Raw genomic sequence first — 57,671 nt, 5'->3', positions numbered from 1 at the left:
CGGATCCCACGGTGCCGGCGGTAGCGGAGCTGTTCGCGGTGGAGGCGGTCGGTGGCGTGGTGCTGGGCCTGCTGATCGGCGGCCTGTTCCACTACCTGATCTGCGCCACCAATGACCACAGCCTGGAGTTGTTGCTGACCCTGGTGATTCCCACTGCCGGCTTTGCCCTGGCCAATATCCTCGGCGTGTCCGGAGCCCTGGCCATGGTGGTCAGCGGTATCATCATCGGCAATTTTACCCGCGAGCAGGGCTTTTCCCGGGTCAGCCAGCACGAGCTGGACAACTTCTGGAGCATTACCGAGGACTTCCTCAACGGACTGCTGTTTATGTTGGTGGGGCTGTTCCTGATCACGATCGATTTCGGCTCCATCGATTACATCCTGATGGCGGCCGCCGTGGTCATCGTGCTGCTGGGCCGGGTCACCGCCGTCAGCGTACCGTTTCTCTTCCTGAAGAGGCGGCGCCGCTACCACCCCTACAGTGAGCGCATCCTGATCTGGGGCGGGCTGCGCGGCGGCCTGGCACTGGCGCTGGCGATGTCCATCCCCGCCGGGCATATTGCCATCGGCGACCAGGACTTGCGCCACTTGTGGGTGGTGATGACCTATGGCGTGGTAGTCTTCTCCATCGTCGTACAGGGCTCCACCATCGGGCCGCTGATCAGGCGCAGCCGCGCCGTGGCGGAGCCAGAAACGGCAGCAGCCGAACCGGCCCACTGAGCTCCACGCGAACACCGAAGCAAGTCCCGATACAAAAAAGATTCAAACAAAGACCTATGGAACACAGCAGCTTTCTATTTGAGGCGGTGATTTACCTCGCCGCCGCCGTCATCGCAGTGCCCCTGGCCACCCGCCTGGGATTGGGTTCCGTACTGGGCTACCTGATTGCCGGTGTCGCCATTGGCCCCCACGCCCTGGGCCTCGTCGGCGACGCAACGGAAGAGATGCACGTGGCGGAATTCGGTGTCGCGCTGATGCTGTTCCTGATCGGCTTGGAACTGCAGCCACGCAAGCTCTGGCGCATGCGCGGCGCCATCTTTGGCACCGGCAGTGCGCAGCTGTTGCTGACAGCGGCGGCGATCGCCGCGGTGGCACTGCTGATCTTCGAGCAGAGCTGGCGCCCGGCGGTGGCCATCGGCCTGATCCTGGCGCTCTCCTCGACCGCCATCGTCCTCCAGTCCCTGACCGAGAAGGGACTGCTGCGCACCGAGGGTGGACGCGGTGCTTTCTCGGTGCTGCTGTTTCAGGATATCGCCGTGATTCCCATTCTGGCGCTGCTGCCTCTGCTGGCCGGCAACCAGCCGGAGCTGCATGCCGGGGGACTCAGCGGCTGGCGCTACGCGCTGGCTGTGATCGGCACCATGGCGGCGTTCGTGCTGGCGGGGCGCTACCTGCTGGGGCCCCTGTTGCGGCTGGTGGCGGGCAGCCAGTTGCGCGAGATGTTTACGGTCACCTCCCTGTTGATTGTGGTGGGCGCGGCAGCGGTGATGATCTGGCTCGACCTGTCACCGGCCCTGGGTACCTTTATGGCCGGTGTGATCCTGGCGGAGAGCGAATTCCGCCACGAGCTGGAGGCGGATATCCAGCCGTTCAAAGGGTTGCTGCTGGGGCTCTTTTTCATCGCCGTGGGCGCCAGTGTCAATTTCAACCTGATCGCCCAGTACCCGATGCTGTTGCTGGCACTGGTAGTACTGCTGGTGATAGTTAAATTTGCCGTGCTGTTCACCCTGGCGCGGGTTACCCGCATGTCCAGGGGAGAGGACTGGCTGTTTGCGCTGTCACTGGCGCAGGCGGGTGAATTTGGTTTCGTGCTGGTGTCCTTCGCCAGCCAGCGGCAGGTGCTGGAAGCGACCACCGCCAACCTGCTGGTGGTGGTGATTGCCCTGTCCATGGCGCTGACACCGATCCTGCTACTCGTTTACGAACAGTTCGTGCAACCCCGTTACCTGCGCGGTGGCAGCACCGAGCGGGAGAAAGAGGAGGCGCACCCGCAGGACCACGGCTCGCCCGTGATCATCATCGGTTACGGCCGCTTCGGCCAGATTGCCGGGCGCCTGCTGAACGCCTGCGGCTTTGAGACGACGCTGCTGGAGCGCAATGCGGAACAGCTGGATCTGGTGCGCCGCTATGGCATCAAGGCCTATTACGGCGATGCCTCACGGGAGGAGTTGCTGGAGGCAGCCGGAGCCAAAAACGCCAAGCTGGTGATTCTGACCCTGAGCGATCAGGCGGCATCCCTGGAGATCGTCGCCCAGCTCCGCAAGCACTTCCCGCACATAACCATCCTCGCCCGTGCCCGCAACCGCATGCACCAGTACGCGTTGATGGAGGCAGGGGTGAAGTACATTTTCCGCGAGACGGTGGATTCGGCCATCTCTATCGGTGAGACGGCGCTGCAATTACTGGGTCTATCGCCCCTGCAGGCCCGCCGCGCCGCGCGCAAGTTCAAGCAGCACGATCAGCGCATGCTGGAATCCCTGTTCCCGTATTGGCGCGACGAGTCCCAGCACATCGCGAAGACCAAGATCTATCGCGAACAGCTGCTGCAGGCGTTGAAGGAAGATCGCCGCGACCGCGACCTGCATCTGGATCACCACTGGGACCAGGACGACGCGAACAGCAAGCCGGGTTTGTGAGACCAGTCAGCTCAGTCGAACATATCCGGCTGCTCGGCGCAGATGGTGTCAAATAGCGGCTGGAAGCTGAACATCCCCGCCAGTTCAGTACCCACTACGGCGCGGGTGCGGATCGCCGCCTCCGGTTCAATCAACCGGGGGGTGCCGGCCGCCTCCGCCAGTAATTGCGCCTGGCAGCTGCGCTCCATGGTGATATACCACCAGGCGGCCTCATCCACACTCTTGCCCACCGTCAGCAAGCCATGGTTCTGCAGGATCAGCGCCTTTTTCTGGCCCAACGCCTGCACCAGCGCTTCTCCCTCGCCCATTTCCAGCACCACGCCAGAGAAAGTCTCCAGGAGTGCATGATCGTCGTAGAAAGCACAGGCATCCTGGGTGATCGGATCCAGCAGGCGTCCCAGCGATGACCACGCCTTGCCATACAGGGAATGGGCATGGGCGGCGGCCACCACGTCCGGGCGCATTCTGTGAATATGGGAGTGAATAGTGAAAGCAGCGCCATTGAGGAAGCCATCTCCTTCCACCACCTCGCCGGCGTGATTGACCAGCAGCAGTTGGGATTGGCGAATGCGCTTAAAGGAGACACCCATGGGATTTACCCAGAAATGATCCTCGAGCAGCGGATCGCGCACGGTAATATGTCCGGCCACCCCCTCGTCAAAACCGAACTTGCCGAACAGGCGAAAGGCCGCTGTGAGCTTGCGTTTGCGCTCCAGGCGGATCTCCTCCGGCGGCTGGGAAGGCTCCCCCAGCAAAACACTGACATCGCCATTCATCACCGCCGCGTTGGTATCCGACGGTCCGGATGGCTTTTTATCGGTTTTCGCTTCTGCAGTGCTCATACCCCGGCCCTCTTATGATGGTTTGCCGAGCGCTGGTTATAGCATGGCGGTTTTATGGGCGGCGACAGGGTGTAAGTAGATGGCGCAATAAAGCACTCTGGCACTTTTGTGCGGGCACTGATTTCTCACGAGAGGAAGTTTGGAGGACAGCCAGGAGGGAGATGGTCAGGCAGAAGTTGCCGGGCCCGATTCGCCGATGATCGACCGGGTCCGTCACCGCGCAACAACGGCTTGTTCTTTTGCGTGCTGGTCAAAGAATGCCAGCATGTCGTGTTCGACCGGCGCTGTATCTCTCAGAATCCAGCTCAGGGCGCCGATGATGTCGATATGATCGACGTCGTCATAGATCCGCGCCTCGACAATGCCGCCGGTGGATTCAATCTTGGCACGCAGGCGGTTGAGGTTGCGTTGGATCACCTGCTCGTCGTCGGCGCCGTGCAGTAACAACATTGGCGGCTGGCGGCCGTCGACAAAAGTCGGCACCTGCATATTGGGATAGTTGGCGGGCGGGCCGAAAATGTCTTTCAAGTCCTCCGCCTCGGGGATGAAATCATAGGGGCCGGCGAGTCCGGCAAAGGCGGTGATGATCGCGGTTGTCTTGCCCTCGGCCTGCAGGTAATCCGAATTGACGGCAATCAGCGCCCCCATATGTGCACCCGACGAGTGGCCCGATAGATAGAAACGGGACCTATCGCCGCCATATTTACGGATATGGTCATAAATCCATGCGACCGCTTTGGCTCCATCCTCGACAAAGGACGGAAACTTTACCTGCGGGTATTTGGCGTAATCCGGCAGAACCACCACATAGCCGGCATCGGAAAATGTTTTGGCGACAAACGCGTACTGCGCTTTGTTACCGAAGCTCCAGCGCCCACCATAGAAAAAAACCAGCACCGGTGCCGGCGTACTGGTCTTCTCGGGCAGATAGATATCCAGCTTTTGCCACGGCTGCGGGCCATAACTGATGTCCCGATGGATTTCCCGATCGCCGAAGGTCACCGGCAGGTTGGCCAGAAAAAAAGCACTGGATGAACATGCCGCCGTGAAAATCATTGCGAGCCCTGTCAGCAGGGCGAGGATGAGCCTCGGCATCAGTGCATGTTTTCCCTTTCAAGTTTGGACAAAGCATAGACGGGGCCAAAAGCCGCGGGCTCGGGGATGTCGCGCGCGACCATTGGCGCCCGGGCCACGGTGGCAAGGAGAGTCAACACCCTGGCGGCTGTTGGCAGCATCGGGCCTCTCCCTGTGAAGCAATATCGAGCACTGGGGCTGCGCCGTCGCTGCCCCATCCGGCACCTGTCGCGACGCTACTCCACGGTGACCGACTTGGCCAGATTGCGCGGCTGGTCCACGTCCGTACCCTTGAGCAGGGCCACGTGATAACTGAGCAACTGCAGGGGCACAGTGTAGAGAATCGGGTGCAGGCTCTCGGGGGCGTCGGGCACTTCCACCACGGTGATGCCCGGCTCGCTGGTAAAACCCGCCTGCGGGCTGGCAAACACAAACAGCTCGCCGCCGCGGGCGCGCACTTCCTGCAGGTTGGACTTCAGCTTTTCCAGCAGCTCGTCATTGGGGGCGACCACCACCACTGGCATGTCCGCATCCACCAGTGCCAGCGGGCCGTGCTTGAGCTCACCGGCCGGATAGGCCTCGGCGTGGATGTAGGAGATTTCCTTCAGCTTCAGCGCGCCTTCCAGTGCAATGGGGTATTCGACACCGCGTCCCAGGAACAGGGCGTGATGCTTCTCGGCAAAAGCCTCACTGGTGTCCTGCACTTTCCTGTCCAGGCCGGTAAAGGCCTCCATCAGGTCGGGTAATTGATGCAGGGCCTTGACCAGCTCCGCTTCCCGCTCCGTCGCCAGTCCATTGGCTTTGGCCAGGGCAATGCAGAACAGTTGCAGCGCCACCAGCTGGGTGGTGAAAGCCTTGGTGGAGGCGACGCCGATCTCCGGCCCCGCCTCGGTCATCAGGGACAGCTCCGACTCCCGTACCAGGGAGCTGTTGGGCACATTGCAGATGGTCATGGAAGCCAGGTAGCCCAGTTCCTTGGCCTGACGCAGGGCCGCCAGGGTGTCTGCGGTCTCCCCGGACTGGGAAATGGTGACGAACAAAGTGCCAGGACGCACCGCTGTCTTGCGGTAGCGAATCTCGCTGGCCACTTCCACGGAGCAGGGGATACCGGCCCAGTCCTCCAGCCAGTAGCGGGCTACCAGGCCGGCGTGGTAGCTGGTGCCACAGGCGACGATCTGCACCTGTTTCACCTCCGGCAGGATCTCGTTGGCGCGGGCGCCCAGGGCTTCCGGCAGCACCGTCTCCGCGCCGATGCGCCCGGCCATGGTCGCGGCTACCACTGCCGGCTGCTCGAAAATCTCCTTTTGCATATAGTGCCGGTAGCGGCCCTTGTCGGCAGCATCGTGGCCGCCATCCAGCTTGTTGACCGGGCGACTCACTTCCTGGCCGTTCTTGTCGCACACGGCGATACCGGCGAGAGTGACTTCGGCCACATCACCCTCTTCCAAGAAGATAAAGCGATCCGTCACCTGGCGCAGGGCCATGGGGTCGGAGGCGATGAAGTTCTCCTCAATACCCACACCGATGACCAGCGGGCTGCCGGAGCGGGCGCAGATCAACACATCGGGCTCCCGGGCGCTGATCACGCCCAGGGCATAGGCGCCGTCGAGGCGCTCCGTGGCCGCCGTCACTGCCGCCTGCAGGTCGCGGCCCTCGTCGGCCAGCGCATGGATCAGGTGCACCACCACTTCGGTGTCAGTCTCGGAAATGAACTGATAACCAAGCCCTTTCAGCTCCTCGCGCAGGGCCTGGTGGTTTTCGATGATGCCATTGTGGACCAGGGCGAAGTCGCCGGACACATGTGGATGGGAGTTTTTGTCCGACGGTGCACCGTGGGTGGCCCAGCGGGTGTGGGCAATACCCAGGCGACCCGCGGCTGGGCTTGCGGCGAGACGTGCCTCCAGGTCGGCGACCTTGCCCTCACTCTTGCGCAGCTGCAGCTGGCCATCGCTGTCGAGGAGGCAGACGCCGGCGGAGTCGTAACCGCGGTATTCCAGGCGGCGCAGGCCCTCCAGCAGGATTTCAGTGACATTGCGCTGGGCCAGCGCTCCGACGATTCCACACATAGTCAGAAACCTCTTCACATCCGGGCGGCTGATCTGTGGAGCCACCCGTTCAAAACATAATTAATCAGCGCAGGCCCTTTCGGCTCTGTGCTAGGTGTAAGCACTCACTTCGGCACAAATCAACTTCACGCCGAGGGACTCGATAGCGGCAGCCGTAGCGTCATCGAGGCCGGCGTCAGTCACCAGGGTAGAGACACTCTCCCAGGGCAGCTCCAGGTTGGGAATGCGCCGCCCCACTTTGCTGGACTCCGCCAGCACCACCACCTCGCGGGCCACGTCCGCCATCACCCGGGACAGGCCGATCTGCTCGTTGAAGGTGCAGGTGCCGCGGTCGAGATCAATGCCATCGGCGCCGATAAAGGCGCGGTCGAAGTCGTAACCGCGCAGCACCTGCTCCGCCACCCGGCCCTGGAAGGCCTCGAAATGCGGGTCCCAGGTACCGCCTGTCATCAGCAGGGTGGGTTCGTTTTCCAGCTCCCGCAGGGCGTTGGCCACGTGCAGGGAATTGGTCATCACCACCAGGCCGCGCTTGTGATTCAGCTCGGGGATCATTGCTGCGGTGGTACGGCCATAGTCGATCACGATGCGGTGGTGATCCGGGATCAACGCCGCGGCGGCGCGGCCGATGGCGCGTTTGACCTCTGACGGCGCCTCCTCGATCACCAGCTCCCGCGGTACCGGGATAGCCCCGCCGTGGCGGCGCAGCAGCAGACCGTGGTTCTCCATCGCCGTCAGATCCTTGCGAATCGTAACCTCGGAGGTTTCGAACCGGCGCGCCAGTTCCTCGACGCTCGCCTCGCCATTTTCCGTCACCACCGCCAGTATCTGGTGGCGGCGCTGCTGGGTATTGCGTTTCGACATGCCATCTTATCTTTCGAATCGAAACTTAAAGATAGCAAAATGAAACCGAATTGCCCACCGTGAGCCTGCCGTTTATTTCGACAATGCTGTCACCAGCGCGGCGAGAAAACGTGCCAGCTCGCCGCCGGTCACGGCGCGGTGATCAGCGCTGACGGACAGCGGCAACAGCGGTCGCACGGCGGGCTCCCCGTCGACCGGTACCACCGACTCGACCGTGCGGCCGGCGCCGACGATGGCCACGCTTGGCGGCATGACCACCGGTGTGGCAAAACGTCCGGCCAGAGCGCCGAAATTCGACAGCAATATGGTTGCCCCCTGCAGGTCCTCCCGGGCGATACCGCTATCGCTTGCCTGCTGCTTGAAGGCTGCAACCCTGTGCAGCAGTTCTTCGTCCGTGCACGCGCCAACGTCCCGCAGCACTGGCACAAATAGCCCCCTGGGCGAATCCACTGCCAGGCCGATGTTTACCGTTGGTGCGGGGATCAGGCGGTCATCCTCATACAGGGCATTGAGGTTGGGTTCCGCGGTGCAGGCAGCCTCCACTGCACGGATCAGGCGCAGGGTGGCCTGGGCGCGGCCCCACCAGCGGTGCACATCTACTTCGTCCAGCAGCGTCATGGGAGCAACCTGATCGCGGGCACGACTCATGGCCAGTGCCATCGCCCGGCGCGCCGGTGTCTGGACGTCTGCGGCCTGCTCCCGGCTCTTGCGGGAGGGTACGGCTGGCTGCGGAGCTGCTGTTGCTGCAGTTTGCGCCGCCGCCCTGACTTCATCGGCGGTAAACAGCTCCCCGGTCGGAGTCAGCTTTTCCAGATCGACACTGAGGAGCCGGGCCAGGGCCCGCACCGACGGGGTCGCACTGCGTGCGGTACTCGCCTCGGGGGCCAGTTCGGCGCCGATCAGGGTGCCCCCCGCCTGTATTCGCCCCACGACTGTGCCGGCATCGGCCGCCGCCTTCCCCTCAGCTTTTTCACTCTCCTCTTCTGGTGCAGACGGCTGGCGCACGGAATCATCGGCGAAACCAGCCAGCGGCTGACCCACTTCCAATGTCTCGTCCTCCGCTGCAAACAGCCTGGCAATGCGCCCGCCCCAGGGGGCCGGAACCTCAACCAGCGCCTTGGCGGTCTCCACGGTAACCAGTGGCTCATGGGCGGCGATAGTGTCTCCCTCCGCGACGTGCCACTCGCGGATCACCGCATCCGGCAGCCCCTCGCCGAGGTCGGGCAGTTTGAAAATCTTCACCGGGCACCTCCCGGCGGGTAGTCGAGGGTGTTTCGCACCGCCGCGGTGATGCGCTCGCAGTCGGGCAGGTAGCTGTCCTCAAGCCGATAGTAGGGCATCACCGTGTCGTAACCGGTCACCCGCTGCACCGGTGCCTTCAGGAGGTCGAAGGCATATTCATTGATCTGGGTGGCAATTTCCGCTCCCAGCCCGGCAAAGCGCGCCGCCTCATGGACCACCACACAGCGGCCGGTCTTCTCGAGGGAATCGATAATGGTATGAATATCGAGGGGTTTGAGTGTGGCCGGGTCGATCACCTCGGCCTCGATGCCGGATTCGGCGAGGATATCGGCAGCCTGCAGGGTCTCTTTTAGTGCCGCCCCCCAGGCGACCAGCGTGATATCGTCCCCCTCCCGCAAGCGGAAACAGCGATCCAGGGGCAGGGCTTCACCGCTGTCGGGGACCTCCTGGCGGACTGCGCGATAGATCCGCTTTGGTTCCAGGAACACCACCGGGTCCGGGTCCCGGATCGCCGCCAGCAGCAGGCCGTAAGCCCGGGCCGGCGATGACGGCACCACCACCCGCAGGCCGGGAATATGGGCGAAAATTGCCTCGGTACTTTCGGAGTGATGTTCCGGTGCGTGGATTCCGCCACCATAGGGCGCCCGGTAGACAATCGGGCAGGAGAGACGCCCGCGGGTTCGGTTGCGGTAGCGAGCTGCGTGGCTGAGGATATGGTCGAGCCCCGGGTAGATGAAGCCCATGAACTGAAATTCCGCCACCGGTCGCAAACCCTGCACCGCCATTCCCACAGCGATACCGGCGATCATGTTTTCCGCCAGTGGCGTATCCATGACCCGCTCGGTACCGAACCGCTGCTGCAGGCCATCGGTGGCGCGGAACACCCCGCCATTGGCCCCGATATCCTGGCCAAAGAGCACTACCCGGGCATCCGCTTCCAGCTCGTGAGCCAGTGCCTGGTTGACCGCCTCCAGCAGAGTGATTTCAGCCATCAGCCGCTCTCCCGCTCGACCCGGCGCCCGAGTTCCCGCACCTCCTGGTACTGCTCCCGCAGCGCCTCCGGCAAAGATGCGTAGAGGTGATCAAACATGGCAGTGACCGCTGCCGGCGGTCGCGACTCATAGGCGCGCAACGCGCCCTCCATGATTTCCGCCTGTTCCCGCTGCATATCGCTCTCGGCACCATCATCCCAGAGGCCCTGTTCACGCAGGTAGACCCCGAGCCGCAGCAACGGTTCCCGCGCCCACGCCTGCTCCAGCGCTTCCGGCGGGCAGTAGCGGCTGGCATCGTCCGCAGTGGTGTGATCGCACAGCCGGTAGGTCACTGCCTCGATCAGTGCCGGCCCCTCGCCACCGCGCGCCCGTTGGATAGCGTCCGAAACCGCGGTGCGCACAGCGATGATGTCATTGCCGTCCACCTGCAAGCCCTGGATGCCCGCAGCAATGGCTTTCTGGGCGATGGTGGCCGAGGCGGTCTGGGCGCTGCGGGCGACAGAGATCGCCCACTGATTGTTATTGATGATGAAAACCACCGGCAGCTTCCAGACACCGGCCAGGTTTAGCGCCTCGTAGAAATCCCCCTTGGAGGTGGCGCCGTCCCCGGCACAGGTGACTGCCACACGGGTGGGCTCATCCAGCTGGCGGTGCTTGTACTGCAAGGCAAATGCGACGCCGGCAGCGTGCAGTAGCTGGGTGGCGATGGGCACACAGAGGGGCAGGTCTTCGGCGGCATGCTGGTAATCCTGGCCGCGCTCGTCCCCGCCCCAGATGGCGAGGATTTCTTCAATTTCCACACCCCGCTCGAGCAGGGTGCCAGTCTCGCGATAGTAGGGGCAGTAGACATCGTCGGCTTGCATGGCAGAGCCCACACCAACGCCCACCGCCTCCTGGCCGAGGCTGGAAGGGTAGGTGCCCAGGCGACCGGTGCGCTGTAGCTGTACCGCGCGCTTGTCCACCAGGCGCGCCAGGTTCATCTGTCGGTAAAGGGCCTGCAGCAGATCAGGCGTGGCGGAATCCGGCAAAGCCTGGGTGGCCTGCCCCTGCTCGTCCAGGTACTGGAGAAAATGGATGTCGAATGAGGCAACCGGGTGCAGTCGCGGCTTGTGCATCGGGTTTTTCCTTATGATCCCGAAGCGCAAGTGTAGATCGGCGGGCCGGGGCGACCCGTCAGGCGGGGAGGGGATTCCCGCCGGAATTGCGATACTGCAGTGGAAGAGGACCAAAGTTGCAGAGCTCGGGTGCGGTCAGCTCGCCGGCAAATATTTAACGATCAGTTTTTTTGCTGGCGAGCTGACCGCACCCGAGCCTCACTGAAGCCGATCAAAACGAGGGGCCTTGGCTGAGATGAAGGAGCCCAGTGGTGGCCCAGGTCCAGGTAGAGACCCGGCAAAAAAACTGATCGTTAAATATTTGCCGGGTCTCTACCTGGACCTGGGCCGGCCTGACTTCAGTGCAGAACGCCTCTGGCCCTGCTACTTCTTTTTGGTCGGACGCTGCCAGCCAGTGATATTGCGCTGCTTGCCCCGCGCGACCGCCAGTTCGTCGCCGCCCACCTCGCGGGTGATGGTGGAGCCAGCACCGATGGTCGCTCCGGCCCCGACCGAAACCGGAGCCACCAGGGCGGTGTTGGAGCCGATAAAGGCGCCGTCGCCGATCTCTGTGGTGGACTTGTTCACACCGTCATAGTTACAGGTGATGGTGCCGGCACCGATATTCACACCTTCGCCAACGAGGGCATCGCCCACGTAGGAGAGGTGATTCACCTTGGAGCCGCGGCCGATCCTGGCCTTCTTGGTTTCGACAAAGTTGCCGATCTTGGCGCCGGCCGCCAGCTCGGTACCCGGGCGAAGACGCGCAAAGGGACCGATGGTGCAGGCCTCGCCCACCTCGGCCTCCTCGACGATTGAGTTGGCCTCAACCCGAGTACCGTCGGCCAGCCGACAGTTTTTCAGCAGGCAGTTGGGTCCGATCTGCACCCCTTTGCCAAGGGTGACCTCGCCTTCGAATACACAGTTGATATCGATGGAGACATCACTGTCGCATTGCAGGTTGCCGCGGATATCGATGCGTTGTGGATCCAACAGGGTGACACCTGCGTTCATCAGCGACAGAGCGCGGTTGTGCTGCAGCGCCCGCTCCATCTGCGCCTGCTGCACCCGGCTGTTCACCCCCGCCACTTCCAGCGCGTCACTGGCGCGCACGCCGGTGACCGGAATTTCCTCGCTCACAGAGCGGGCAATGACATCGGTGAGGTAGTACTCGCCCTGGGCATTCTCGTTGGACAGCTCCGGCAACCAGCGTGCCAGCAGGTCGGCGGGGGCGGCGAGGATACCGGTATTCACCTCGCGGATAGCGAGGGTGTCGGCATCCGCGTCCTTCTCCTCGACGATGGCCAGGACGCGGCCGGCGTCGTCGCGGACGATGCGGCCGTAACCGGCCGGGTTGGCCATTTCCACGGACAGCAGGGCCGGGCCCTTGTCGGAGGCACTGAGCAGGGACTGCAGGGTGCCGGTTTTCACCAGGGGCACATCACCGTACAGGACCAGCACAGTGGATCCGGCGCGGAAATTCGGGATCGCCTGGGCGACGGCATGACCGGTACCCAGCTGCTCGGTCTGCTCGACAAACTTGACCCCGCTGTCGGCGAAGCGCTCCCGCACCAGCTCGGCGCCATGGCCCACGACCACAGTAATCTCGACCTCTCCCAGCTGCTTGGCGGTATCGATGACGCGACCCAGCATGGGCACACCGCCGATAGGGTGGAGTACCTTGGGCAGGTCGGAGCGCATGCGGGTGCCTTTGCCGGCGGCGAGAATCACTACGTCGATGGTCATCGGGGGCCTTTCTGATCTAGGTGATGGGTGAAAAAGTGGGCCATTTTGGCGGCTGGGGAGCATAGGCTCAACCCCGCCCGCGGGTCATCGCAGCCTGCGGGGGTTCGACGAGATTCGTTTGCCGCCGCAGTCCGTTGCCGGTAGTTTACCCGGGTTGAGGCGACCCGCCTTGTTTCACTGATGACTATCAGCAGATCGCCGGCCCAAAAGGCGCGGCGGAAGGACTTATAAATGACAACGATCAAGCAGAGACCACTGCGCCAGCAGCTGCTCGGTTTCACCGCGGCAGCGCTGCTGCTGCCGCTGGGCGCCTGGGGGAATACCGGTGCCACCGAAGCGGTTAAAGAGAAAGAGAGCGCCGACCAGGCCGAGAGCTGGAACGTGAACCAGCCCCCATACGAATTCAAGCCAATTGCGCTGGATACCCGCGAGACCACCTGGAGCAACCTGGACGTCAGCCCGGACGGCAAGACGATCCTGTTCGACATGCTCGGTGACATCTACCAGGTCCCGGTTTCCGGCGGCAAGGCCACGCCCCTGACCAACGAGCTGGCCTGGAACATGCAGCCGCGCTTCAGCCCCGACGGCGCCAGTATCGTTTTTATCAGTGATCGCGATGGCGCCGACAATATCTGGGTCATGGATCGCAATGGCGAGAACCTGCGCCAGTTGACCACAGAGAAGGAAAACCTGGTCCATTCACCCAGCTGGAGCCCGGACGGCCAGCACCTGGTGGCGCGCAAGGGCTTTATGTCCGGGCGCAGTATCCCCGCTGGCGAGATCTGGATGTACCACTACGGTGGCGGCGAGGGACGCCAGCTGAAAGAGCGTCTCGGTGGCGAGATCGCCCAGAAGAATATTGCCGACCCGGTGTTCTCCCCGGATGGTCGCTATATCTACTTCTCCATCGATACCACGCCAGGCACGGTGTGGGAGTACAACAAGAATTCCACCCAGCAGATCTTTGCCATCAACCGCTACGATCTGCAGGACGGCAAGGAAGAAACCTTCGTCTCCGGCCCCGGCGGCGCCATCGCGCCAATGCCATCCCCGGACGGCACCCAGCTGGCCTTTATCCGTCGCCAGGACAACAAGACCTCCCTGTTCCTGAAAGACCTGGAGACCGGTCTGGAGACACCGGTTTACAGCGAGCTTGAGCGCGACCTGCAGGAAACGTTTGGCTCCCATGGCAACTACGTGCAGTACGACTGGATGCCCGACGGCGAATCACTGATCGTCTGGTCCAAGGGTAAATTTCAGCGGATCGCTGCCGATGGCAGCGATGTCGAGGAAATCGCTGCACATATCCAGGTGGAGAAGCAGGTGGCAGACGCCGTGCGCTTCCCCGTGGATGTGGCCCCGGATGAGTTCCAGGTGAAGATGATCCGCTGGGCACAGAAGTCCCCCGACGGTCGCCAGATCGCCTTCCAGGCCCTGGGCAAGATCTACATCCAGGATGTCGCCAGCGGCGAGCGCCGTCGCCTGACCCGCCAGGATGAGCACTTCGAGTTCTATCCCAGCTGGTCCCGGGATGGCAAACAGATCACTTACGTGACCTGGCACGATGAAGCACTGGGCCATGTGCGTGTGGTCTCCGCGCGCAGCGGTCGCGGTGAGAATATCACCAGCCAGCCCGGCCTGTACGTCGAGCCGAGCTTTTCCCCCAGTGGCGATACCGTGGCCTTCCGCCGCTTTACCGGCGGCTACCTGTTGAGCCCCGAGTATTCCCTGGAACCCGGTATCTACCTGGCCGATGCCGATGGCGACTGGCAGCGCCGTCTGGTGAAGTCCGGCTACGAGCCGCACTTCGGCGCCGACGATGACCGGATCTACTTCTCCGAATTCCTCTACGAGGGTGGCGGCAAGCGGGTCCTGAAGAGTGTCGATGCCAACGGCAAGGACGAGCGCGAGCACCTGCACGGTGCCGAGATCACCTCCTTCCGCCTGTCGCCGAACGGCCGCTGGGTTGCCTTCACCCAGGACTTCAAAGCCTATGTGGCGCCGTTCATGCACACTGGCAAGTCCGAGTCCATCGGTCCCAATGCCAAGGCGGTCGCGGTGAAGCAGGTTTCCGCCCGTGCCGGCGAGCACCTGCACTGGTCCGCCGACAGCCAGACCCTTGGCTGGGCGCACGGCCCCAAACTCTATGAGCAGCAACTGAAGAATGCCTTCGACTTTATTGCCGGCGCCCCGGAGGAACTGCCGGAGCCGGTGGCCGAGGGCATCGACCTGAGCTTCAGCCAGAACCACCACAATCACGACCAGCTGATCGCCCTCACCGGTGGCAAGGTAGTCACCATGCGTGATGCCGAGCAGACCCGGGAAGTGATCGACAACGGCGTGGTCCTTTTCCGCGGCAACCGTATCGTTGCCGTCGGTCCGGCCAGCGAGGTGGAAATCCCGTCCGGCGCCGAGCGCATCGACGTCACCGGCAAGACCGTGTTGCCGGGCCTGATCGACGCCCACGCCCATGGCGCCCAGGGCCGCGAGGAAATCATTCCGCAGCAGAACTGGAACCTGTTCTCCAGCCTGGCGTTCGGTGTCACCACCATTCACGACCCGTCCAACGACAGCAGTGAGATCTTCTCCGCCGCGGAAATGCAGAAAGCCGGCATCATCACCGGCCCGCGTATCTTCTCCACCGGCACCATCCTCTATGGCGCCAAGGGCCCCGGCTACAAGGCCAAGATCAACTCCCTGGAAGATGCCCGGTTCCATGTAGGCCGCCTGAAAGAAATGGGCGCGATTTCCGTGAAGAGCTACAACCAGCCCCGTCGGGACCAGCGCCAACAGGTACTCCAGGCTGCTCGCGAGCAGGGAATTATGGTGGTGCCTGAGGGCGGCGGTAAGTACCAGCACAACATGAACATGATCGTGGATGGCCACACCGGTGTTGAGCACTCACTGCCCATCGCCAACGTCTATACCGATGTGGAACAGCTCTGGGGCCAGACGAGCGTGGGCTACACGCCGACTTTCGTCGTCGCCTACGGCGGTCTCTCCGGTGAGTACTACTGGTACGACCGCACTGAGGTGTGGAAAAACGAGCGCCTGACCCGCTTTACCCCGGACTTTATCGTGAATCCGCGCAGCATCCGCCGGCCGACTGCACCGGACGCCCATTACAACCACTTCAATGTCGCGCGCCATGCCAAACAGCTGCGCGAGAAAGGTGTCACAGTGCATATCGGTGCCCACGGTCAGCGCGAGGGACTGGGTGCCCATTGGGAGCTGTGGATGATGGGGCAGGGTGGCTTTACCCCCTGGGAAGCCTTCCGCGCCGGCACCATCGACGGCGCCCGCTACCTGGGGATGGATGGCGACCTGGGCAGTATCGAAGCGGGCAAACTGGCGGACCTGATCGTGGTCGACGGCGACCCGCTGCAGGACCTGCGCCAGTCCGAAAACATCACCTACACGGTGATCAACGGTCGTGTGTTCGATGCCGCCACCATGAATGAGCGCGGCGACGAGCAGCGACTGTCCTTCTTCCACGAGCGCCTGCCCATCAGTGCCATGCCGGCACCGACCGCGGAGGCCGTACAGGAAAAGATGGAGCGCCATCACTGGGTGCACTGATCCCATAAGATCGACTACCCATCTAAAACCCGCGGCTCCGGCCGCGGGTTTTTTTTCTGCTCACAACGCATGACCAGCGATGCTGTTGGTTTCTACTGCTATAACAAAACTGGCCAATTCTAAAATTGATTTAAGAGCAGCGGGGACACTATGGGCAATAACAGCAAACTGACTCTGGCTGCAACCGCGTTGGGCTCCGCCATCTCTCTTGCAGCCGTTCCCGCTGTTGCCGATGACTGGGACGGGGCCTTAGCCAATATGGCTTCGACGGCGACCTGCAGGGGCCGGTGCTGGGCATAAACTTCTACTTATAATCCCTAAAGCTAGCTAGTTTTACTGATAATAAAAATTCGGATACCGGGGCCACCTTGTGCGAAGAAGAGCTCAAACCAACAGGAGCGTTTCATGTCCACTCGACAACCCGCAGTACTATCCCGGCAAGTAGCGAGGAGCCTCGGCCTACTAGGTGCGATACTGTTCAGTTCCATGGCGCTCGCGGGCAAACCCATCGTCCATGACGCCGAGTTCTATGTTTTGCAGCAACAGAACGGGGAACGCTGGGCGGAGGAAGACAAGGCGCTGGACCAACGGCTGACCGAGTTCAAGCGCAGCAATGGTGGCAAGCCACCGAATATTATCTACATCCTGATCGACGATATTGGATTCGGCGATCTGGGTAGCCGTACCCTGAACATGATCCGTGGCTACGAGACACCCTCGATCAACAAAGTGGCCCGTGAGGGTATGCGCATGGCGCGCATGTATACGGAGCCCTCATGCACCCCAACCCGGGTGGCGATGATGACTGGACGCCAGCCTCATCGTAATGGAATGGGAAACACCGCAGTGGACATCTCTGGCTTTGGTCTCGCGGACAAAGAAGTCACGCTGGCAGAGATTCTCTCTGCGAATGGTTACAACACTACCCACATCGGTAAATGGCACATGGGAGACATCAAGGAGGCCTGGCCCAATTATCAGGGCTTTGATTATGCGGCCTTCCCAATTCACCAACAGGGTCAGCTTACGATCTATCACGACGATGCGGCTAACGAGGGGGTGTCTGTCGGTATCGGCGACAACAATTACGACGACCGCTACACAATGGACCGCTGGCTACGCACGGACGCCTCGGCGATGGCGCTGGGCGTCGAGGGAACCCGCAACCGACCGGTAAAAGAAGTCGGCATTAAACCCGGCGAGCGCTGGACCGAGAAAAAATACGAGGAGATGAATTACCGCTACCAGGCTCAGGCTATGGAGCAGCTGCGCAAGCTGGCGAAGGAGGGCAAGCCTTTCTTCCTTAACTACTGGCCACTATACCCGCTCACGGGTCCACGCACTTCCTACGATGAATACACCACCCCGAACGGCGGCAACTACGTGGAGAAAATGAAACTGGTGGACCAGTGGATCGGCGACATGATGACAGAGGTGGAAGCGCTCGGCATTGTCGACAACACCATTGTCATCATCATGGGGGACAACGGTCACTTCACAAAATATTCGCCGCAGTCAGGCTACTCGCCGATGATTTTCCGCGGGGGCAAGGGATCCACCACCGAGGGCGGTGTGCGGGTAGATGCGTTTGTCCGCTGGCCCGGCATGATCGAGGCGGATTCGGTTACTGGCGATATCGTGCATGTGACAGACCTGTTCACCACCCTCGCTCGTATCGGTGGCGCCCATGACGACATACCACGCGATCGTATTATCGATGGTCTCGACCAGACTGCACTCTGGCTAAACGGTGACACCTATGGGCGCCGCGATTACGTCTTCCTTTACAACATTAACGCACTAGAGGCGGTGATCAAGGAACAGTACAAGCTGGCTATACCCGGCGGAAAAATTGAGAATGCGATTCTCGCGGATTTCTATGACCTGTTCCGCGACACCCGCGAAGAGAAGCCAGTTTCAACGGAGATCGGAGCATGGGGCGGCGCCAAGTTTGTGCGTATGGTGCAGCGACACATGGCGCGCAAGCAAAAATACCCCAGCGAGGGACCCGCCACCGGTATGCCGTATGAAGGCATCACCAACCTGCGGCCGGAGACAAAGGCCGCCGTTCAGGAATTCCTATTTATGATGAAAACGCCCACCATGTAATAGCTAGCAACATGGGAAGGTACTTGGGCCCGAGGACCGACTGGAAGACAACGTAAGCGCGCTGATTTATTCAAGCTCCACTTTCTGGTGTAAATAGTGCCATGCCGGCACCGACCGCGGAGGCCGTACAGGAAAGGATGGAGCGCCATCACTGGGTGCACTGATCCCATAAGATCGACTATCCACCTGAAACCCGCGGGTCCGGCCGCGGGTTTTTCTTTTCTGCTGGCCATTTTATTAATCCGCCCGACCTGGCGGGACCATACCCATCTTCCTCGATGGTGGGTTTGCACGGCCGCAAAAACCAGCTGTTGAGTCACCTTCCTTTCACCGGGGCCATGCGAAATATCACCGTCGAAGACTGGTCTCTCAGTTCCAACAAGGCGGAGCAGTCGATTTACCTGCATGCCCGCATTCTGTTGAAACAAGGGCAGGGCCAGAGCCCGCTTGCCCCGGCGGATCAATGGCGCGAGACCCTGACAGCACCCATGCAGACTACGTCGAGAAAAGAAATTTCGAGGTGGCGTTCACGACAGATGCTGACTCCCGCTGAACGGCAGCGCCCCCAGGCTAATCGTTGGAGATATAGCCGTACTTGAGCATCCCCACAAAGACTGCCCCGCCGATGGTGTTACCCACAGTGGCAATACCGAGAAAGCGCAATACCTCGCCACCCGTCAGGCCGTTGTCCCCACCGAACCAGGCGCAGAAGGCCGCAACGGCGCCCGCGATACAGTGCGCGAGACCGCCGATTCCGATGACGAAGGTAATCAGGCTGATCACCATGATGCGACCGATGGTGTCTGTTGATGAGGCCACCACCCAGCCCAGCAGCCCCATGAGCCAGCCGGCAAAGATCGCCCCCAGGAACAGTCCACTGCCACCATCCACCATCATTTTTGCGCTGTAATACCCGAATGCAGCGCTGTCCACGTTTTCACTCAGCGCAGCAAAACGGACAAATATCAGGCTGAATAACATCGCGCCAATCATATTGCCGCCGTAAATCAGCCCCCAGACCCGCATCAGGTCCAGGATGCTGTGTTTGCGATCCAGCACCGGCAGGATCGCGAGGGTGGTATGTTCAGTGAATAAATCGCTGCGGCCGATCACCACGAGAATAAAGCCCACCGGATAGCTCATCGCCAGGATCAGGTGCAGCAGGGAGGTGGATACCAGCTCGTGGAACTGGGTGAAGAGCACCGCTATCAGGAAGAAACTGAAGCCTATCTCCAGTCCGGCAGCGGTTGACGACAGCGCAAGTGAGAGGTTGTTACGCTGGTACTCGTGCTGACTCGCCTCCATCTGCTCCTGCAGTATCTGGCGATCGCTTTTTGGTTTGGTGTTGTCCGGTGCGGTCTCTGGCATTTGACGCTCGCTGTGCCTGCCAGCCACCTCCCGAAGGGGGAAAGGCGGCTCTGCAAAAAGCTTAGAGCAAACACAGAAGCACCGCGCTGCGCTGCCTCCGCGGTCCGACCCTTGTACACCCCGGCCACGGGCTCACAGACGCGGCACTATGTCCTCGAGCCAGGTGCGTGTGCGCTCCACCTCAGCCCGGCCTGCATCGACCGCCTCCGCAGCGCGGGAGAATTCCAAACCGGCAATACCACCTACCTTTGGCATGATCATGACATCCGGCGGAGACCCCATCAGCCTGGATCGCTTGTGCCGCCGTTCCAGTATTTCCATGGCCGTAGTCATGGTATCCAGCACTCCGGGGGCATAGGGCCCGGATTTTCGCAATCTCTGGCCAATCTGTGACAATTGCTCGCGACCCTGCATGAACAGGTTGTTCAGGGGCGCCTCATCCTCACTGTCTGTATCGGTCACAACCTGCTCGGTATCGCCCGGTTCCTCTTCAGAGAGGCCTGGTTCACTGGCGAGGTTCTTTACTTCACCGCCGCGGCGTTCACGGTTGGAAGCTCCGTCCTCGGTCACATCTACCGCTATGACGCATGTGGCGCCCATCGCCCGGCACACATCCACCGGCACCGGATTTACCACCGCACCGTCAACCAACCAGCGCCCCGCAACCAGCTTTGGTGATAGCAAACCGGGAATTGAGCAGGAGGCACTCACTGCATCACTCAGATTTCCCTGCTGCAGCCAGACCTCCTGATCACTGTACAGGTCAGTTGCCACTGCCGTGAAAGGTAGAGGAAGATCTTCAATATTTTCGTAGGCGAAGTTCTCAAAGAAAGCCTGGAAGGGTTTCTTTCCCCCGAGCACTCCTCCGCTGAGCGTCCAGTTGATATCCAACAGGGAGAAGACCCGCCAGTTATCGAGCAGCTTCACCCAGTCCTCCAGTTTGTCCAGACATCCAGCCGCATAGGCAGAACCGACAAATGCTCCCATTGAAGAACCGGCAACCACCTGCGGACGGATGCCGATTTCTTCCAGCGCATTTAGCACGCCGATATGGGCAAAACCCTTCGACGCGCCACTACCGAGTGCAATTCCAATGCAGGGTTTTGAACTAGCCGTCACAGAAAACTCCGATGCTGGTCTCAATAAAATGGGAACCGGACCGAGAGCCTGACTCTCTTCATTCCGGTCCCGAACGGAGTCTATCAGGCAAACGGCTAAATGCTGGTGGACCGCCTCTGACACGCACAAAAAAAGCCCGCCAGTTGGCGGGCTTTTTCGTCAGTAGAGACGGGGATCAGTCGTTCAGGTGCGCACAGCGACCGAACTCTGCACCGCCCTGGACTTCCGCAATCAGCTGTTTCGGGAAGCTGACTTCGCGGTCCTGCCCGTCCTTACAGACGAAGGCAGTGTCCATGTCGATATCGAAAGTGATGGTGGCCCCTGCCAGGTTACCCATCATTTCTGAGCCGTCGCCACTCAGGGCCAGCGGGTTATCCACCGGGAACTGTGAGGCCTCGACCACACCCTGCTTGTTGAAGAAGTCGCGGGTGTTGATCCAGCCGATACCTTCCAGATACACCGCGCCGACAAAGCCGGTGAAGAAGGAGCCGGCACGACCGACGATCACGCTACCATCTTCATTCATGTCCGTGGGCATCACACGAATCGGACCAAAGTAGTTCTGCACAAACTCGGCGCCGTAGCGAGGGTTGGTACACAGGTTACCCAGGAAGAAGTGGTTGTAGTCCAGATCTTCACACCACTTCAGGCCGCCGATGTCGCGCAGCTCTTCAGTTTCCGTGTTCCAGAGCGTGACACCGGAAGGGGTGTCCAGGGCGACAGTCTCGCCATCTCTGGTCATTGCTGTACCGTTTCTAGCACCGAATTCGCTGTAGAGATCGCGGAATTCTCCATCGACCCAGGCCACCTGCTTGTAGGTGCTGGAGCCTGTGATGACTTCACCGTTGCCGGAAACACGGTCCGCACGAACCCACTGCACATAACCGGGCAGGTCGTAGGGCAGCTCCTCGATATTGCCATGCTTATCCCACTTCACCGGCACCATCTCGCCGGCACCACTCCTTTGGCAGTAGCCATCACCGTCGACATCTTTATAGCCAAGGCCGACTATGACTTCACCGGTGTCGTCCATGTCCCAGACAGCTGCGGCCTGTGTGCCCAGGGTACCGCTACCGCCACAGCTGTTACCGTTCAAATCTTGCATCGGTTCCAGCTTGTTGCTGACCAGGTCCCACTTCGCCGGTTCACGTATTCCGTTGCCATCCAGATCTGCAGTAATCACAGCCTTGGTAGCATTCTTGTTCATCTGCCCCGCGTTAGTGCGTACATCGACATCGGGGTGGAGTGAATAAGACTTCTGCACAGCGTCATAAACGAACGGGATACCACTACCGACGATACCCATGGCCTTTTTGCCATTTTTCGCCAGGTCAGTAACGAAGGCCTGCACCAGCGGCGTGTACTGGATACCGTCTTCGTAGCCATTGAAATACATATCCGTACGCTTGGTTTCGCCCGCCTGAACGGTAATCGGCGTGAAGCTACAGGCAGGGTCCTCAGCAGGATTTGTACTCTCGCCGTCGTTCCAGTATTCAGACTGGGAGACAATGGAGGTAGGTGCGGTCGGGTAGCCTCCAGCCTTGATAGTATCGGTGTAGAGGACGTAGCGGGCACCAGGCTGCAGGCCATTAATGGTGAATGTGCCGTCCGGACCTACCAGGCCCTGAGTCTGGTTACCAGACTGCTGGGTGATCACATCGTACATCGGGTTATCGATGTTACGGGCCACCATGTTGATACCGGAGTACTCGCTGACACCATCTTTCAGGTACAGCTTGCCGGTAATGGAGCCGTACTGGGACTTGTAGGCCTCAGTCGGATACAGGTCAGAGATGTTCACGATGTCATCGCGCACGCTGATGGTGGCCTGCTGACGGCCCGCCTCGCCACGCACATTGATGAACGGGAACATGGTTTCGATAGTGTCTTCCGCCGGCTTGGGGAACCCCTTGTAAACGTTGGTGATGTCGCATCCCGGCACACCGTCATGATAGGGACGATAGCTTGCAGCCATGTAACTGAAGTGACCATTAGCCTGGGAGTGGGACATATTCAACGCGTGGCCGAACTCGTGGGTGAATACACCGGCAACCATCTCGCCTTCAGTATCCTTGATGTCAACGAACCAGCCATTCATCAGGGCGGTGGCTTCGGTGATTTCCCCCGTTTCCTCATCTGCCCACTCCGGGAAGGCGATGCCGAGCACCTGGTTTTTCGGCACACCGAAATACTGCTCGAGAATCTGTCCATCAGTATCGTAATTTACCCAGAACCCGTAACCGTTTTCTTTCGCGTAAATTTCCCCAACGTTGGTTTCGTTGACGTCGGCGATGCCAGTCTGCTCTTCGATGGTGCCCTGAATGGACATACGCAGTGTGGAGGTTTCGACGTTGGACCACTCAGCGACCGCTTTTGCAGTCACCGCGTTGGCCTGGTCGATACTCAGGAATACGGTGCCATCGTAATTGACGGTAAACGCCTGTGCCTCACCGCCATCGGCAGTGGGTGTCATGGGACCACCATCGGTGTAAACGGGGATATCACCTTTGGAAGTATCCCACTTGTAGGGCTGCATGGTCGGTTCATGGATGTACAGGGGGCCACCCGCCTGTGCGCCTGCAGAAGCCAGGGCAAGACCCACCGCGATGCTGAGCTTATTCATTTTCATTTTTTGCTCTCCTCTACCAGCTTGCCGACGTAACCCATGAAAGTCGCAGAGCTTACTGCGCCCGGGCTGGTAATCATGTTTTGTTCCTCGGCGGACATGTTGGAAGTGTCCATGCGCTCGAAGAGACCCGCGTTGTTAAATGCGTTCTTCACCTGATCGTTGCTTACAACGAACTTACCCTGAGCCATACCTGCAGTGGTCTGGAAGCCGGTCATGCTGGCTTTCTTGTACATGAAGGCAACGACCTGTTCACCCTCGTGCCACTTGGCGAAGCCCTCCGGCGTTACGCCCAGGTAAACCTTACCGTTGCCCATGGAGCGCGGCTTCAGCAGCCCGAACTGGCGGAAGGTATATTCAGTGTCTTCTTTGACCTTGCCCTTGGCATCGCTGCCGACGCGAATGGTAACTTCGGTGTAGGGAGCATTATTCTGGAAGCCGTCGGTAACGCTAACCACGTGACCCAACAGTATGCTTTCAGATGCAGTCACCAGCTCTGCAAGATTCTGGCTTTTGAGTTTCATGGCGTTCGCAGAGACGGATAGCAGGGCTGCCACCGTCAGCGTCGCCAGTAGGGAAATGCGCGAGAAAAGTTTCCCGGTTGGCATGGAGACCTCCTGACAGGATTTATTGTTATGGGATATCACAAACTCATTCGATCTTTGCGACCCTTGACCCAACTCACTAGATCACAAATTCTCTGGTATAGAAGTAACAATCTGTAACAGAGCGAAATAAAAGGAATTGTCTTTTGGTGTCAACGACTAATGCGTAGATCTTGCGGTGATCATGGTTTGAATTGCAGGGAAAAACACGTAAAAGCTGGCTCTTTTAAGCTGACACCATGTGTCTTAACCTCCGGATAGATTAAAGGTTTCCATCCGCAAGCAGCGCTAAGAACGGTAATTGAGAATCAGGGGGGAATTGGTCTTCGATGAGGAGATGAGATGCCCTGCTGGATCACAGCACGAGTGTTAACCAACGCACAATTTCAACATCTATTGAGAGCAATGTTCACCTGTGATGGACACCGCGCTGTTCAGATATTGAATTACGGCAGAGTAAGCCACACTCTCGCTCCGATGCATGTCTGCTCATGGCCCTAACGAGACCATGAGCAGAATCAGGGGCAAAGCCTGGCTCAATGTGAGCGTAAAGTGCGTTAGGGCCACTTCGCTGACAAGCGAGTTGCGGATCCGGCTTTATAGCCCATCGGGTCCGCAATCCTCCGCGAGATAGCCAATCATTGATTCGTATAACGTTTTCTGGTGATGGTAGAACAGCGTATTGCTGAAATGATCAGCGCCATCTAACTCCACATATTCAAACGGCTTATTCAGCTCCATTAGGGCTTTGCGATATTTTTCAGCATGCTCCGGAGGTACCCGCTGGTCCACATCGCCGTGAACGAGCAGGATGGGAATATTCACGTCTTCCACTGCCTCGATCGGGGACAAGCTGTCATCCCACATGCTCAGCTGCTCTATCTTGCTCGCACCACGCAGCCGCGTACGGTAGTAGTTAACCTGCATCTGGTTATCGGATACCGCCGCACCCGCGATAGCACATTGGTAAATCTGCTCGTCACGACTCGCCGCAACCAACGCGGCATAGCCTCCATAAGACCAGCCGAAGATAGCAAGGCGATCAGGATCAGCCCAACCCTGCTCCACCAGATAGAGCATGCCGTCGTCCTTATCGTCTTGCATCTTCTTTCCGCCCTGACCACCATCTATGAATGCAGACTGATAGTGATCCAAACCCAAGCCACGTGACCCACGGTACTGTGGCTGCAGTACCAGATAGCCATTGTTTGCTAGCATTTGCGCCCATTCATCGTACAACGCCAACTCGGAGACAAACGGCCCACCATGTGGCATAACGATCGCAGGGAAGGGCGGTTTGCCCTTGGGCACGGTCAAATAGGCCGGGATGGTACGTCCATCGCGCGCTTTATATTTTATGTAACGTACATCAGCGAGTTTTTCGGCCTCGAGCAATGGTTGACGGCTACCCAGCTTTGTAAGCCGCCCGCCGTGCAGCAAATAGTAGGTGCCAGGATCGCGCGGCCCAACGTTGTAGATTGTCATGCTACTACCATCACGAGAGCGGCTATTTATCCGGACATAGTGAGCATTCGGTACTACCTGCTCAAGCTGTCGCTGGGTCGCCATTTCAACTTCGTCAAAATATTCAACCTTCACGTTGTCCGCTGCATAGACAACTCCTGTTACGCGATCAGCCTGCTCCCAGGAATTCGTATGGTAACGAGTACCGGAAACGTCCACGTCCTCTCGCCGGTAGATTAGCTCTCCATACGCACCGACCTTCAGGTCGTACTCCCACAGACCGGCCTTGTCATGTCCGTTATGTGCGTTCACAAACAATAGATGAGGCTTATCTACATCGAAACCCTCCACCCTGAAAGTCTCGAAGGAGTCTTCATCCTGCCGGTAAAACTCTGTCCATTTGCTTTGATTGGTCAGGCGCTCGTACCAGATCAGCTCGCCTTTGCCGATATCAAACCCACGTGCCAGCCAGGGTTTGCCATTAGCATCAAACTCTACCTGACCCATATCGAGCTTACCGCGCATCAAGAGCTTCTTTGCGCCCGTCTTTAGATTGAGCTCGTAATACGTCCGTGGTCTGAATGCCCTGTTCAAGCGACTATCACCACCACCAGGAAGGTAAGAAAAAATGATTCGGTTTTTCTTTCCCGGCAATACATTTTCCATCTCCGCACCGAGCTGGTCGTATTTCTGCATCTTGTTCCGACGGATATCCACTGATGCAAGGAGATATTCATAAACCCCCTGGTTAAAACCCTCGATGCGGTCACGGACTTTCTGTCTCAGGCGCATTCCTATCACGTCATTACTTACCCAAAAAAACTGCGTGATTTCCATTGGGTCCGAATTAACACGATAGGGCTCCTCATTGAGGTTTGATGTCGGATACACCTCAATTATTGGATCACCATCCTTGGTGGGTATCTTCATTAACGCGACATGCTTCCCGTCCGGGGAAATTTCGACATTACTGATGACATTCCGAAGCGCCCAATATTCCAGCGGATAGGGTTCCGCCGTCTTACCGATAACCTGAACACTGACAAGCATTATCAGTGAAATAAATAGCTTCTTCATTGTAATAATCCTGCGCGTATAGTCCTTGTTACAGGCTTAGCCAATTATCTCTGAAAAAAAAGCCCGCATTGAAGCGGGCTTTTTCCATGCCAGTCTAAACTTAGAAAGTTTTCTGAACATTCAGGAACATCTGTCGTCCCTGGATATCGTAGCCATAGCCTATTGGCGTATTGTTAATGGACAATATTTCATTGCCATCAACCGCCGGGGGCTCTTCATCAAAGACGTTTCGGATACCCAGACCGGCAGTCCAAGTGTCCGCATAGTAGTACAACGATGCTGCATGAACGACATAGTCATCAGCAAAACCTACATCACGACAGTCGACACCACCATTAGCTGCGCCAATACAGGAGTCGGATGTAAAGCCTGTCCCGTTGGTATCGAAAATATCACTGTACGCATCTACGTACTCTTCGTCTTGTTCGACTTTACTCATGTAGCGAGTGGTCCAGGTGAAACGATAATTATCGTATTCCACACGGAATTCACCCCGCCCCTGCCATTTCGGATAACCGAACGTACCTGTATAAACTTCGATGTCCGGGGTGCCATCATCAGCCAAGTACGTAAGCGTACGCTCCAAGACACGGTTGAATGTCAGGTTTGCAGAGAGCTCCAGTGGTGCACCAAATAACGTTACCGGCTGCTGATAGCGCAGGTTGTAATCGATACCTCTGGCAACCTCATTATCCCGGTTGACGAAGGCTGCATCGATAATATCGAGGAATCCATCATCATCACGGCTCAACAGGGAGCAGAAAGCACTGCTGCCATTTGGGTTGTTGTAGCAGTCATTAACCAGGAACTGGGCACTCGGCTCGATAATCGAGTTTTCAATTTCGATATCGAAATAGGTCATGCCCAGGGTCAGGCCAAAGTCATCGAAGAAGGGCTGTTCATAGGAAAAACCAACAGTGAAAGATTCAGACGTTTCCTCTTCCAGGTCTGTGGTACCGCCGCGAGCCACTTCAACACTGTATGTGTTGAAACCATTGTTACTGAAGGTGGTCGGATCGACACCATTTGCGAGACAGTTGGCCAGGACTTCAGGAGAGCGACCATCCAGAGCGGCATTATAGCCACCGCTGATTGGATCCAGTGCTGAATCTGGAATCGCACATGGATCGAATACGCTGTTGAATCCGGTCTGGTTCTGAAGGAAGTTCTCACGCAGGTTGGGAGCGCGGTAAGAGGTACCGTAGGTCGAACGCAGTAACAGAGACTGAACGGGGCGATACGCGATCTTGGCGGCATTCGTCCAGGCACCACCATAAAACTCATCTTTCGTATATCGAGCGGACAGGTTGGTTGTCAGCTCTTCAACCATGAACATGTTGGCCAGAATCGGCAGTTCGATTTCAGCGAACGCTTCATGAGTATCCTTGCTACCGGTCGCACCACCGTCAGAAAAGTACCCGAAGAAGAGGCCATCGCGAGCAATATCATCCGGTAGGGATTTGATCCTGTCATTGCGGGTCTCGGCGCCCACACCCACGATAACGTCACCAGCAGGCAAAGACGCTACATTACCGGAAGCATATGCACTGAAGATGGTCTGATAGTAAGCGGTGTCGAAATCGCGACTATCGAACAGGTAATCCCGCTCGGCTTGAGTCGCGAAATCGCCCACTACGCCCTGATACAGCGAGTCAGCATACATATCGATGGGCACACAGGTCGACTCCCCTGGAAGCGGGGTACAGGTAAAGGTGCCGGGATTATTGGGGTCCTCTACTGTGGTAGCCAATGACTGTGCCAGGCGATCACCGCGAATACCGTAACGGCTGGACTTACCATCCGACTTTGTCAGGGAGCCTGACAGTTCGAAGCTCCAATCAGACAGGGTACCGACATTCAACATCGGCAGGTCACCGCGAACACCGGTGACCATGCGCAACTGCGAAACTTCGACATCAGCTTGTGTGCGGTCTCCCCGAACGGAAACGATCGGTAGAGAGCTTTGCGGACCAAGGGGCCCGCTGAACAGGTCAACGATTCCGAAGTCTGCAAACTGCTGGGGGGTCAAACCAAATTCTGCAGCAACCTGCGCGGCGAAATTAGGATTACGTAGCAGCTCGTCATAGGCCAGGCCACAATCAACGCCGCGCACCCCATCGGGATTACAGATGTTGAACGGGTTATTAGCCGGCACATTAGGGAACAGCTGGAATGCACCACTATCAATGAAGTTTTCACGCTGGGCGTAGCTGGTCTCGAAGAATGGCGTCAGGTTCATATCACCTTCAAAGGTATACTCACCATAAGCCATAAAGCTCATCCGCTCCTGTTCCGGCAGCAGGTGGGCAAACAAGTCGCGGCCGTTGATATCATAATCGCGGAAGTTGACGTCAGTCACACCATCGCCATTACCGTCAACGCCAATACTGCCGAACAAGCTGGATTCAGAGAATCCGTTCCAGCCACCGTTGCTGGTGCCAGGAGTGTAATAAATGCTACCGGCGAGAGGCACTGAAACACGCCCGGCGAGCGAACCTACAGCGCAGCCATCTGACATGTCCATGCCATAGATTTCACTATAGAAAAGATCCTGGGTGTAGATTTTGCCGTCAGTGCCTATTTCGTAATTTGTGGCACAGCCATCGGTCCATTCGCGGTCGGCGAGAGTTACGGCATTTTGCTGGAAGTACTCCACACCCATACCGATAAAGCCGCGGTCGAAGTTCTCGCCCCAGCTGAAACTCATGGTGTTGGCCTCACCATTGGCCTGCTCTGGATTGGAGCTAAACACCTCGAAGTCGACACCTTCAAAATCCTTCTTGAGGATCACGTTTGTCACACCTGCGACGGCGTCAGAACCGTAGATGGACGAAGCACCATCGAGAAGCAGGTCATATTGCTGGACCAGGGATGCCGGAATCAGGTTGAGGTCTGGGGCTACAGGAGCACCTTCCACACCAGCAGGGGCCAGACGCCGGCCGTTCAGGAGCACCAGAGTTCGACCAGCACCCAGGCCACGCAGGTCCACGGTGGAGGCACCGGGACCATTGTCAAGAACATAGCCGGAGAAGGTCAGGTCAATCTGCTGACCTGTAGCGGCGCCACTGCTTTGCAGGATCGATGAAGTATCGATTGCACCCGCCTCGCGTGCGCCTTCTGTATCAATAATCTGCAGCGGAGCAATACTTGAGAAGGTATCTCGTTTCAGACGGGAGCCGGTTACCACGACCTGCTCCATATCACCGTCTTGTTGTTCGCCGGCAACCGCTTCTGCCGCCGGGGTTTCAACGGCGACTTTTTCTTCGGAAAGGGTTGTAGCTTCGCTCTCTTCCTGGGCCAGTGCCCAGGGACTCAATACCGCCGCCAGTACGGCTGTGGAAACACTTGCAGCCAGTGGCGACATGGCTCCCTTATATAGTTGTTCTTTTTTCATCCTTAATTCACCCTTCGGTTAAATAATGTACAACCAGAAGCGCTAAAACCAGCCGCATAATTACAAAACGTTACAGTCAGGAATTACCCGAATCTTTTTTTCACGAACGGACTGGATCACCATATTTTTGTGATCGACTTCGCAAATCTGAAAAAAGAAAGCAGGAGTTCTAGTCAAATAAATTCGACCAGAAAGGGGCTATGGGGCGAGCGGACACAAAAAAAGCAGCCGAGGCTGCTTTTTCTGATTGCTTCGAAAGAAGCGTTTATTTGCCGGCTGCCTTGCGGATGGCCTGCAGGGTACGCAGACGGGCTTCGGCTTCGGCCAGCTGTGCGGATACACGCGCATAGTCCACCTCGGAAGGGGCTTTATGCAGTGCGTGAGTCGCCTCTTCGCGGGCCTTCTGGGCAGACTCTTCGTCAATTTCACGCTCGGCGATGTCTGCCAGAATCGTGACGATATTGGGCTGCACCTCGGCGTAACCGCCGCTGACGAACAACACTTCCTCTTCACCACCAGGCTTGATGATGCGCACCGGTCCGGGCTTGAGGGCGGTGAGCAGCTGGGCGTGACCGTAGGAAATTCCCAGTTCACCCTCGACACCGCTCACGATCACCATCTCCACCAGGCCGGAGAAGAGGGATTGCTCAGCGCTTACAATGTCGCAATGTACAGTCATAGCCATAAGGCTACCTCATTCTCTGGTAATTGCCTGAGGAAATCCGGGCCCAGCCGCCAGGCAGGGCCGCGAATCTCTGCGCTTACTTGGCCTTGTTGGCTTTCTCGACGGCTTCGTCGATGGTGCCGACCATGTAGAACGCCTGCTCCGGCAGGTGGTCGTAGTCGCCGTTCAGGATGCCCTGGAAGCCACGGATGGTTTCCTTCAGGGAAACGTATTTGCCCGGTGCACCGGTAAATACTTCTGCAACGTGGAACGGCTGGGACAGGAAGCGCTCGATCTTACGGGCACGGGCCACGATCTGCTTATCTTCCTCGGACAGCTCGTCCATACCCAGGATGGCGATGATGTCCTTCAGCTCCTTGTAACGCTGCAGTACAGACTGCACGCCACGGGCTACTTCATAGTGCTCCTGGCCGATAACCAGCGGGTCCAGCTGACGAGAGGTGGAGTCCAGCGGATCAACAGCCGGGTAGATACCCTTGGCGGCGATGTCACGGCTCAGTACGACAGTGGAGTCCAGGTGCGCGAAGGTGGTAGCCGGGGACGGGTCGGTAAGGTCGTCCGCCGGTACGTATACGGCCTGGATAGAGGTAATGGAGCCAGTCTTGGTGGAGGTAATACGCTCCTGCAGAACGCCCATCTCTTCCGCCAGTGTCGGCTGGTAACCTACCGCAGACGGCATACGGCCGAGCAGTGCGGATACTTCGGTACCGGCCAGGGTGTAACGGTAGATGTTGTCGACGAACAGCAGTACGTCACGACCTTCGTCACGGAATTTCTCCGCCATGGTCAGGCCGGTCAGGGCAACACGCAGGCGGTTACCGGGCGGCTCGTTCATCTGGCCGTAAACCATCGCTACCTTGGACTCGGAGAAGTTCTCAACGTTTACAACGCCGGCTTCCTGCATCTCAAAGTAGAAGTCGTTACCTTCACGAGTACGCTCACCAACACCCGCGAACACGGACAGACCGCTGTGCTCGGTGGCGATGTTGTTGATGAGCTCCATCATGTTTACGGTCTTGCCCACGCCGGCGCCGCCGAACAGGCCAACCTTACCACCCTTGGCGAACGGGCAAACCAGGTCGATTACCTTGATGCCGGTTTCCAGCAGCTCGGTAGAACTGGACTGCTCTTCATAGGTGGGTGCAGCGCGGTGGATAGAGGCGCGCTCTTTCTCACCAATCGGGCCACACTCATCGATCGGGTTACCCAGAACGTCCATGATGCGACCCAGGGTCTCAGTACCTACCGGCACGGAAACCGGCGCACCGGTGTTCTTTACTGGCAGACCGCGGGAAATACCCTCGGATGAACCCATGGCGATGGCACGTACGATACCGTCGCCCAGCTGCTGCTGCACTTCCATGGTGAGGTTCTTCTCCTCAACCACGAGTGCATCGTATACCTTCGGTACGGAATCACGCGGGAATTCCACGTCGATTACCGCCCCGATAACTTGCACAATTTGCCCGTTACTCATTTCCGGATCCTCAACTTTCAATTCTTTCATCGGCCCTAGGGCTGGAGCTGTCGCGTCGCCTTATACTGCCGCGGCGCCGCCTACAATCTCAGACAGTTCCTGGGTAATGGCCGCCTGGCGCGCCTTGTTGTAAACCAGCTGCAGTGCATCGATGAGTTCGCCAGCGTTATCGGTGGCGCTCTTCATGGCGATCATTCGCGCAGCCTGTTCACAGGCCTTGTTTTCAACCACAGCCTGGTACACCTGTGACTCGATATAGCGAGCCAGCAAACCATCCAGCAGCTCCACGGGCTCGGGCTCGTAGAGGTAGTCCCAGTCGTGACCCAGTTCTTCGTCTTCATCCTTCGGCAGCGGCAGCAATTGCTCGACCCGCGGCTTCTGGGACATGGTGTTGACGAACTCGTTGGACACGAGGAACAGACGGTCGATTTCGCCCTCGGCGAAACGATCCATCATTACCTTGACGGAGCCGACCAGCTTGTTGGCCTGGGGCGCGTCACCGACATCACGCAGCGCCGCTACCACCTTGGCGCCAATACTGCTGAAGAAGCCGGCAGCCTTGTTACCAACTGCACAAACCTCGACATCAACGCCCTTGTCTGACCAGGCCTGCATATCGCGAATGGCTGCCTTGAACATGTTGATGTTCAGACCACCACAGAGACCGCGGTCGGTGGATACCAGGATAAAACCAACCCGCTTGGCTTCGCGCTCCTGCAGGTAGATGTGCTGGTATTCCGCCGAGGCGTTGGCGACATGGCCGATCACCTGGCGTATGCGCTGGGCGTAAGGACGCCCCAGTGCCATGCGATCCTGAGCCTTGCGCATCTTACTCGCCGCGACCATTTCCATCGCGGAGGTAATTTTCTGCGTGCTCTTGATGCTGGCAATTTTTGTGCGTACTTCTTTTCCGCCTGCCATAGTGTTTTACCTTTTTGCTCGTTTCTTCCCTAACCTCCGCCCTCGCCAAAACAGGGGAGGGCGGAAGGCGGAATTACCAGCTACCGGTAGCCTTGAACTTCTCGATGGCACCCTTGAAGGCCGCATCGATTTCGTCGTTGTAAGCGCCGGTGCTGTTCACCTTCTCCATCAGTTCTGCATGTTCGCTGTTCATGTAAGCGAGCAGGGCGGATTCGAAGTCGAGCACCTTGTTTACTTCTACGTCGTCCAGGTAACCCTTGTCGGCGGCGTAAACGGAAACAGCCATTTCCGCGATAGACAGCGGAGAGTACTGCTTCTGCTTCATCAGCTCGGTAACGCGCTCACCGTGGTCCAGCTGGGCCTTGGTGGCCTCGTCCAGGTCGGAGGCAAACTGGGAGAATGCCGCCAGTTCGCGGTACTGGGCCAGTGCAGTACGGATACCGCCGGACAGCTTCTTGATCACCTTGGTCTGAGCGGAACCACCGACTCGGGATACGGAGATACCCGGGTTGATGGCCGGACGTACACCAGCGTTGAACAGGTCGGTCTCCAGGAAGATCTGACCATCGGTAATGGAAATCACGTTGGTCGGTACGAACGCGGAAACGTCGCCAGCCTGGGTTTCGATGATCGGCAGGGCGGTCAGAGAACCGGTCTGGCCTTTCACTTCACCGTTGGTGAACTTCTCTACGTACTCGGCGTTGACGCGAGCGGCGCGCTCCAGCAGACGGGAGTGCAGGTAGAAAACGTCACCCGGGTAGGCTTCACGGCCCGGCGGGCGCTTCAGCAGCAGGGAGATCTGGCGGTAGGCCCACGCCTGCTTGGTGAGGTCATCGTAAATAATCAGGGCGTCTTCACCGCGGTCGCGGAAGTACTCACCCATGGTGCAGCCAACGTACGGAGCCAGGAACTGCATGGCAGCCGGGTCAGCGGCGCCGGCAGCAACCACGATGGTGTGATCCATCGCACCGTGCTCTTCCAGCTTGCGGACCACGTTGGCAATGGAGGACTGCTTCTGGCCGATGGCAACGTAGACACACTTAATGCCAGTGCCTTTCTGGTTGATGATCGCATCGATCGCAACCGCAGTCTTACCGATCTGGCGGTCGCCAATGATCAGCTCACGCTGGCCACGGCCGATCGGGATCATGGTATCAACCGCTTTCAGACCGGTCTGTACCGGCTGATCTACGGACTGACGGGCAATTACGCCGGGGGCTACTTTTTCTACCGCATCGGTCAGCTTGGTGTTCAGCGGACCTTTGCCGTCGATCGGGTTGCCCAGTGCATCTACTACACGGCCCAGCAGCTCGGGACCAACCGGGGTCTCGAGAATGCGGCCGGTGCAGCGGCACTTCTGGCCTTCCGCCAGATCTTTGTAGTCACCCAGTACAATCGCGCCCACAGAGTCGCGTTCCAGGTTCAGTGCCATACCGTAGACACCGCCTTCGAACTCGATCATCTCACCGTACATGGCGTCAGCCAGGCCGTGGATGCGGATAATACCGTCGGAAACGGAAACAATAGTGCCCTCATTCTGGGCCTGGGTGCTCACATCGAGACTCTCGATGCGGCTCTTGATAATTTCACTGATCTCAGAGGGATTCAGTTGCTGCATGCTCTGTTCCTCAAGTTCCTAAATGCTTAGGAAAGTAATTAGGAGTTCATCGCCTCGGCGAGTTTGGCCAGTCGGCCGCGCACCGTGCCATCGATCACTGTGTCACCGGCGCGCACGATGGCGCCACCCAGCAGGTTTTCGTCTACCGAGCTGTGCAGGTGTACTTCGCGTCCGAATTTCTTGCCGAGCGCCTTGGTCAGTTCAGCCGACTGGGCATCACTGAGGGCTCGTGCGGACACGACTTCCACATCGATCGTGGACTCCGCTTTTGCTTTCAGTTCTTCGAACAGCGCGGAAATTTCCGGCAACAGGGGCAGGCGGTTATTTTCCGCCAGCAACCGGATAAAGTTCTTACCGGATTCACTGAGGTCATCTGAACAGATGGACAGGAATTTTTCTGCGCGCTCTTCACTGGTGAGCTGTGGATTTTCCAGCAGCTCACTCACTTTCTCGCTTTGGCTGACCGCGGCTGCAGTAGCCAGCGCAGCGCTCCAACCGGAGAGGTCGGAGGCTTGCTGCGCATAGGCAAAGGCTGCTTTGGCGTAGGGCCGGGCCAGTGTGCTGAGTTCCGCCATTGGGGTTCCTCGCTTACAGCTCGGCTGCCAGTTTATCGATCAGATCATCGTGTGCCTTGGCATCGATATTGATCGACAGGATTTTCTCGGCACCGGCCACGGACAACTCGGCTACGCGGGCACGCAGCTGTTCCTTGGCGCGGTTCACTTCCTGTTCGATCTCTGCCTTGGCAGCGGCCTTCAGACGGTCGCCTTCGGCGAGCGCTGATTGCTTGGCCTCATCGATAATCTGGTTGGCGCGCTTGTTGGCACCATCGATGATTTCTGCCGCTTGCTCTTTGGCTTCCTTGAGCTGGTCGGCAGCCTTACGCTGCGCCAGTTCCAGATCCTTGCCGGCACGCTCCGCCTCTTCGAGGCCGGTGGCGATTTTCTGCTCGCGCTCTTTCATCACGCCCAGCAGGGGCGGCCAGACGAACTTCCAGCAGAACCATACGAAGGCCAGAAAGGTAATCGACTGGCCGATTAGAGTCAGGTTGATATTCACACCGACACCTCTTGCTCTTTAAAAAGGGTTAAGGGCAATTGGAACGATGGAATTAACCAGCCAGACCAGGAGCAACCGCGAAAATCAGGTACATGGCGATACCAACACCGATCATCGGAACGGCGTCGAGCAGACCTGCCATCAGGAACATTTTGCCCTGCAGAGCCGGAGCCTGTTCCGGCTGACGCGCGGAACCTTCCAGCAGTTTGCCACCCAGGGTACCGAAACCGATCGCAGTACCCAGTGCGCCCAGACCGATCAGCAGTGCGCTCGCGATGTAAACCAGACCAAGTGCTTCCATTGTAATCTCCATCTATAAGTTAAGAGTTGATGTAAAGGTTGATGAAACGTAACTGTCGAAAAATCAGTGGTCGTTCTTGTGCTCTTCTTCCCGGTCGTGGGCCATGGCCATGTACACGGTGGTCAACACCATGAATACGAACGCCTGCAGGGTGATCACCAGGATATGGAAGATCGCCCAGCCCATCTGCAGGAAGCCGGCACCGATAAAGCCGAGCACGCCCACGCCGAAAACAATCGCGATGAGGATGAAGATCATCTCACCGGCGTAGAGGTTACCGAACAGGCGCAGGCCGAGAGAGACCGGCTTTGCCAGCAGGGATACCGCTTCCAGCAGGAAGTTGAACGGAATCAGGAAAATGTCGATGTACCACTTGCCGGAGTGGAAGGGGTGCAGGGTCAGCTCCTTGAGGAAGCCAATCGGGCCCTTCTCTTTGACACTGAAGATCAGCATCAGGGCAAATACCGCCAGGGCCATACCCAGGGTGGCGTTCAGGTCGGTCGTCGGCACCACCTTGAAGAACAGGTGCGGGTTCCCAGAGATACCGGCCGCAGCCATTGGCAGCCAGTCAACCGGGATCAGGTCCATGAGGTTCATCAGGAAGACCCACACGAAGATGGTCAGCGCCATAGGCGCCACCAGGCTGTTGCGGTGCGGGAAGGTTTCCTTCACGAGCTTGTCAACAAACTCGGTTACCATTTCCACAAAGCTCTGCAGGCCGCTGGGCACACCACTGGTGGCCTTTTTGGCGCCGCGGGCAAACAGGAAACAGAACAGCATACCGAGCACGATGGACCAGCCGAGGGTGTCGATATGAACCGCCCAGAAGCCCATGTCGGCAGCTTCCTGGGATGAGTGGGCCAGAGTCCAGGTACTCTCCTGCAGAACGGTACCGTCATAACGGGTGTACCCGGCGGGCAGTTTGCCGTACGCCATGTTCTGCAGGTGGTGTTGGATATACTCCGTCGCGGTTTGAGCTTCGCCTGCCATAGTTCCTCAGCAATCGTCAAAGTAAGAATTCTTTTCCTGGCACCGGTCAGCGGACCATCCGTGCCACCAACAACCACTGCACGATCACACAGAGGCCGTAGCTGATAAACAGTGCGGCCGCATTGATCGGCCTGATTGCGGCAAACACTGCCGCGAACCCTACCAGGGTCAGTACGAACTTGCCGGTCTCCGCCCGGTAGAAGGATTCCAGTACCCGGGGGGCCGCGCGGGCGCCACTGTGGCGAAATGCGCGCAAGGCAAAGTACGCATTGGGCAGCGCGCACAGCGCACCGCCGAGAAAAATCGAGAGCGCTGTCACCGGGTTGCCAAGGAGGTGCCAGGCTGCACCAATCAGCGATACCAGCAGGAGCTGTACCGCGGCAACTTTCAACACCGGGGGTTTAGACATAGGCGGGGTCAAGCCGGCCAATATTAGCGCTGTCCGCCCAAATTTTGGGCGAGCGAATTATAGGAGCAAGAGCATTGCCGGTTCAACCGGCAAATGCCGTCAAGTTACTTAAATTTCGGCGGTTTTTATCGGCTGATGGCACTCAATGTGAGTGCTCACCAACAAATTGCAATGCACCGTTTTGGCGCACATTAAAACCAACTATTGGCGCCTCAATCCTCGCTGTAGCCGAGGTGACCCAGGATACCCTGAAGCTCATCGAGACTGCTGTATTTGAGTACCAGACGCCCGGCGCCCTTTTCGTTGCAGTCGATGGTGACGGGCACGCCGACCTTTTCCGACAATCGCTCGCTCAGGCGGCGGATATTGGGATCCTCTTTGGGCTTGGCCGGAGCCGGGCTGTGCGCCTGCTGCTGCAGCCGGCGGACCAGCGCCTCGGTCTGGCGCACGGTAAGCCCCCGATCCACTACCTGGCGAGCCGCGGCGCGCTGGGTTTCACCACCGAGCCCGAGCAGCGCCTTGGCATGCCCGAGCTCCAGGTCCCCCCGCTCGAGGAAGGTGCGAACCTCGTCAGTGAGGCTGAGCAGGCGCAGCAGGTTGGTGACCGCGGTGCGGGATTTACCCACCGCTTCGGCGACCTGCTGCTGGGTCAGCTCGAACTCGTCCTGGAGGCGCTTCAGCGCTGAGGCCTCTTCGACCGGGTTGAGATCTTCCCGCTGGATATTCTCGATGAGCGCCATGGCGACAGCGGCCTCATCAGGCACATCCCGGACCAGTGCCGGCACCCGGTCGAGCTCAGCCAGTTGGGCCGCGCGCCAGCGGCGTTCGCCGGCGATAATCTCAAACTTTTCACCCACCGGGCGCACGACGATGGGCTGCATGATGCCCTGGGCGCGGATGGAGTCAGCGAGCTCCTGCAGGGACTCCTGGGGGAAATCGCGCCGCGGCTGATAGCGGCCGCGCTGCAAATATTCGATAGGTAGTTCGCGCAGCTCACCGTCGATCGACTCGCTGCCGTCACCGGTGGCCATGGCGATCGCCTGGCTTGCTTCACCACTGATCAGATGGGAGAGATTTCTGCCCAAACCTTTGCGCCGGCTGGCCATAAACGTTACCTCGGTTAAACGGCTTGCGCGACAGGAGGCGCCTGGTTGGCATTACGCCCGGCCGAATGGCGACGAGTCATCTCGCCAGCCAGGGCCAGGTAGGCGATGGCGCCCTTGGAGTGGCGATCGTATTCCAGTGCGGGCTTGCCGTAACTGGGCGCCTCTGCCAGGCGGACATTGCGTGGGATACAGGTGCGATACAGCCGCTCACCGAAGTATTCGGACAGCTGTTCGGAAACATCGCTGGTAAGGCTGTTGCGCGGGTCGTACATGGTGCGCAGGATGCCCTCGATCTTCAGCTCCGGATTCGCCGCCCGCTGAATCTGGGTGATGGTGTCGATCAGAGCCGAGAGCCCCTCCAGTGCGTAGTATTCACACTGCATCGGGATCAGGACACCGCTGGCGGCGCAGAGGGCGTTGACCGTGAGCATGTTCAACGATGGCGGGCAGTCCACCACGATATAATCGTATTTTTCGTGCTCTTCACGCAGGGCCCTGCGCAGGCGGGACTCACGGCCCTCCATGTCCAACAGCTCTACCTCTGCCGCGGACAGATCACCGTTGGCCGGCAGCAGGTCGTAACCGCTGTCGGTGGTGATAATGGCTTTGCGCGCTGGCAGGCCATCGACCAGAACGTCGTAGGCAGAAAGCTGAAGATCCCCTTTGTTCACACCGCTACCCATGGTCGCGTTGCCCTGGGGGTCGAGATCGATCAGCAGAACCCGGCGCTTGCTGGCGACGAGGGAAGCGGCCAGATTGACGCAGGTGGTGGTCTTGCCCACCCCGCCTTTCTGATTGGCCACTGCGAATATCTTGCTCAAGGTTTTTATCCTTTGTTATCCCGAAGGCGCTCTCCCCGAAAGCCGTTCGAGTTGCCGCTGCGCGCGGACTTTTCATCGGGCGCTGTCGCCCCGCCAGGGGAGTGCGCAGGTCTTGGAAACAGGAATCGTCGTTCGCGGGAGTTACGCCTGGCCGTCGCTTTCTGGGGCGCGGCTCAAAACGATAAGGTGGCGATCCGCATCGCAACCCGGTACCGAAAGGGTGTGCACCCGATCGACCTTAATCCCTTTTGGGAGTGCGCTCAACTCATCTTCTGGAAACTTGCCTTTCATAGCGTAAAACCTACCACCCGGGGCTAGCAAGTGCTCACTCCCGTGCACCATGTCAGCAATGGAGGCAAACGCCCTGGAGGTGACTGCAGCGAAGGGCGACTCGGGCTCATAGGACTCCAGGCGCTCGTTGACCACGCTTACATTCGGCAGTGGCAACTGGGTGGCCACCTGGAACAGAAAGCGGGTTTTCTTGCCGTTGCTGTCCAGCAGGGTGACCGATCGCTGCGGGTGCATGATCGCCAGAGGGATACCGGGCAGTCCGCCGCCGCTGCCCACGTCGAGTAGCGGCTCAGTATCACCACCGCACAGGTTCACCACGCTGAGACTGTCGATGATATGGCGCTCGAGCATCTCTGCCGGATCGCGTACAGCCGACAGGTTGTAGGCGGCGTTCCAGCGGGCGAACAGGGCCAGGTACTCGAGCAGCTGGCTTTGCTGCTGCTCGCTCAGCGAAACCGACATTTGCTCGGCCGCCTGCGCCAGCCGCGGGCGGAAGGATTCCATCTGTGACAATACCGCGCCCCCCTAGACCGCTTTCTTTCGCGTCAGGAGGCCGCGCTTTTTCAACTGGATCAACAACAGGGAAACTGCTGCCGGGGTCACCCCGGGCACCCGGGAGGCACGCGCCAGGGTGTCCGGGCGGGTGTCGCCCAGCTTCTGCTTCACCTCACTGGATAGGCCCGAAACCTCGCCGTAATCGAAGTCGGCGGGGATCGGCGTGTCCTCGTAGGCCCGCAGTCGCTCGATCTCATCCCGCTGGCGGTCGATGTAGCCGGCGTATTTTGCGGAGATCTCCACCTGTTCGGCGACCTGCTCGTCCGCGACAGCCTCGCCCTTGAGGCTGGCGATATCGCCGTAGTTCAGCTCGGGGCGGCGCAGCAGATCCATCAGGCTGTATTCCCGCGACAGCGGCTGGGGCAATTTTGACTCGGCCTGGGCCGCCTGGGGCGTACTCGGGTGTACCCAGGTTTCCCGCAGGCGCTGAGTCTCGCGCTCGATGGCATCGCGCTTTTCCACAAATGCCTGCCAGCGGGCATCGCTGACCAGACCCAACTCGCGCCCCTGTTCGGTAAGGCGGAGGTCGGCATTATCTTCGCGCAGCAGCAGCCGGTACTCGGCGCGGCTGGTAAACATGCGGTACGGCTCCTTAGTGCCGGTGGTGATCAGATCGTCCACCAGCACCCCGAGGTAGGCCTGATCCCGTCGCGGTGACCAGGCCTCACGGTCCTGGGCACGCAGAGCGGCGTTGGCACCCGCCAGCAAGCCCTGGGCTGCGGCCTCTTCGTAACCGGTGGTTCCGTTGATCTGCCCGGCGAAATAGAGCCCCTGGATGAACTTGGTCTCCAGTGAGGGCAGCAGGTCGCGGGGGTCAAAGAAATCGTATTCGATGGCGTAGCCCGGGCGGGTGATATGCGCCTGCTCGAAGCCGCGAATGGAATGCACCAGCTCGATCTGCACGTCGAAGGGCAGGCTGGTGGAGATTCCGTTCGGGTACAGCTCGTTGGTCGTGAGCCCCTCCGGCTCGACAAAGATCTGGTGGCTGTTCTTGTCGGCGAAGCGGTGCACCTTGTCTTCGATGGACGGGCAGTAACGAGGCCCAACCCCCTCAATCACCCCGGAATACATGGGTGAGCGGTCTAACCCTCCCTGGATGACTTCGTGGGTGCGGCTGTTGGTATGGGTAATCCAGCAGCAGACCTGACGGGGATGCTGCTCGCGGCTGCCGAGGTAGGACATCACCGGTGTGGGCGTATCGCCCCACTGTTCCTCGAGTTCCGAGAAGTCCACGGAGCGCGCGTCGATGCGCGGCGGGGTGCCGGTTTTCAGCCGCTCGACCCGGAAGGGCAATTCGCGCAAGCGCTCGGCCAGGGCGATAGACGGCGGATCGCCGGCGCGGCCGCCGGAGTGGCTGTCGAGTCCGATGTGGATCCGCCCGCCAAGGAAGGTGCCCGCTGTGATCACCACAGTCTTGGCGCGAAACCGAACGCCAGCGTTGGTGACGACTCCGACAACGCGCTCGCCTTCCACGATCAGGTCGTCGGCGGCCTGTTGGAAGATCTCGAGGTTTTCCTGGCGCTCGAGGATGTTGCGGATAGCGCTGCGGTACAGGGCGCGGTCCGCCTGTGCCCGTGTCGCACGCACCGCTGGCCCCTTGCGTGCATTGAGCACCCGGAACTGGATGCCGGCGAGATCGGTTGCCTCGGCCATCGCACCGCCAAGGGCGTCCACCTCCTTCACCAGGTGGCTTTTGCCGATGCCGCCAATGGCAGGGTTGCACGACATCTGGCCCAGCGTCTCGATGTTGTGGGTCAGCAGTAGCGTCGAGGCCCCCATGCGCGCAGCCGCCAGCGAGGCTTCGGTTCCGGCATGGCCGCCACCGATCACGATCACGTCATATTGCTTGGGGAAGTCCATTGCTACTGCCACTGGATAAAAGGGGCGCACATTTTATAGTCAGTGCCCACCAACCGGCAAATGCTGTCGTAGATGAGCCCGCGGATCTGTCCCCATTCTAGGGTTGTGGAGAGCCTATGGGTTTTCCCCCGGAGGGATTTACTCTTATTTAAAAAATTTATACATATCTCATGTAGAGAGAGTGTTTGAATTTAATGTAATTATTAGAGGCGCCAATTTCGCTTGATAAGTCAAAGAAACGCTTAATAAACAACAGGTTAGCAGCATTGTTAGCCTGCCTATAAGCCCTGCTTTGGCGAGGGGGCAACCGCGGTAGAGCCCTGTGGACAGACGGGATAACTTTGGCCGTCAGATGCCCTGCACCGACTTGTCCCCGTCTGTTCCCTCCGCATTACCGGGAATTGTCCCCGGAATTACACACAGATCTGGAATCGTCAGTCCAGCGGTGAGGCCTACCGTGGGTAACCTGCCCGGGAGCTGTGGGTAACTTTGTCTTTTTGGATAACCCTGTGAGCAGCTGTGGGCAACTTCTGTGCAGGGTGAGTGGAAAGCGGGTAAGGCGGGGGGATGCCCGCCGATGCGGGCACTGGGGCGGGGGCTGGTTTGAGCCACAGGGAGGAGGAAGCGGGATTACTTGCCGATACAGAAACTGCCAAAAATTTTCCCCAGTAGCTCGTCTGCAGTGACTTCCCCGGTGATTTCTCCAAGGGCCTGCTGGGCCTGGCGCAGGTCTTCCGCGAGCAACTCGCCGGCCCCGCTCTCGTGGAGCTGCGCGGCCCCCTGCTGGATAAAGTGTCGGGCACGCTCCAGCGCTTCCAGGTGCCTGCGGCGAGCGCTGAAGGTGCCCTCCGCTGCGCCGGCATAGCCCATGCAATGCTTGAGGTGTTCACGGAGTGCATCCAGCCCCGCACCAGTCATGGCGCTGACAGCGATGACAGGAACACCATCCGTATGCGCCTGGAGACCGGCGCTGTAGTCGGTGAGATCGATCTTATTGAGGACCAGTGTGAGTTTTTCCGGGTCACGCAACTGCGCCGTGAATTCTGGCCAGGCGGATTCGGGATCCAGGCTGTGGGCCTGTTCCGCGTCGATTACCAGCAGTACCCGGTCGGCCGCGTGGATCTCCTCCCAGGCGCGCTGAATCCCGATTTGCTCGACACGATCGGGCGAGTCCCGCAGTCCGGCGGTGTCGGCGAACATCAGTGGCATGCCGTCGATATGGACCTGCTCGCGCAGGATGTCCCGGGTGGTTCCCGCGATGTCGGTGACGATAGCGGCGTCATGGCCGGCGAGGGCGTTCAGCAAGCTGGACTTGCCGGCGTTGGGCCGGCCGGCGATCGCCACTGACATGCCCTCGCGCAACAGGCTGCCCTGGCGTGCCTGGGCATCCACTGCCGCCAGGTGGCCAAGCAGGGCGTCGATATCGGCTGCTACTTTGCCGTCGGCCAGGAAATCGATTTCTTCTTCAGGAAAATCGATGGATGCTTCGACATAGATGCGCAAATGGGTCAGTTGAGACACCAAGTCTTCGATTTTTTCGGAGAATAATCCCTGCAGGGAGCGCATCGCGTTGCGCGCCGCCTGGGCGCTACCGGCTTCAATCAGGTCGGCGATGGCTTCGGCCTGCGCCAGATCCATCTTGTCGTTGAGAAAAGCGCGCTCGGAAAACTCCCCCGGGCGGGCCTGACGGGCGCCCAGTGCCACTGTTGCCTGCAGCAGCTGATCGAGGATGACGGGGCCACCGTGGCCCTGCAGTTCGACGACGTCCTCGCCGGTAAAAGAGTTGGGGCCGGGAAAATACAACGCGATGCCCTGATCGATCAGCTCGGCGCCGCGACGAAAGCTCGCGTAGTGGGCGTGGCGGGGGCGGAGATCCCGGTCACCACAGATGTCCCGGGCAATCGCCAGGCTGTTTGGTCCAGACAGGCGGATGACGCCAATGCCGCCACGGCCGGGAGCGGTGGCGACGGCGGCAATGGTGTCGCGAGCTGGTGTGAGGTCTGTTTTCTGTTCTGGCATGGAAAAAGTGTACTCGACGGAAACGAAACAGGGCCGCAAAAGCGGCCCTGGGAGTGGGACTGGTTATTGCTGCTGGTCAGCTCGAGGCCGACTCCACCTGTTTGTTGATATACCAGGTCTGGGCGATGGACAGCACGTTGTTGGCAATCCAGTACAGTACCAGGCCGGCCGGGAACCACAGGAAGAAGAAGGTCATCATGACCGGCATCAGCTGCATGATGCGTGCCTGGGTCGGATCTGTGGGCTGTGGCTGCAGTTTCTGCATCAGCCACATGGTGAGGCCCATGATTACCGGCAGGATAAAGTAGGGATCCTTGGCGGACAGGTCGTGAATCCAGAGGATCCATGGCGCGTGGCGCAGCTCGACGGTTTCCATCAGCATCCAGTACAGGCCGATAAAGACCGGCATCTGCAACAGGATGGGCAGGCAGCCGCCCATGGGATTGATCTTCTCCCGCCGGTACAGCTTCATGGTCTCTTCCGCCAGCTTCTGGCGGTTGTCCTTGTACTGCTCCTGCAGCTTCTTCATCTGTGGCGCGAACTTGCGCATGCGGGCCATGGATTTGAGGCCGGCCGCTGACAGCGGGTAGAGCAGCGCCTTGATAAAGACGGTGAGCAAGACGATCGCCCAGCCCCAGTTGGCCACAATGTTTTCGTAGATGAAGTTGAGCACCCAGAACATGGGTTTAGCCAGCCACCAGAGCCAGCCGTAGTCCACGGTCAGGTCCAGGTAGGGTGAGATCTCTTCCAGGCGGAAGACATCTTTGGGGCCGGCATAGAAGGCGGCACTCAGCTCGCCCTGGCTGTTGGCCGGTATTTCCACTTGCGGGGCGGTGAAGCCCATGCGGAAAAGGCCGCTGGAAAGCTGTCGCAGCTCAAAATTATTGCGCACATCCTGTGGCGGAACCCAGGCACTGATGAAGTAGTGCTGCACCATCGCTACCCAGCCGCCAACGATGGATTCGCGGGTGGGTTCTTCTGCGATTTCCTCGAAATCCTGCTTGAAGTAGTTTTCTTCACTGGTATGCAGGGCGGCGCCAAGGAAGGGGGACATGCCGATACCCACATCCACGGGCGGTTCCGCGCTATCACGCTTGATTTGGCCAAACATGGCCGCACGCCAGGGCTGCTCACTGGTGTTGTCCACCAGATACTGCACATCCACCAGATAGTCGCCGCGCTTGAAGGTAAACCGCTTGGTGATATTGGCACCGTCCTGCTGCAGGGTCAGGTCCACTACCAGGGAGTCGCTGCCGGCTTTGAGGGCGTATTCCGTCTCAGCCACCGAAAACAGGGGGCGGCCAGCAGCGCTGTCGGTACCGTTGCGGCCGATCAGGCCGCTCTGGGCGATATAGGTATGATCGCGGGTCTGGTTCAGCAGGATGAAGGGGCGGTCCGGCGTATTCAGCTGTTCGTAGTAGTCGCGCAGTGCCACCTTGACGATATCACCGCCGCGGGGATCAATGAGCAGGCTGAACACATCGGTCTCAACAGAAATCAGCTGGCGCTCCTGGGGGCCTGCGGCCTGCGGAACGGTCTCGCTCTGCAGTGTTGGCACGTCTTCAGTGGCCGCCTGCGGCTCAGGGGTGGTGACCGTGTCCGGAATGTCCGTGCGCACGACGGTTTCCCGGTCGATTGCCGGCGCCCGCTCTTCTTTGAATTCATTCCACTGGAAGATCAGTGCAAGGATAACTGCGGCGATTCCGCCCAGCAGCGTGTAGCGTTGCCAGTCCATTTCTTTACCTAGGTTCGCCCCGGTGCCCTGTCGTGTCCGGGGTGGGGTGTTTGTTATCTTGCGGCGGGACCGGGTCCAGGCCGCCGGGATGCCAGGGGTGGCATTTTATAAGGCGTCGCAAGGTTAAATAACCCCCTTTTCCTAATCCATGGGTCTTTAATGCCTCTTCAGCATAATGAGAGCAGGTGGGATAAAAGCGACACTGGTTTCCGACCCACGGGCTCAACAGGAAGCGATAGGCATGGATCAGTTTGATAGCCAGCCAGTTCACGGGGCCTTCTTGCGACTTTTGCCGTCTGGTCTGCGGGGTTTCCGTCTGCCGTTTGCGCCGTCTGCTGAAGCGGGCTCGTCGGCACGGCGAGAGAGCTTGCGCCAGAGTTTGTCGAGCAGCTTGACCAGCTCATCATTGCTCAGGGCAGCAACCCCCGGGCGGGCCAGCACCACGGCATCGACAGCCGGGAGTCCAGACTGTTGCAGGCGGAAGTTCTCGCGAACAAGACGTTTGATGCGATTTCGCCCCACGGCAAGACGTACATGCTTTTTGGCGACGACCAGGCCAAGACGGGGATGAGACAGATCGTTGCGGCGGGCAATGATCAGGAGGTTGGGGTGAGCGGCACGAAGTTCAGTGCCACTGAACACGGCACGGTACTGTGCTGCGTTAAGCAGGCGCAGCGCTTTGGGAAAGCCGAAGTCGCTGCGCGCCTGTTGCATATATGGAGTGCGTTCCCCGGAGGGGAGAGCGCTTATGCAGACAGTACTTTGCGGCCTTTGGCGCGACGGCGGGCCAGAATCTTGCGGCCGTTTTTGGTTGCCATGCGAGCACGGAAGCCGTGGTTGCGCTTGCGCTTCAAGTTGCTGGGTTGGAAAGTACGCTTCATTGTCTTGCTACCTGAGACTAGTGTTCTGAATTTCCCCGGGTGTCACCGGTCGCTGCCTGCGCCCCGGCATTACCGTCTGTCCGGCCCGTGGGAGCTGTGCATTGCGAAGGCGGCGGATTGTATAGAAAGGCACCAGTTAAATCAACGAAAAGGAGGCAATTTGATAGCGCTGGTGCGCACGCTGTTAATAGGTAAACGATAGCGTCTGTTGACGATCAGGGCATGGTTCCAGAAGGCCTTTTGTGGGGCTGGATGATGCAAGTAATTGAAGGGGTTGGAGATTCGGGCTTCGCACACGGCTTGACCCCAGCTTACCCACAGATCGCTGTGGATAAAGTGGTGGCGCATAGCGGCTCCAGGTGGTTAAAAGATGTGCAACCCTTTGATAGTTAGTGGTTTTTTTGTCGAGTCGATTAGTCTTTTTCACTTGCTGTCTGTGGATAACCCGCCGGTTGGGAGGTATACTTCCCGCATCTTTTTAGAGCGGCGGCCGAGGGTTTTACCGGTTCGCCGCCATACTCTTCCTTCTTTATATAGTTTTGGGGTCTCGGGGGGTTTCTTGTCTGAATCCGTTTGGCGCCAGTGTGCGGCCAGCCTTCAGGATGAGCTGCCATCGCAGCAGTTCAACACCTGGATTCGGCCGCTGCGGGTCAGTCCGTCTGCCGCCACAGGTGAGTTGCGTCTAGTGGCGCCCAACCGCTTTGTGCTGGATTGGGTCGGCGATAAATTCCTGCATCGGATCAGTGAGCTGGTAACCCACTTTAGCGGCGATGCACCGCTGGAAATTGTGCTGGAGATTGCCGAGCGCCGTCCGGCTCGCTTTCAGCGCAGCCGTGCTGCGCAGCAGCCCGCCTCCGCCAGTGCCCAACCGAATGTTCAGCCGGCAAATAATGAGCGGGACGAGCCCGCGGCAGCTTCACTGGGGGGCTTTTCTCCCCCCGCATCCGTGGGGCGGGCACCAGGTTCATCTGCTGAGCCGAGGGGGAATGTGCCAGCACCCAGTGCCCCCCAGAGCCGTAGCCAGGCGGAGTCTCGCAACGTCGAGGTGGAAGGGGCGATCAAGCACGGCAGTGCCCTCAATCGGAATTTCACCTTCAAATCATTTGTAGAGGGTAAATCCAACCAGCTGGGGCTGGCTGCGGCGCAGCAGATTGCGGACAACCCCGGTGGCGCCTATAACCCCCTGTTTATCTACGGCGGTGTAGGTCTGGGTAAAACCCACTTGATGCATGCCGTCGGTAACGCCCTGCTTGAGCGCAACCCCAATGCCAAGGTGGTCTACCTGCATTCCGAGCGTTTTGTCGCGGATATGGTCAAGGCACTGCAGCTGAACGCGATCAGTGATTTCAAGCGCTACTATCGCTCCGTCGATGCCCTGCTCATCGATGATATCCAGTTCTTTGCCGGCAAGGAGCGCTCCCAGGAGGAGTTCTTCCACACCTTCAATGCGCTCCTTGAGGGTGGTCAGCAGATTATTCTGACCTGTGATCGCTACCCGAAAGAGATCGACGGTCTGGAGGAGCGGCTCAAGTCGCGCTTTGGTTGGGGCCTCACGGTGGCGGTTGAGCCGCCCGAGCTGGAGACGCGCGTGGCCATTCTGATGAAGAAGGCCGAACAGGTCGGGGTCGATCTGCCCCACGATTCCGCGTTTTTTATCGCTCAGCGTATCCGCTCCAACGTGCGCGAGCTGGAGGGGGCGTTGCGGCGGGTGATCGCCAATGCCCAGTTTACCGGCCGCGCTATTGACGACGTGCTGGTACGGGAGGCCCTGAAGGACCTGCTGGCGCTACAAGACAGGCTTGTCAGCATCGATAATATCCAGCGGGTGGTGGCGGAGTACTACAAGATCAAGGTAGCGGATCTGCTCTCCAAGCGTCGCAGTCGGTCTGTGGCACGACCGCGCCAGGTGGCGATGTCACTGGCGAAAGAGCTGACCAACCACAGCCTGCCGGAAATCGGTGACGCGTTTGGCGGTCGAGACCACACGACGGTCTTGCATGCTTGCCGAAAAATCCGTGAACTGCAGGAAACAGATGCAGATATCCGCGAAGATGTGAAGTTATTGACGCGCTCGCTCACAACCTGATCGTGTCGTGCGGGCTAACAGTTAGCGAATAAAACCAACGAAGGCGAAGATACCGATGAAATTCAATGTAAGCCGGGATGCGCTCCTCAAGCCTCTGCAGCTGGTGGCCGGTGTTGTTGAGAAACGCCAGACTCTGCCGGTGCTGGCCAATGTGTTGATGCAGCTGCAGGGTCAGGAGCTCTCGCTGACCGGTACTGACCTGGAAGTGGAAATTGTCGGTCGCCTTCCGGTCGATGGTGTCGAAATGGAAGGTGAGGTCACCGTCCCGGCGCGCAAGTTGTTGGATATTTGCCGCTCCCTGCCCGACGGTGCCGAGCTCAAGTTTGAGCGCGACGGCGAACGCTTGATTCTGCGCAGTGGTCGGAGCCGCTTCCAGCTGTCGACGCTGCCGGCGGCCGATTTCCCCAATCAGGAAGAAACAACCGCCCAGACTCGTTTCTCCATCTCCCAGCGTGAAATTCGTCGCCTGATCGAAGCGACCGGCTTTGCCATGGCACAGCAGGATGTCCGTTACTACCTCAACGGCTTGCTGCTCGAGTGTCGCCCGCAGCAGTTGCGGGCCGTGGCCACCGATGGTCACCGTCTGGCACTGTGCGACCGCGATGCGCCGGGGCTCAATGTGGAATCTCCGATCCAGGCCATTGTGCCGAGAAAGGGGGTGCTGGAGTTGGGGCGCCTGCTGGAGGATACCGACGCTACCGCAGAGGTGGTGCTGGGCAACAACCATATTCGTGTAATCAGCGGGCAGTTCACCTTCACCTCCAAGCTGGTAGACGGCAAGTTCCCAGATTACGAACGGGTGCTGCCACGTTCCACGGGGAACCAAATCTTTGCCGACCGGCAGGCCCTGCGCCAGGCGTTTTCCCGCGCTGCCATTCTGTCTAACGAGAAGTACCGCGGTGTGCGGCTGCAAGTGTCAGAGGGTTTGTTGCAGATCGTTGCCAATAACCCGGAGCAGGAGGAGGCCGAGGAGCAGCTCGTGGTGGACTATGTTGGCGATCCCCTCGAGATTGGCTTCAATGTAGGCTATCTGCTGGACGTGACCGGAGCGATTCACAGCGATCAGATCCGCATCGGTTTAGCGGATGCCAATAGCAGCGCTCTGTTGCAGCAGCCGGAAGAGGGCGATGCCCTGTATGTGATTATGCCGATGCGCCTGTAAGTCTGGTGTCGGGAGTCCAATCAAAAGATGCCGCCATATCGCTTGATATGGCGGCGTTTTTGTATCCGCTAGGCAGAAGTCCCTGTTGCTACTGCTACTGCTACTACTACTGCTGCTGCGGCTCTGAGGGGGTATCTTGGCAAGGTTAACCCGCCTCGCGCTGTCGGGGTTTCGTAATATTGCCGCTGGCGACCTGCAGCTGGGCGCGGCGGTCAATCTTTTCTACGGGGCCAATGGCAGCGGTAAGACTTCTATTCTGGAGGCTGTGCATATGCTCGCGACCGGTCGCTCTTTTCGCTCTCGCCAGCATCAGTCGGTCATACAGCGCGGTTCTGAGCGTCTGACGGTTTTCGGGCGGCTCGACAATGGCGTTTCTCTCGGCGTTGAGCGCTTGTCCAGTGGCGGCGGGCGCATACGCGTGAATCAAGTGGCCGCTGAGTCGAGTTCCCAGCTCGCCCAGCTTCTGCCGCTGCAGCTGATCAACAGTGACAGTTTTGCTGCGCTGGAGGGTGGACCGGGAGTTCGCAGGCGATTGCTGGACTGGACGGTGTTCCACGTGGAACATCATTACCTCGATGCACTGAAAGGCTATCAAATCGCCTTGCGACAGCGAAATGCGCTGCTCCGTCGTGGTAAAATCGAGCAGGAACAAATGGGTATCTGGGAGGATCGCCTGGTCTCCCACGCTGCCGTCGTCGACAAGCAGAGGGCACGGGTTTTCGCTGATCTCGAGCGAGAGGTGTTCAGTTTGATCAGTCGTCTCCCGGAGTCGCTACTGACGGAAGTGTCGATACGTTATCGGCGGGGTTGGAAGCAGGGCTCCGATCTCGGTGAGGCCCTGAGGGCGGCTCGGGAGACGGATCTGACTCAGGGGCATACCCGGGTGGGGCCGCACAGGGCCGACCTGGCCTTTGCAGTGGAAGGGCAGCCAGCACAGACAATCCTGAGCCGTGGCCAGCAAAAGATGTTGGTGTGCGCCCTGCGTACTGCTATGGCCAGGGTGGTCGCCGGCACCAGCAGGCTTCCGGTTTTCCTGATTGACGATCTGCCCGCAGAGTTGGATAGCGAGCACCAGCAGCTATTCGCCACCTGGCTAACTGAGAGTGCCGGTCAGGTGTTGGTCACCGGTATCGACAAAGAGGCGACCTGCCGGCCCTGGTTGGCCCTTGGGTCTCCCTGGAATCAGCCGTCTGTGTTCCACGTGGAACATGGGCGTATAAGCGCCGAGTCTTTAAGTACCGGCCCTAATAACGAATGGAGCAAGTAAATGTCAGAGCAGAATAGCTATGACTCCAGTAGCATCAAGGTCCTGAAAGGGCTGGATGCCGTGCGTAAGCGCCCCGGCATGTATATCGGTGATACCGACGATGGTACGGGCCTGCACCACATGGTATTCGAGGTTGTCGATAACTCCATTGATGAGGCGCTGGCGGGACATTGCGACGAGATTCGCGTCACCATCCACCCGGATGAATCCGTCTCCATCTCTGATAACGGCCGTGGCATCCCGACAGAGATGCACGAAGAAGAGGGCGTTTCGGCCGCTGAGGTCATCATGACCGTGCTGCACGCAGGCGGTAAGTTCGATGACAACACCTACAAGGTTTCCGGTGGTCTCCATGGAGTGGGCGTATCCGTGGTGAATGCCCTCTCCGAAGAGCTGAAACTGACCATCCGCCGCAATGGCAAGATTCACGAACAGATCTACCGTCACGGGGTTCCCGATGCACCGTTGACGGTGATTGGGGATACGGATAGCTCCGGCACCACCGTGCATTTCAAGCCCTCTGCTGAAACCTTTACCAATATCGAGTTCCACTTCGACCAGCTGGCAAAGCGCCTGCGGGAACTGTCGTTCCTGAACTCCGGAGTACGTATCGTATTGAAGGACGAGCGCTCTGGTAAGGAAGAGGTCTACGAGTACGAGGGCGGTCTGCGCGCTTTCGTAGAGTTTCTGAACCACGCGAAAACGCCGATCAACAAGGTGCTCCACTTCCAGAGCCAGCGCGAGGATGGGACGGGTGTGGAAGTGGCCCTGCAGTGGAATGACAGCTTCCAGGAAAACATTTACTGCTACACCAACAATATCCCGCAGCGGGATGGCGGAACCCATCTGGCCGGCTTCCGTGCGGCCCTGACCCGGGGCCTCAACAACTACATTGAGCGCGAGGGCCTGGGCAAGAAAGAAAAGATCAGCACCACTGGTGATGATGCCCGTGAAGGCCTGACCGCCATCATTTCTGTGAAAGTGCCGGACCCCAAGTTTTCGTCCCAGACGAAAGACAAACTGGTGTCTTCTGAGGTGAAGACTGCGGTCGAGCAGGAGATGGGGCACCATTTCAACGATTACCTGCTGGAGCATCCCCAGGAGGCCAAGGCGGTCGTCACCAAGATGATGGACGCCGCCAAGGCCCGTGAAGCTGCCCGCAAAGCGCGCGAGATGACCCGTCGCAAGGGCGCGCTGGATATCGCCGGCCTGCCAGGCAAGCTGGCGGACTGCCAGCAGAAAGATCCCGCCCTTTCAGAAATCTACCTGGTGGAGGGTGATTCCGCCGGCGGTTCTGCCAAACAGGGCCGGGACCGCCGCACGCAGGCCATCCTGCCGCTCAAAGGCAAGATCCTGAACGTGGAGAAAGCCCGCTTCGACAAGATGCTGTCCAGCGCGGAAGTGGGCACGCTGATCACGGCCCTGGGCTGCGGCATTGGCAAGAGCGAGTTCGATCCGGACAAGCTGCGCTACCACCAGATCATCATCATGACGGATGCTGACGTGGATGGCGCGCATATCCGCACCTTGCTGCTGACCTTCTTCTTCCGTCAGATGCCGGAACTGATCGAACGGGGTCACATCTATATCGCCCAGCCGCCACTGTACAAAATCAGCAAGGGTAAACAGGAGCAGTACCTGAAGGACGAGGGTGCGCTGACCCAGTTCCTCACCAATGCAGCCCTCGATGGCGCCAGCCTGCACGTGAACCCTGAAGCCCCGGAGCTCTCAGGCGCCGCCCTGGAGGCGCTGGTGGCTGAATACCGTGCGGTTATGGCAACCGTGGATCGCCTCTCCCGCCTCTATCCGGAGGAGGTGCTGCGCAGTATGATCTACCTGCCGAGCCTGTCACCGGAAGACCTGCAGGATCGCGGCAAGATGGAGTCCTGGTCTGCACAGCTGCAGCAACAGCTTTCCAGTGAGAGCGATGGCGGCAGCCGCCGTCATGAAGTCAGCGTTTATGAAAACACCGAGCGCGATCTTTTCCTGCCGCAGATCCATATCGTCGCCCACGGTGTCAGCAGTGATTACCAGATCAACCATGAGTTTTTCGAGTCTGCCGAATATCGCTCCATTCGCAGCCTCGGCGAGAAAATGATTGGTCTGCTGGAGGAGGGCGCTTATATTCAGCGCGGTGAAAAACAGCAGCCGGTGGCGACTTTCCCGGAAGCGCTGAACTGGCTGATGAACGAGAGCCGCCGCGGCTACAACATCCAGCGTTACAAGGGTCTGGGCGAAATGAACCCGGAGCAGCTGTGGGAAACCACCATGAACCCGGAGACCCGCCGTATGCTGCAGGTGACGGTAGAGGATGCTATCGCCGCGGATCAGATCTTTACTACCCTGATGGGTGACCAGGTGGAGCCCCGTCGCGAGTTTATCGAGAGCAATGCGTTGGCGGTTGAAAACCTCGACGTCTGAGCCGGGTTAATAGTGCGCAAATGAAAAACGGCCGCGAAAGCGGCCTTTTTTTTATGGGGAAGGATTCAGCCTACTCAGCGCAAATTCACTTTTGTAGCAGGAGCCCGCACTCCCGATGCTCCTCGCCCTTTGTCGGGTCGAAGTACACATCATTATCCGGGAGTTCGTGCTCGTACACATACTCCTCGACGTCCAACTCGTTGAGGTGGAACATCGGCGCCACTCGAACCGTGCCGTGGCTTCCCTTGGTAAAAACATCCAGCCCCTTGCGATGTGCGTTCTGGTCGTGACGGATACCGTTCAACCAGATGTCCGGCTGCAGCTCCTCCATGGCGCGACTGAACGGCTCGAGCTTGACAGTGCGGCTGAAAAAGTCGTGTTCCGGGGTATCGAGAGGGGGGATGCCGCCATAAACCGCGTTGTAGTGGGCTGCGGACATCTTGGGGGAATAGACCTGCAGGTTGAGGCCGAAGGCCTCAATCAACCGTTCGATGTGCCGATACGTCTCCGGCGTGTTATAGCCATGGTCAACCCAGATCACCGGGATATCCGGACGAATCTGGGTCACCAGGTGCAGAAACGCCACCGCCAGTGGGCGGAAATTCGTAAATACCACCGGATTGTCAGCGTGCTCCAGAGCAAAGCGCATGATCTCGCTGGGCCGGGCTCCCCGAAAGCGCTCATTGAGGGCTTCGAGGTCCGCACCATGATGGAAAAACCGCTCGGGTTGGACTGCGAGATTGGAGGCATTCAGACCCATGTGACACCAGGTTAATCAAAACATTGAGCAAGAATCCTACTCTTACTGCAAAGCACTGAGAAACATTAAAAAGAAGTGATTATCTAACTTTCAGTTATAAGTGTCAGAACCCTTGCCCTGGTAACACATCAGCAACCAGTGTTGGTCGCCCCCCCGGGCCGGCTGACGTTCGCGTTCGACGAAGCCCTTTTCCTGCAGAAAGTACCGCGCGCGCAAGTTTTCCTGCAGCACCCACGTATGTAACTGCTTACTTACTTGCTTGGCTGCTGTCATCAGCTCGGAACCGCCGCCCTGACCAGCTGCAGCGGGGCTGACACACAGCCAGGGCAGGGCATTTCCCGGAGTCAGAGTAAAGAATCCATCGGCCGTATCGCTCTCTCCGGACAGATACACCGCACAACACTCGGCACCGAGGCAGGCGCGACGGAAGTGAGGCAAGCGTTCATCCCAATACTGTCTGGGCGTAGAAGGGTGCGCGGTAACCACCGTGTATAACCAGAGTTGTTCCAGTCTCTCTAAATCCCTGCAGCCAGCGGGTCGGATCATAATCCACCGTTAGTAAATACTCGCGCACCATGCTAGTGCCGCTGATCGGCGACTCCTACCCGGTGTGATGGCGGAGTTGCTTCACTGAGCCGCCCAGGGGCTATCAGCCACATAGAAATTTTCAAAAAAAAGCTGCAAAAAAAAGAATCACTGCTAAAATACAATCATTCTCATTTCTAACAACATTTAAAGATATAACACCTATTCCGCTGGAGGATGCATGACCCGCTTTGTTGTGTCGCCGCTCGCCTTTGCCCTGGCGACTGCGGCCGCTATGCCCGTATTGGCTGAAGAACAACCCGAGAGTCTGGAGACGGTTTCTGTAATTGGGGATAGTGCCCAGGCTGAGCGCCTGCCGGGCTCCGCTCACGTGGTCGATTCAGAAGACCTGGCCAAGTTTGAATTCGCCGACATCAATCGCATCGTGCGTTCCGTGCCCGGTGTTTACCTGCGCGAGGAAGATGGTTACGGTCTGCGCCCTAACATCGGTATCCGCGGCTCCGGTAGCGGTCGTTCCAGCAAAATCTCACTGATGGAAGACGGCGTGTTGGCGGCTCCAGCTCCCTACGCAGCGCCCTCCGCATACTATTTCCCGACCACCGGTCGCCTGAATGGCATTGAAGTACTCAAGGGCCCGTCCTCTCTCCAGTACGGACCGTTCACCGTCGGTGGAGCCGTCAACCTGCTCAGCACACCCATCCCCGAGAGCTCCTCAGGGGTGGTGAAAGTGGAGGCCGGAGAAAATGGCGAGAACCGCCTGCACACTTATTACGGCAGTGCCACGGAAACCACCGGCTGGCTGGTGGAGACTCACCAGCAATACGCGGATGGCTTCCGTGAGATCGATCGCGCGGGCAGCGCCGATATCCAGAAAGAGGATTACCTGGTCAAGGGCCGCCTCAAGTCTGACGCCGATGCCACCTACCAGCAGCAGCTGGACGTGAAACTGCAGTACTCGGAAGAGTTGTCCGGCATGAGCTACGTCGGCCTGACGGATGCGGACTTTGACGCTGACCCTAACCGTCGCTACGGACTGACCGCTCAGGACGAGATGCAGAACCGCCACAGCACTGTCCAGCTGAACCACGCCATTGCCCTGAGCGACACCTTCACACTGCGCAGCCAGGCTTACCACAACAAGTTCAAGCGCGACTGGTTCAAGACCGATAACGTCGGCTCTCTGCTGGACCTGGCCAACGGTGGCGATAGCTTTGCCCAGGCGGTGCTGGATGGAGACGCTGACTACGAAGGAATCGAACTCAAGCACAACAACCGCAAATATGATTCCCGCGGTGTGCAGGTGAGCGCCGACTGGCAACTGGCTACCGGTGGAATCTCCCACGACCTGAATATCGGCGTTCGCCGCCACTGGGACGAGGTGGATCGTTTCCAGCCGGTGGAGACTTTCGACCAGGTGGATGGTCAGCTGGTGTTTGTGGAAAAAGAACTCCCTACCGGCAGTAATAACCGCGTCGAAGAGGCCGATGCCACTGCGCTGTTCATCTACGACGAGATGGGCCTGACGGAAAAACTCAGCCTGACTGCCGCGCTGCGCTATGAAGATGTCGACACTTCCCAGCAACGCTATGACGACGTGGCCCGCGGTGTGGAAGGAAGCTCCCGCAGCAATTCCGTCGACGAGTGGCTGCCGGGTGTCGGCCTGGTCTACGAGCTGGATTCCAAGTGGACCCTGCTGGCGGGTGTACACCGCGGTTTTGCACCTCCGGGTGCCGGTTCCAAGGACGGTGTTGGCGCGGAGCTCTCCACCAACTACGAGTGGGGCGCCCGCTTTGATAGCGGCGTGCTGAACGGCGATATCATTGCCTTCTTCAGCGATTATGAAAATACCGTACAGAACTGCACCATTGCGGTGGAGTGCCCGAACGGTGCTGACAGTGGCACTTACAGCCTGGGTGAAGCGGAGATTCAGGGTGTCGAGGCTAGCGTGGGTAGTGAGTGGGCGCTCGCTAACGGCTGGTTGTTGCCCCTGCGCGCCACCTATACCTATACCGATGCGGAAACCACCAGCGATGCGGACGGCGGCGAAGTACTTGCCGGAGACAACCTGGCTTACCTGCCGGAAAACGTTTTTGCCCTGACGACCGGTATCGACAGCGGCGCCAACTGGCGGCTGAACCTGACGGCGGCCTACCAGGATGAGATGTGTATCAACACCGGCTGTAATCGCGGGCAAACCGATGCCATGGATCGCACCGAGTCACTGTGGGTGCTGGACGCCGCTGCTCACTATGACTTCAGCCAGGCCCTGAGCGGCTACCTGAAGATCGACAACCTGCTCGACGAGCAGGCGATCATCAGCCGCGATCCTGATGGCGCGCGCGCCAACAAGCCCCGCACTGCCATCGTGGGGATGCGTTACGCCTTCTGATCCTCTGGTCATTGCCATCAGAGGCATCATCGTAAAAAACGAAAAAGCCGCGGTCACTCCGCGGCTTTTTTGTGTCCGCTGTCCCGTCCCCAATACGCTCAACGGAGATGCACGAAGTGCGCCTTCAGATAGCGGGTCTCGGGAATCGCCGGATGCACCGGGTGGTCCGCACCCTGATAGCCGCTGGCCAGGATGGCGGCGGTGCGATCCAGTTTGCGCGATGCCCCGCGCACACATTCCAACAGTTCTTCCGCGGCCAGGTGCATGGAGCAGGAGGCACTGACCAGCAGGCCGTCCCGGGCCAGCAACCGCATCGCCAGTTCGTTGATATGGCGATAGGCAGCAAGTCCGGCTTTGTGATCCTTGCGCCGTTTGATAAACGCGGGCGGGTCCAGCACCACCACATCAAATCGCTCGCC

44 protein-coding genes (2 of these 44 running past the window's edge) are annotated in these 57,671 nt (G+C 59.0%); 9 read left to right on the top strand and 35 right to left on the bottom strand.

Annotated features, from left to right (window positions below):
* Both AWR36_RS11400 and AWR36_RS11395 read left to right on the top strand, forming a co-directional pair.
* Nucleotides 1-719, top strand: the 3' portion of a protein-coding gene (locus AWR36_RS11400) for a cation:proton antiporter (RefSeq protein WP_067084904.1). It extends 577 nt beyond the left edge of the window; only the last 719 of its 1,296 coding nucleotides appear in the window; the start codon falls outside the window, past its left edge; its stop codon occupies nt 717-719.
* Between the two features lie 56 nt (nt 720-775).
* The gene (locus tag AWR36_RS11395; protein ID WP_067084902.1) at nt 776-2,635 is read left to right on the top strand and encodes a monovalent cation:proton antiporter-2 (CPA2) family protein; all 1,860 of its coding nucleotides are present in this window, start codon (nt 776-778) and stop codon (nt 2,633-2,635) included.
* 11 nt (nt 2,636-2,646) lie between these two features.
* Here AWR36_RS11395 and AWR36_RS11390 read toward each other — a convergent pair whose 3' ends face one another.
* From AWR36_RS11390 to glmU, 8 genes are all read right to left on the bottom strand, one after another.
* Nucleotides 2,647-3,477 (bottom strand): class II aldolase/adducin family protein, encoded by an 831-nt coding sequence (locus AWR36_RS11390; protein ID WP_082679558.1) that lies wholly within the window; start codon nt 3,475-3,477, stop codon nt 2,647-2,649.
* A 213-nt stretch (nt 3,478-3,690) separates the two neighbouring features.
* Nucleotides 3,691-4,572, bottom strand: coding sequence for an alpha/beta hydrolase (locus AWR36_RS11385; RefSeq protein ID WP_067084899.1), 882 nt, complete (start codon nt 4,570-4,572; stop codon nt 3,691-3,693).
* Nucleotides 4,573-4,787: 215 nt separating this feature from the next.
* Complete coding sequence (glmS, locus tag AWR36_RS11380; RefSeq protein ID WP_067084897.1) at nt 4,788-6,617, bottom strand: glutamine--fructose-6-phosphate transaminase (isomerizing); 1,830 nt, start codon at nt 6,615-6,617, stop codon at nt 4,788-4,790.
* Between the two features lie 90 nt (nt 6,618-6,707).
* Nucleotides 6,708-7,478 carry a DeoR/GlpR family DNA-binding transcription regulator gene (locus tag AWR36_RS11375; RefSeq protein WP_067084895.1) on the bottom strand — a complete coding sequence of 257 codons (771 nt, stop codon included), beginning with the start codon at nt 7,476-7,478 and terminating at the stop codon, nt 6,708-6,710.
* Between the two features lie 72 nt (nt 7,479-7,550).
* Nucleotides 7,551-8,720, bottom strand: a complete 1,170-nt coding sequence (locus tag AWR36_RS11370) for a dihydrolipoamide acetyltransferase family protein (RefSeq protein ID WP_067084893.1) — start codon at nt 8,718-8,720, stop codon at nt 7,551-7,553.
* On the bottom strand, nt 8,717-9,712 hold the full coding sequence (locus tag AWR36_RS11365) for an alpha-ketoacid dehydrogenase subunit beta (protein WP_067084891.1): 996 nt from the start codon (nt 9,710-9,712) through the stop codon (nt 8,717-8,719). The genes AWR36_RS11370 and AWR36_RS11365 overlap by 4 nt, the downstream gene beginning before the upstream one ends.
* Nucleotides 9,712-10,827: a pyruvate dehydrogenase (acetyl-transferring) E1 component subunit alpha gene (gene pdhA / locus AWR36_RS11360; RefSeq protein ID WP_067084889.1), complete on the bottom strand. Its 1,116-nt coding sequence runs from the start codon at nt 10,825-10,827 to the stop codon at nt 9,712-9,714. The genes AWR36_RS11365 and pdhA overlap by 1 nt, the downstream gene beginning before the upstream one ends.
* A 363-nt stretch (nt 10,828-11,190) precedes the next feature.
* The gene (gene glmU, locus AWR36_RS11350; protein WP_067084885.1) at nt 11,191-12,552 is read right to left on the bottom strand and encodes a bifunctional UDP-N-acetylglucosamine diphosphorylase/glucosamine-1-phosphate N-acetyltransferase GlmU; all 1,362 of its coding nucleotides are present in this window, start codon (nt 12,550-12,552) and stop codon (nt 11,191-11,193) included.
* Between the two features lie 231 nt (nt 12,553-12,783).
* Between glmU and AWR36_RS11345 the strand changes: the two genes are divergently transcribed.
* Together AWR36_RS11345 and AWR36_RS11340 are read left to right on the top strand one after the other, a co-directional pair.
* Nucleotides 12,784-16,131 carry an amidohydrolase family protein gene (locus AWR36_RS11345; protein WP_067084882.1) on the top strand — a complete coding sequence of 1,116 codons (3,348 nt, stop codon included), beginning with the start codon at nt 12,784-12,786 and terminating at the stop codon, nt 16,129-16,131.
* Between the two features lie 405 nt (nt 16,132-16,536).
* A complete protein-coding gene (locus tag AWR36_RS11340; protein ID WP_067084880.1) occupies nt 16,537-18,240 on the top strand; it encodes a sulfatase-like hydrolase/transferase in 1,704 nt (567 codons plus the stop codon).
* A gap of 570 nt (nt 18,241-18,810) precedes the next feature.
* On the opposite strand, the gene AWR36_RS11335 is transcribed toward AWR36_RS11340, so the two are convergent.
* The 24 genes from AWR36_RS11335 to rpmH all read right to left on the bottom strand — a co-directional run bounded on the left by AWR36_RS11335 (nt 18,811) and on the right by rpmH (nt 46,621).
* Nucleotides 18,811-19,608 (bottom strand): formate/nitrite transporter family protein, encoded by a 798-nt coding sequence (locus AWR36_RS11335; RefSeq protein WP_067084878.1) that lies wholly within the window; start codon nt 19,606-19,608, stop codon nt 18,811-18,813.
* A 132-nt stretch (nt 19,609-19,740) separates the two neighbouring features.
* The gene (locus AWR36_RS11330; protein WP_067104656.1) at nt 19,741-20,727 is read right to left on the bottom strand and encodes a patatin-like phospholipase family protein; all 987 of its coding nucleotides are present in this window, start codon (nt 20,725-20,727) and stop codon (nt 19,741-19,743) included.
* A 175-nt stretch (nt 20,728-20,902) separates the two neighbouring features.
* Nucleotides 20,903-23,356, bottom strand: a complete 2,454-nt coding sequence (locus tag AWR36_RS11325) for a M10 family metallopeptidase domain-containing protein (protein WP_067084874.1) — start codon at nt 23,354-23,356, stop codon at nt 20,903-20,905.
* Entirely contained in the window at nt 23,353-23,961 is a 609-nt protein-coding gene (locus AWR36_RS11320; RefSeq protein WP_067084872.1) for a hypothetical protein, read from the bottom strand. The genes AWR36_RS11325 and AWR36_RS11320 overlap by 4 nt, the downstream gene beginning before the upstream one ends.
* Nucleotides 23,962-24,555: 594 nt before the next feature.
* The gene (locus AWR36_RS11315) at nt 24,556-26,499 is read right to left on the bottom strand and encodes an alpha/beta hydrolase family protein (protein ID WP_067084870.1); all 1,944 of its coding nucleotides are present in this window, start codon (nt 26,497-26,499) and stop codon (nt 24,556-24,558) included.
* A gap of 100 nt (nt 26,500-26,599) precedes the next feature.
* Nucleotides 26,600-29,893 carry a TonB-dependent receptor domain-containing protein gene (locus AWR36_RS11310; protein WP_096866648.1) on the bottom strand — a complete coding sequence of 1,098 codons (3,294 nt, stop codon included), beginning with the start codon at nt 29,891-29,893 and terminating at the stop codon, nt 26,600-26,602.
* A gap of 265 nt (nt 29,894-30,158) precedes the next feature.
* On the bottom strand, nt 30,159-30,578 hold the full coding sequence (locus AWR36_RS11305) for a F0F1 ATP synthase subunit epsilon (RefSeq protein WP_067084866.1): 420 nt from the start codon (nt 30,576-30,578) through the stop codon (nt 30,159-30,161).
* Nucleotides 30,579-30,654: 76 nt separating this feature from the next.
* On the bottom strand, nt 30,655-32,055 hold the full coding sequence (atpD, locus tag AWR36_RS11300) for a F0F1 ATP synthase subunit beta (protein ID WP_067085038.1): 1,401 nt from the start codon (nt 32,053-32,055) through the stop codon (nt 30,655-30,657).
* A 60-nt stretch (nt 32,056-32,115) separates the two neighbouring features.
* Nucleotides 32,116-32,976 carry a F0F1 ATP synthase subunit gamma gene (atpG, locus tag AWR36_RS11295; RefSeq protein WP_067084864.1) on the bottom strand — a complete coding sequence of 287 codons (861 nt, stop codon included), beginning with the start codon at nt 32,974-32,976 and terminating at the stop codon, nt 32,116-32,118.
* Between the two features lie 73 nt (nt 32,977-33,049).
* Complete coding sequence (atpA, locus tag AWR36_RS11290; RefSeq protein ID WP_067084861.1) at nt 33,050-34,594, bottom strand: F0F1 ATP synthase subunit alpha; 1,545 nt, start codon at nt 34,592-34,594, stop codon at nt 33,050-33,052.
* A 38-nt stretch (nt 34,595-34,632) separates the two neighbouring features.
* Nucleotides 34,633-35,169 (bottom strand): F0F1 ATP synthase subunit delta, encoded by a 537-nt coding sequence (locus AWR36_RS11285; RefSeq protein WP_067084858.1) that lies wholly within the window; start codon nt 35,167-35,169, stop codon nt 34,633-34,635.
* A 13-nt stretch (nt 35,170-35,182) separates the two neighbouring features.
* The gene (locus AWR36_RS11280) at nt 35,183-35,653 is read right to left on the bottom strand and encodes a F0F1 ATP synthase subunit B (protein WP_067084856.1); all 471 of its coding nucleotides are present in this window, start codon (nt 35,651-35,653) and stop codon (nt 35,183-35,185) included.
* Between the two features lie 52 nt (nt 35,654-35,705).
* Nucleotides 35,706-35,954, bottom strand: a complete 249-nt coding sequence (gene atpE, locus AWR36_RS11275) for a F0F1 ATP synthase subunit C (protein ID WP_067084854.1) — start codon at nt 35,952-35,954, stop codon at nt 35,706-35,708.
* A gap of 63 nt (nt 35,955-36,017) precedes the next feature.
* Nucleotides 36,018-36,944, bottom strand: coding sequence for a F0F1 ATP synthase subunit A (gene atpB / locus AWR36_RS11270; RefSeq protein WP_067084852.1), 927 nt, complete (start codon nt 36,942-36,944; stop codon nt 36,018-36,020).
* 46 nt (nt 36,945-36,990) lie between these two features.
* The gene (locus tag AWR36_RS11265; RefSeq protein ID WP_067084849.1) at nt 36,991-37,353 is read right to left on the bottom strand and encodes an ATP synthase subunit I; all 363 of its coding nucleotides are present in this window, start codon (nt 37,351-37,353) and stop codon (nt 36,991-36,993) included.
* Nucleotides 37,354-37,565: 212 nt separating this feature from the next.
* Complete coding sequence (locus AWR36_RS11260; protein ID WP_067084846.1) at nt 37,566-38,459, bottom strand: ParB/RepB/Spo0J family partition protein; 894 nt, start codon at nt 38,457-38,459, stop codon at nt 37,566-37,568.
* Between the two features lie 14 nt (nt 38,460-38,473).
* Nucleotides 38,474-39,280 (bottom strand): ParA family protein, encoded by an 807-nt coding sequence (locus AWR36_RS11255; RefSeq protein ID WP_067084844.1) that lies wholly within the window; start codon nt 39,278-39,280, stop codon nt 38,474-38,476.
* Between the two features lie 141 nt (nt 39,281-39,421).
* Entirely contained in the window at nt 39,422-40,075 is a 654-nt protein-coding gene (gene rsmG, locus AWR36_RS11250) for a 16S rRNA (guanine(527)-N(7))-methyltransferase RsmG (protein ID WP_067084841.1), read from the bottom strand.
* A 21-nt stretch (nt 40,076-40,096) separates the two neighbouring features.
* Nucleotides 40,097-41,986: a tRNA uridine-5-carboxymethylaminomethyl(34) synthesis enzyme MnmG gene (mnmG, locus tag AWR36_RS11245; RefSeq protein WP_067084838.1), complete on the bottom strand. Its 1,890-nt coding sequence runs from the start codon at nt 41,984-41,986 to the stop codon at nt 40,097-40,099.
* A 630-nt stretch (nt 41,987-42,616) separates the two neighbouring features.
* A complete protein-coding gene (gene mnmE / locus AWR36_RS11240; RefSeq protein ID WP_067085035.1) occupies nt 42,617-44,005 on the bottom strand; it encodes a tRNA uridine-5-carboxymethylaminomethyl(34) synthesis GTPase MnmE in 1,389 nt (462 codons plus the stop codon).
* A gap of 76 nt (nt 44,006-44,081) precedes the next feature.
* Nucleotides 44,082-45,740, bottom strand: coding sequence for a membrane protein insertase YidC (gene yidC, locus AWR36_RS11235; protein WP_067084835.1), 1,659 nt, complete (start codon nt 45,738-45,740; stop codon nt 44,082-44,084).
* 4 nt (nt 45,741-45,744) lie between these two features.
* Nucleotides 45,745-46,011 (bottom strand): membrane protein insertion efficiency factor YidD, encoded by a 267-nt coding sequence (gene yidD / locus AWR36_RS11230; RefSeq protein ID WP_231745307.1) that lies wholly within the window; start codon nt 46,009-46,011, stop codon nt 45,745-45,747.
* A complete protein-coding gene (rnpA, locus tag AWR36_RS11225) occupies nt 46,008-46,454 on the bottom strand; it encodes a ribonuclease P protein component (protein WP_067104654.1) in 447 nt (148 codons plus the stop codon). Before rnpA ends, yidD begins: the two co-directional genes overlap by 4 nt.
* Nucleotides 46,455-46,486: 32 nt before the next feature.
* On the bottom strand, nt 46,487-46,621 hold the full coding sequence (rpmH, locus tag AWR36_RS11220) for a 50S ribosomal protein L34 (RefSeq protein WP_067084833.1): 135 nt from the start codon (nt 46,619-46,621) through the stop codon (nt 46,487-46,489).
* Nucleotides 46,622-47,180: 559 nt separating this feature from the next.
* Here rpmH and dnaA point away from each other — a divergent pair.
* The 4 genes from dnaA to gyrB all read left to right on the top strand — a co-directional run bounded on the left by dnaA (nt 47,181) and on the right by gyrB (nt 53,557).
* On the top strand, nt 47,181-48,707 hold the full coding sequence (gene dnaA, locus AWR36_RS11215; RefSeq protein WP_067084830.1) for a chromosomal replication initiator protein DnaA: 1,527 nt from the start codon (nt 47,181-47,183) through the stop codon (nt 48,705-48,707).
* A gap of 55 nt (nt 48,708-48,762) precedes the next feature.
* Nucleotides 48,763-49,869 (top strand): DNA polymerase III subunit beta, encoded by a 1,107-nt coding sequence (gene dnaN / locus AWR36_RS11210; protein ID WP_067084827.1) that lies wholly within the window; start codon nt 48,763-48,765, stop codon nt 49,867-49,869.
* Between the two features lie 136 nt (nt 49,870-50,005).
* Complete coding sequence (gene recF / locus AWR36_RS11205; protein WP_067084825.1) at nt 50,006-51,136, top strand: DNA replication/repair protein RecF; 1,131 nt, start codon at nt 50,006-50,008, stop codon at nt 51,134-51,136.
* Complete coding sequence (gyrB, locus tag AWR36_RS11200; protein ID WP_067084823.1) at nt 51,137-53,557, top strand: DNA topoisomerase (ATP-hydrolyzing) subunit B; 2,421 nt, start codon at nt 51,137-51,139, stop codon at nt 53,555-53,557.
* Between the two features lie 85 nt (nt 53,558-53,642).
* Here the strand turns inward: gyrB and AWR36_RS11195 are convergent, their stop codons facing one another.
* Entirely contained in the window at nt 53,643-54,317 is a 675-nt protein-coding gene (locus AWR36_RS11195) for a phosphoadenosine phosphosulfate reductase domain-containing protein (protein ID WP_067084821.1), read from the bottom strand.
* 90 nt (nt 54,318-54,407) lie between these two features.
* On the bottom strand, nt 54,408-54,755 hold the full coding sequence (locus tag AWR36_RS11190; protein WP_176491132.1) for a GNAT family N-acetyltransferase: 348 nt from the start codon (nt 54,753-54,755) through the stop codon (nt 54,408-54,410).
* Between the two features lie 328 nt (nt 54,756-55,083).
* Here AWR36_RS11190 and AWR36_RS11185 point away from each other — a divergent pair, with 328 nt between their 5' ends.
* Nucleotides 55,084-57,252 (top strand): TonB-dependent receptor family protein, encoded by a 2,169-nt coding sequence (locus tag AWR36_RS11185; protein ID WP_067084816.1) that lies wholly within the window; start codon nt 55,084-55,086, stop codon nt 57,250-57,252.
* Between the two features lie 98 nt (nt 57,253-57,350).
* Here the strand turns inward: AWR36_RS11185 and AWR36_RS11180 are convergent, their stop codons facing one another.
* A protein-coding gene (locus AWR36_RS11180) for a class I SAM-dependent rRNA methyltransferase (protein ID WP_067084814.1) crosses the window boundary here: on the bottom strand, nt 57,351-57,671 show its end. The gene runs 855 nt beyond the window's last position; 321 of the gene's 1,176 nt are visible here — the last part of the coding sequence; the start codon falls outside the window, past its right edge; it ends in the stop codon at nt 57,351-57,353.

The organism is Microbulbifer flavimaris, from assembly GCF_001641755.2.
GTDB classification, from domain to species: Bacteria; Pseudomonadota; Gammaproteobacteria; order Pseudomonadales; family Cellvibrionaceae; genus Microbulbifer; species Microbulbifer flavimaris.
The sequence above is the reverse complement of the archived record's forward strand: the minus strand, read 5'-3'. Positions and strand labels throughout refer to the sequence as shown.

Coding starts and splice junctions, on each gene's coding strand:
- atpE (WP_067084854.1), bottom strand. CDS start 35,954: ATGGAAGCACTTGGTCTGGTTTACATCGCGAGCGCACTGCTGATCGGT.
- AWR36_RS11325 (WP_067084874.1), bottom strand. CDS start 23,356: ATGAAAATGAATAAGCTCAGCATCGCGGTGGGTCTTGCCCTGGCTTCT.
- rpmH (WP_067084833.1), bottom strand. CDS start 46,621: ATGAAGCGTACTTTCCAACCCAGCAACTTGAAGCGCAAGCGCAACCAC.
- atpG (WP_067084864.1), bottom strand. CDS start 32,976: ATGGCAGGCGGAAAAGAAGTACGCACAAAAATTGCCAGCATCAAGAGC.
- AWR36_RS11185 (WP_067084816.1), top strand. CDS start 55,084: ATGACCCGCTTTGTTGTGTCGCCGCTCGCCTTTGCCCTGGCGACTGCG.
- atpA (WP_067084861.1), bottom strand. CDS start 34,594: ATGCAGCAACTGAATCCCTCTGAGATCAGTGAAATTATCAAGAGCCGC.
- dnaN (WP_067084827.1), top strand. CDS start 48,763: ATGAAATTCAATGTAAGCCGGGATGCGCTCCTCAAGCCTCTGCAGCTG.
- pdhA (WP_067084889.1), bottom strand. CDS start 10,827: ATGCACAAGCCGCGACTGCACCCGGTTGCCTCATTCGACATCCATTTT.
- yidC (WP_067084835.1), bottom strand. CDS start 45,740: ATGGACTGGCAACGCTACACGCTGCTGGGCGGAATCGCCGCAGTTATC.
- AWR36_RS11195 (WP_067084821.1), bottom strand. CDS start 54,317: ATGGGTCTGAATGCCTCCAATCTCGCAGTCCAACCCGAGCGGTTTTTC.
- rsmG (WP_067084841.1), bottom strand. CDS start 40,075: ATGGAATCCTTCCGCCCGCGGCTGGCGCAGGCGGCCGAGCAAATGTCG.
- AWR36_RS11395 (WP_067084902.1), top strand. CDS start 776: ATGGAACACAGCAGCTTTCTATTTGAGGCGGTGATTTACCTCGCCGCC.
- mnmG (WP_067084838.1), bottom strand. CDS start 41,986: ATGGACTTCCCCAAGCAATATGACGTGATCGTGATCGGTGGCGGCCAT.
- AWR36_RS11340 (WP_067084880.1), top strand. CDS start 16,537: ATGTCCACTCGACAACCCGCAGTACTATCCCGGCAAGTAGCGAGGAGC.
- AWR36_RS11315 (WP_067084870.1), bottom strand. CDS start 26,499: ATGAAGAAGCTATTTATTTCACTGATAATGCTTGTCAGTGTTCAGGTT.
- AWR36_RS11305 (WP_067084866.1), bottom strand. CDS start 30,578: ATGGCTATGACTGTACATTGCGACATTGTAAGCGCTGAGCAATCCCTC.
- AWR36_RS11375 (WP_067084895.1), bottom strand. CDS start 7,478: ATGTCGAAACGCAATACCCAGCAGCGCCGCCACCAGATACTGGCGGTG.
- AWR36_RS11345 (WP_067084882.1), top strand. CDS start 12,784: ATGACAACGATCAAGCAGAGACCACTGCGCCAGCAGCTGCTCGGTTTC.
- AWR36_RS11260 (WP_067084846.1), bottom strand. CDS start 38,459: ATGGCCAGCCGGCGCAAAGGTTTGGGCAGAAATCTCTCCCATCTGATC.
- AWR36_RS11320 (WP_067084872.1), bottom strand. CDS start 23,961: ATGCCAACCGGGAAACTTTTCTCGCGCATTTCCCTACTGGCGACGCTG.
- rnpA (WP_067104654.1), bottom strand. CDS start 46,454: ATGCAACAGGCGCGCAGCGACTTCGGCTTTCCCAAAGCGCTGCGCCTG.
- AWR36_RS11285 (WP_067084858.1), bottom strand. CDS start 35,169: ATGGCGGAACTCAGCACACTGGCCCGGCCCTACGCCAAAGCAGCCTTT.
- AWR36_RS11365 (WP_067084891.1), bottom strand. CDS start 9,712: ATGGCTGAAATCACTCTGCTGGAGGCGGTCAACCAGGCACTGGCTCAC.
- glmS (WP_067084897.1), bottom strand. CDS start 6,617: ATGTGTGGAATCGTCGGAGCGCTGGCCCAGCGCAATGTCACTGAAATC.
- AWR36_RS11265 (WP_067084849.1), bottom strand. CDS start 37,353: ATGTCTAAACCCCCGGTGTTGAAAGTTGCCGCGGTACAGCTCCTGCTG.
- atpD (WP_067085038.1), bottom strand. CDS start 32,055: ATGAGTAACGGGCAAATTGTGCAAGTTATCGGGGCGGTAATCGACGTG.
- gyrB (WP_067084823.1), top strand. CDS start 51,137: ATGTCAGAGCAGAATAGCTATGACTCCAGTAGCATCAAGGTCCTGAAA.
- AWR36_RS11390 (WP_082679558.1), bottom strand. CDS start 3,477: ATGAGCACTGCAGAAGCGAAAACCGATAAAAAGCCATCCGGACCGTCG.
- AWR36_RS11385 (WP_067084899.1), bottom strand. CDS start 4,572: ATGCCGAGGCTCATCCTCGCCCTGCTGACAGGGCTCGCAATGATTTTC.
- atpB (WP_067084852.1), bottom strand. CDS start 36,944: ATGGCAGGCGAAGCTCAAACCGCGACGGAGTATATCCAACACCACCTG.
- AWR36_RS11335 (WP_067084878.1), bottom strand. CDS start 19,608: ATGCCAGAGACCGCACCGGACAACACCAAACCAAAAAGCGATCGCCAG.
- mnmE (WP_067085035.1), bottom strand. CDS start 44,005: ATGCCAGAACAGAAAACAGACCTCACACCAGCTCGCGACACCATTGCC.
- glmU (WP_067084885.1), bottom strand. CDS start 12,552: ATGACCATCGACGTAGTGATTCTCGCCGCCGGCAAAGGCACCCGCATG.
- AWR36_RS11310 (WP_096866648.1), bottom strand. CDS start 29,893: ATGAAAAAAGAACAACTATATAAGGGAGCCATGTCGCCACTGGCTGCA.